Here is a 57,671-nt window from a genome sequence, read left to right as displayed (position 1 = left end):
GCATCTTCGTTTACTTCAATAACCCATAACGACTGTTTATCTTGGTTTTGTACGAGTGCAATTTGCTGGTATTGCGATGCCTCCTCGGTCGGCTTAAGGACTAAAAATGCTATTACAATGCACGCGGCGGTCGCTATAAACGACCATGTCTGCCAAAGCGACGGCTTAGTTTGCACCACTGTTTTACTTGGCTGTGGTTTAGACTCAATACCTTGTAAAATGTTTTCCCAAACAGAATCGCTAGGTGCTTGAGGTGTAATTGCACTTGCTAAATTATTGAGGTTTTGTTCCCACATAAATATTGCCTCACGTGCTTTGCTTGAGCTAAGTAATAAACGCTGAAAACGCTTTCGTGCCAGCCCTTTAAGTGTGCCCAATACGTATTGCCCTGCGAGCGCATCTAATAAGTCGGGTTTTGTATAATTCATAATGTTAAACACCTTTGAAGTTGCGAAAGCCCGCGCCTGATCCAACTTTTTACTGTGCCCAATGGCGACTCTATATGGTCAACTAGCTCACTGTGACTAAGCCCCTTGTAGTAAGCTAAATGAATAGCCTGCTTTTGTTGAGGTTCAAGCTGCTCTATACAGTTTACTAATTTAGTGCTTTCGTCGTAGTTAACATCGACGCTCTGAATATCGAAGTCATCATCTCCCATTGCTTGCTCTTTTCTTACTTTATGGTAACGCAACGCATCAAGACTTCTATACCTGACTATACTTATCATCCAACTAATAACGGTGCCTTTAGAGGCATTGTATTCTGAGGCGTTATGCCATATTTTAATGAAGGCGTCTTGCAGCACTTCTTCGGCATGGGCTCGATTAGAAAGCATATTTAAGCTAATGGCAAAAAGCTTTCCGCTTGTTTGTTGGTACAAGGTTGAAAATGCATGCTTATCGCCTTGCGACGTATCGTATAACAAAGACAGTAAATTATCGTTTTCCATAAATATCCTATTTATTCTCTTTTTATAAACGTGTGTAGCCTAAATTTGGATGCTAAAAAGTTAAGTAGCATGTAACAGTATACTTTTTGTCCTTTTTTGCAATAAATGTATTCGTTATAGTAAAACTGATTGAGTCTTTAAATCTTCTGAGGGTAAACATGCGAGGCCCTTTGAGCTCAATCGAGAAGCCACTTATAAATTATCAAAAAGGGTTGATAAGGAGCTAAGCAGGACGCGAAAGCTTTGAACAGCTTTTATTTAGCTCACTAGCTTATAGATCACGCGCCGCAATTAAGTTGTTTTTAGGTAGTATAAATTGAATCCTTAAAAATAAACAAGCTCTAATTAGTTCCTTTAATAGTCATTATAAAATCAGATAAGTTTTAATATTCTAAGTGTGAAAAATTAACATGCTTGTTGTGTAAAAAACGCAAAATAAAGTAATTTATAATACGTAAATAAAAATAGCTTTATAATTCAATGCATTAAAAGTGTTGCGAGTGCCTTTTTATGGCGTGTTAATTGCAGCTATAACTATAAAAGCTGCTTGCTATAAAGTGAACAGCAATAAATACAAATGGAGATTTTATGTGGGCTGCAATTAGTTATTTGATACTGGCATGTATACTGATTTTGATAGGGTGGGAAATAAACTCGATTTATTTTTCACTCTTTTTTTACTGGACCGCGCTTTCGCTTTTTTTGGTCAGTGGGGCCTACATTTTTAATATAGGTAAAATTTTTAGAAAACGTGAAAGTGGTGTTATTCCATTTTATATACGTTGGGCGTTCATTCCTTTTCTATTAGGTGCACAAGTTTATAACGCGTGGTCACGCAAGCACGATAAGGTACCGCCTATCCAGCAAATTAACGATGACCTTTTTTTAGCATGCCGTTTATTTCCCTCAGATATAGACACATTAAAAAGCAACGATATAACCGCTATTTTAGATGTTACCTGCGAGTTTGACGGTTTAGAATGGAGCTCTACGCAAGAGCGTATTAATTATTTAAATATTCCAGTGCTTGATCATAGCGTACCAACACATTCACAGCTCAATCAGGCAATAAATTGGATCCATCATCAAATTCAAAAAAATAATAAAGTCGTTGTCCATTGTGCGTTGGGTCGAGGCCGTTCTGTGTTTGTTATGGCCGCTTACTTGCTAAGTCAAAACAAACACGCCGATGTACACGATGTGCTTGCCCAAATTAAAGAAACGCGTGAAACTGCTAACCTAAATAAGCGCCAATTACGTCACTTGGCAAAGCGACATAAAAATGGTGAATTGACGATTAAAAATCGTGCATTTTTAATTGCTAATCCCGTATCGGGTACAAAAATATGGCAAGACAAAGAACAATTTATAATTGCCCGTTTGTCTACTTATTACGATTTAACCGTAATGACCACAAGTCCAGACATTAACGGGATAGAGCTTGCCAAACAAGCGATTGCAGAAAAGCCTGATATTGTTATTGCTTGTGGTGGCGATGGAACAGTAGCTGAAGTCGCGAGCGTATTAGTTAATACATCATGTAAATTAGGTATTATTCCACTGGGGACCGCAAATGCGCTAGCCCATGTATTGATGGGAATAAGTTCAAAATTTATACCTGTAGAGCAAGCATGTGATTTAATTATTGATGGTCAATCTACGTTAATCGACACCGCTTATTGTAACGACGAACTAATGCTACTTTTAGCAGGCATAGGTTTTGAACATGCGATGATTGAAAAAGCAGACCGTGAATTTAAAAATAAATTTGGACAACTCGCTTATTTAACGGGGTTTTTTCAGGCATTTTCTGAACAAAAATCGCAACAGCTTAGCGTTAAGTTGGATGATAACGACCCGATGACTATAACCACAAGCAGCTTTGTTGTCGCTAATGCTGCACCATTTACAACGCTACTTGCTCAAGGGGGAGGGCAACCCAATCATAGCGATGGACTGCTTGATATAAATTGGCTTATACCCAATAAAGAAAATTCCACCACGGTATTGAGTATTGCGGAGCTTATGTTCAGCAGCATAACGCAAAGTCATTTAGCAATTAACTCCCAACATACTAATGCTAAAAAAGTCGAAATATCTTCAGATAATGGGATTAAATATGTCATTGATGGAGAGGTGAAAACAGCTAACAGGCTTGTGATTGAAATACAGCCAGCATCACTTAATGTAATCAGTAAAGAAATTTAGCGAAACTAAAAACATAAAGGCGCAATAAATTGCGCCTTTATTTTTATTTTTTTATTGATGGCCAAACAAAGCCCGTTGTATTAGGTGGGGGGCTTGATGCCTTGCGTGGTGCGCTTTTCGGTTTACGAAGTGGTTTGTTATTTATTGTATGAATATATAACGCTTCAACTTTGTCTCTTGCCCAAGGCGTTTTTCGTAAAAATTTTAAACTAGATTTTATGCTAGGCGACTCTGTAAAACATTTAATTTTTACTTGTTCTCCCAACGTTTTCCAGCCCAGTCGCTGCTCTAACTCGACTAAAATTTGTTCTAGTGTGATCCCATGTAATGGGTTTTTAGGTTGATTATCCATAGCCATACTGCTTATTTAAACTATGTGTATTGTAGCTTAAATAAAATTTGTAGGCTAATTCACTGTAATTTTTTTAGGTTGCTTAGGGTAAATAATCTTCCCTTGTTCATTAAGCTTAAGCCACATTAATGCGCCATTGGTCTGATTGGAATTTTTAGCACTGCATAGCAAAGTAAACGTCTTAACGCTAATTAATGCGCCTTCACTGAAACGTTTGTCATCGTACCAACACATTGTTTGATGTTGAGTCAACTGATTGGCGTTTACAAATGTGCGGCTGTTATGTGGCTCTGCATTACAAAATAACGATAGTGATAAGCTTAAAAAACAGACGGATAGAATAATTAACGTGCGCAAAATATTCTCCTACAATAGACTCTAAAAATAGTACGTAATGCTAAAAAACATGCTAGTGTAATATTACACACTAAGAAATACACAGAACAATAAGAAGGTGAACACACATGAAATTTAACCAAATGATGATAGATGAATTCACATTACTTGCAAAGTTTCCGCTCGATAGCAAAATGCAGGGGATTAAATTGCACTCTGACGCAGAAGCAAGTTTAATTGATGCAGCACAACGATTATTTGATAAAGGCGTTATAGATAGCCCTGATGGCGGTTACTTGACGGATTTGGGTTTAGATTTAATTGAGCACGTTACGGTTATTCATAGCGTGCTCAAAAGTTAAGCTTAGCGGTACTCAGTTCGCATCGGGTTGATTTTGCGGTGCGGCGTCATTAAACGCAGCTAATTTATTACATCGCTCATAAATGGCTGCAATTTTTGGGTAGCGACTCATATCAACATTAAAACGAATAGCATTAAATACTTGCGGTACTAAGCAAACATCAGCAAGGCTTGGCTCGTCCCCAATACAGTAATCATCGTCTGTGAGCATTTTTTCTATTTTATCAAAACCAACTTCAATCCAATGCCTGTACCAGGTGTTTTTAGCATCATCGCCTACGTTTAATTCATTAGATAAATACTTGAGTACACGCAAATTATTAACAGGGTGTATATCACACGCTATTGCAAAGCTTAAATTTCTAATTTGTGCTTTTCGCCAAGCTGAGCCGCTAATTAATGGTGAGTGTGGGTATGTTTCATCAAGCCATTCTAAAATAGCTAATGATTGACCAAGCACGCCTTCGTCTGTTTCAAGGGCTGGTAAAAGCCCTTGTGGGTTTAATGCCAAGTAGTTCTCATCAAGCTGTTCTGATTTTAATAGGTTAACAATTGCCAGCTCGTGATCAATTTTTTTTAGGTTTAACGCAATGCGTACGCGGTATGCAGCAGATGAGCGAAAATAACTGTATAGCTTCATAATTAATCCTTGTTGCCTGAATAGTGTTTTTCGATTGTTCGCCAGCAATCCGTGTAATTATGCTGACGTTCTTCACCATCTAACGCGTGTTTAGTCGGTGAAATGATGTAGCGAGATTCGAACATAAACGCTAGAGTATTTTCATATTTTTGTGGAATAAGCTCTGCGTTTGACGCTTTTTCGAATACGTCAGCTTCTGGACCGTGTGGCGACATACAATTATGTAAACTAGCGCCTCCTGGTACAAAGCCATGCTCTTTAGCATCATATACACCTTCAATTAAGCCCATGAATTCACTCATGATATTTCTATGGTAGTAGGGAGGGCGAAAAGTGTTTTCAGCGACCATCCAACGGGGTGGAAAAATAACAAAATCAACATTAGCCATCCCTTCTGTGGCTGACGGCGAGGTTAAAACGGTGAATATAGAAGGATCCGGATGGTCAAAGCTGACTGTATTCATGACATTAAATCGGGATAAATCGTATTTATAAGGGGCGCTATTACCCGTCCAAGCGACAACATCGAAAGGAGAGTGTTTTATTTCACAGCTGAATAAGTTGCCATTAAATTTTGATATCAGTTCAAAATCACCTTCTTTGTCTTCAAAAGCAGCAACTGGATAGTGAAAGTCACGGTCGTTAGCATAGCCGTTTGCACCAACCGGGCCCCGCTCTGCAAGCTCCAAAGCATGACCATAGTTTTCGCATATATAACCACGGGCGGTTGATTGTATTAAATCAACTGAAAATTTCATTCCTCGCGGTATGACTGCAATTTCACCAGGCTTTACAAAAAGCTTACCGCACTCTGTATGTAAGAGCAGCTCGCCTTGTTGTGGTACAAATAGCATTTCACCATCAGCGTTATAAAAGTAGCGATCAACCATCGATTTATTAGCAACATAAACATGTATACCAATGCCAGATTGCCCATTAGCGCTGCCGTTTGCAGCCATTGTTATAAGGCCATCGATAAAATCAGTTGGCTTTGTGGGAATAGCAATTGGATTCCAGCGCAGCATGGTAGGAGGTGTTACGGCTTCTGTAATAGGCGCGGTTCTTATCAGGCCGTTATCAATTGCTTGGTAGTCACCTTGCACTACCGAAGGGCGTAAGCGGTATAGCCAAGTTCTGCGGTTAGCTGCCCGAGGCGCGGTAAATGCAGTAGAGCTAAATTGTTCAGTATAAAGATCATACTTAACTTTTTGAGGAGTAAATTGCCCTATTGGCAAGGCACCGGGTAGCGCTTCGGTTTCAAATTCATTACCAAAACCGGTCATATATTTTAATTGTTCTGCCATTGGTGACTCCTGTGAGAGAAGGCTAGTTTTATGTTTTATTTATTTCAGCTAAGATACTCTCAAGTGAGAGTAATTTCAAATTGCTCTCTGGAGGCGTTTGTAAATAAAAATGAACAGTCAGTAAACCTATTTAACGGAACAACAATGAAACTCAATTTAGATACTTTTTTAGCGTATCAACTAATTAATGTTGCAAGTTTGGTGAGTAATGATCTTGCAAAGGTATATCAAGCTAAATTTGACTTAACGATACCTCAATGGCGAATTTTGGCTAACTTAGCGCAATTTGGTCAAAGTAATGCTAAAAACCTATGTGAGCAGGCAAATATGGATAAATCGACCGTGTCGCGTGCAATAAAAATATTAGTAGAAAAAAAGTTGTTAATAACTCAAATAAATTCAGAGGATAAGCGCGCAGCAATACTTTCATTAAGTGAATCGGGAAAGGAGTTATATAAAAAAATAGTACCCGAAGCGTTAAAGTGGGAAAAAGAATTATTGGCATCGTTAAACACACATGAGCAAAGCTTATTAGTAAGTGTACTTAATAAGCTAAAAAATAACTTACAGGCATAAAAAAGCCCATCAAATGATGGGCTTTTATAATTTTGACTAATCTAACAAATTAGATTAGAAAGTGTAACGTACACCTACACGCATTTCCCATAATGACGCACCAGTTTGCACTGAAGTATTTGCGTTATTACCGTTAAAGCCTGAGTAAACGTAACGACCTTGGTCATCAATAGATGTTGAGATCATGCTTGCGCCTACGAAAGGACCTTTCTTAAGTACGCCCCAGTCATCATTTAGCATGTTTGTAAGGTTGTCGATTACGAAGAATGCTTCACCTTTATGGCCTTCCATAAAGCCTGGTAGTTCTTGTGTAACTTTAAGGTTAAACTTAACAAACCAATCTGAATTTTGCTGGTTACGGCCTGCAATTTCACCGCGTTTAAGTCCTTCAGAAGCAATGAAGTCGTTGAACTCATTGATTTCATCAGCCGACATGTTGTAAACAACGTTAGGATCGTTTTCAAGTGGAACGTACATTAACTGACGGTTGCCATTCCAGTTGTTATCACCAAAGGTAGTGTTGCGGTTAGCATCTGTGTTATCGCTACCATCAAACGTGAAGCTGTAAGGTAGGCCTTTGTATGCTTCACCGTAAAGGTTAAAGCGTGTTTCATAGCCGTCTACAAATTCGTGTTTGTAACCAAGCGTCATAGTGAAGCGATGCGGAATTTCATAATCTGAAGACGCAACACCTGGGTTACCTGGATTAGTAAGTGCGATGTTACCGTAGTTAGAACCGGCTACAGAACTAGTCATTGGGTTTACATCGTCTGCATCTGTATATGCATAACCAAAGCTAAAGTTAATGCCGTTGTCGTACATTTTGCTGATTGCAGCAGAGATAACAGAAGAGTCACCACTATCACCACTAACATTCGTTAATAAATACTCATTACTACGTCCTTCGATTGACTCGTAAATAGGACGGCCATCAAACGTAGTTTCACCGCTTTCTCGAAGTGCGATATCACGCATCAATGCAGCGTCTTTTTTCTTCGAGTATAAGTAGTCTACAGAGATTACGTATTCGTCTTCAGTTGTGTATGTAGCACCTAGTGAATATTTCCACTCTGAAGGAATTTCAAAATCTGGGTCTACAGCATTAACTGTTGCATCGCCTACACCAATTTCTGTATTTGCAACAATGTCAAACATACCTTGTGGTACGTCAAAACCAGGTGTACCGCCGTTTACGTTAGCTGTATTGAATAAATCTACACCACGGAATTGCGTACTAATGTTTGTAATACCGTCGTTAGAGTACGAATTAGACAACCATACGTTCGGGTTACCACCAGAGAACAAGCCTAAGCCAGCACGAACTTCAAGCTCATCTGTTGCATACCATTGGAAACCAACACGTGGTTGCAGTAAGTCAATACCGTCAAATGTAGACTGATTGCTGAAACCATAACGGTTAGTGAAGTTTTGGTTAAAGTTAGGAACGTCATCACTTGTGTACTTGTCGTAACGTAAACCAAACTGAATAGTTGCATCTAAGTCAGTGAATGCGTATTCATCTTGAACATAGAATGTATGCTGTGCATATTTAAAGCTTGCAGCCGCATCATTCGGGTTATTAGTACCTGCAGCATTGTTGTAGTAGATACGCGCTGCTTGACCTGCTTCAAAGTCGTCAATTGAGTCAAAGCGCCACTCACCTTCTGTATGCTGTACGAACAAGTTGAAAACAGATAGCTCTTCGAACTCGTAACCAGCAGTAATAGTGTGTTGATCTAAGTAATAAGTACCAGCAACTTTAAATGTAGTTGTGTCGTAGTCTAAATCGTTTGATTGACGAGAGTCATCAGGACCAATGTAAACCGTACCACCATTATCAGTACGGATTTGCATTTCACCAAAGCTACTTGCAGCATCTAATGACTGAACCGTTGCGTCTAGCTCTGATTTACCTAGACGAATTTCAGTAGAAAAATCGTCTGACCAATCAGAATATACAGAACCAATGATTGAAGTAAATTCAGCGCTTTGATCATAGAAGTGGTTTGATAAAGAAACGCGGCTAGAACCTGTGTCCGACTGAGAAATTGTATTACCGTCGTTGTAGTTATAGATTAAGTTTGCACGGTGATCTTCGTTGATGTTCCAATCTAGTTTTACTAAGATTTTTTCATCTTCAACAGGCATGCTTGATGGCATACCGCCAGCATCGTAGCCGTAAACTGATTGAGAAATACTTTGAATACGAGATACATCATCAGCTGTCACACTACCACTGCTAAGGCCGTCGTAGTTAAACTGGCGAACACCTTCAAGCTTTTCGTATGAAGTGAACAAAAATAATGTATCTTCAACAAGCGGAAGACCTACGTTGAAACCGTAACGCTTTTCAGTGTAGTTACCATTATCAACTTCGCTACCTTCAATTTCATCGCCTTTCATTGAATCATTTGTGTAATCGAAGAAAACACCACCATGAACGTCGTTGCCACCAGATTTAGTTACAGCGTTAATGTTACACGATGTAAAGCCACCGTATTGAACGTCAAAAGGGGCTAGTTCAGCTGAAACTTGTTCAATAGAGTCGAAAGAGAAAGGGGCACGGATAGTTGGGTAACCGTTTGAGCTTAAACCGAAGTTATCGTTCATGCGAACGCCGTCAAGCGTTAAGCTGTTGTAACGTGGGTTACCACCACCACAGTTGATTGAGCCACGGCTATCATCGATTGTGATACGTGGGTCAATACGAATAATATCTTTTAAATCACGGTTAATAGCTGGTTGGTTTTCAAGGTCAGTCAGCGTAAAAGTAGACGCAGGACCTGTACCACCAGACATAGCACTGATAGGAGCACCTGTAACTACAATTTGCTCAATGTTAGAGATATTCTCTAAAGAAGCATTTACAGGGTAATCGTTACCAATATTAAGAATAATATTATTGAACTCTTGGTCTGCATAAGTGTCAGAATCTACAACTACTCTGTATGGACCACCAACACGCAGGCCTTTAGCTGTGAAATAACCAGCGTCATTAGTTTCAGTTGTTTTAACTGAGCCTGAAGGAACGTGTAAAATTGTAATTTTAGTGCCAGCAGCAGGGTTGCCGTTAGGACCAGTGATTTGACCTTTAATTGCAGATGTTGTTTCATTTGCAATTGCAGCGCCACTAACACCAACACATGCTGCAATAGCAAGTGATAGGGCCGTTTTGCGTATTTGAGTTTTCATTTAATTTTCCCGTGTAGTTAATAATTAAATTTTTATATTTTTATTTTTTGGTTTTCAAAAAATAAACTAAATGCAGGTTTATATTTTAAAAACCATCGCTATTGTACCCCAATTGTTTGTTACAAATAAAATACAACTGCAATGTTTTTTTAATAAATAGTACAAATTTTGACTATTTTTACGTTTTTTGAGTAATCACTCTATTAGCGAGCTCATACTACCGATGTTTTATGACAAACTTGTGAAATGTAAAACAAGCCTTAACAAAAAATCCCCGTGTGTAGGTTTTATGTGTCACAAATTACATAGATACTTTTTTTAACGCTGTTTCCAGCTCTTTAGCTGAAGGGTCAAACAGTGCGTTTAACAAGCCAGCCAATCGAACACCTGCCTGCAGAAGGCGTGTTTTTACAATAGGTGTATTTTTGTAGACATAGCTGTAGCCAACTTCTTCATTTGTAGACTTATAAAGTGCGTTTGCTAAATTGTGAGACTCTTCAATCCACGTAGTTGGTGTACTTTCTAAATATTCGGCGATTAGTTCGCTGTTGTTAGTGTTTATAAACTGCGCATATTCAGTAAATGATAAGTTTTCGTTTTCAACTAACTTAGTATCCCACAAGCTGTGTAAGTTTGTATCTTGACCAAAAAACGAGACTTTAATACGGTTTCCGCCTCTATCTTCGCTTCTTCCTGCATGGAAGGGTTGATGGCTATCACCGACCAAGTGAACTAAAAAACGTAAACTGAACTGTTTTGAGTCTAAACTACTGTTTTCGTCTTTGAGTGTTTTTATAGAATAGTGGATGCCTTCAAGAATATTGCTAACCGATTCTTTATTATTGGTATGGTTGTGATTGATTGTGAAAGACTTATTAGGTGCGGCATTAATATAGTGCCATCGAGAAGATTGCTTTTGCCAAAACTTGCCTGGATTTGAGCGCATTTCATCAGGCCAAGTTGAAACTTGTGCGAGTGATTCTCCCGCTAAAAATGGTTGAATAGCTGATTTTGTGGTTTCTGTTATATGGGATTCAGCAATTTTACCTACAACACGGTGACCGTTTTGGCCCCAAGCAAGTGAATCGCTACTTGTAAAAATGGCACTAATTAAAAGCGCTGACGTTACCGAATATTTTACATTGCTACGCATTAAATATCCCTTAATGATTTTGTAGTGGTGTTCTGCGTTGTAATGAGGTCAATTGTCCTTACTTTTTATGTAATTAGGAAGGACTCAATAAAATTCATAATTTCTTATTCATATTTATTATTAATCAATAGTTTAGCGGTTATAGGTAAAATTACTTGTTGTAATAAGTAATTAATATTGTTCAAATGAGAGAGTGTTCTACTTTAGGGTGTCTTTAGTTTGGATATTAAAAATAAGCTGTTGCATAAAACTTCAATTGTTACATTTTTGTTTATAGTGATAGTTTTTGCTTGGATGAGTGGTCAATTAATTGTAAACGATGACGAATTAGTATTTCCTATACTTATTGAAACATCAACAGTATGTAGTACCTCGGCGACCGCAAACGACAATGAGCTGATTGTATTTACACCGTCTAAGAACATTGCAGCTGAGCTTTCACAGAAGTTATGTGATGATAGTGTGGTTGCTAAACAGTACGGATCGGTTATTGGTTATTGGGGATACAAAACATCAGACAGCTTAGAGTTTGTAGGTAAAGGAATTGCAGACCTAATTCTCGCAAAAAACAACATCATGACGGCATTTAAGGCTGAATCTACCTATAATTATATGCCAGTTGTCGGTTTTTCTGATTACACCGCATTTTTTATATCTTCAAAAGAAAAACCCATCATTTCAAAATCGTATTTTTTAGACAAAAAAATAGGACTGCTCGATTACCCAACGAGCCGCTCTGGGCATATTCTTCCAAAGCAAGTGTTTAAAGATCTTGCTATAAATATTGCAAATTTAAATATAACATACGCAAGTTCTCACAATGAACTGCGTGACTTATTAGCCAATGGTAAAGTAGATATTATTGCGTCGTTTTGGAAAGAAAGTGATAAAGACCGTTTCTCAAAAAACTATATAACCCCACTTAGCAATAATATAACAGGCACACGTTGGTATTTAAAAATGCAACAAAATAATACTGATTTGTTGTGTTCGGTGCAAAATCACTTAATGAATATGTCTAAAGGGCAAGCCCTACATTACTATCAAAATGTAACCGCATTTTGGCTGTGTGAAAATAATACTGCTGTTTTTAAAGTAGGGGAAAATAATGAGTAGGCGAAAGTTTTTATTAACGTTCTCGTGTATATTTTTAATATTATCGTTTGTGTTTTATATATCTGTAGTGAATAAAACCGAGCGCGCAACTAAACAGCAAAAGGCTCAAATTGAAAAACAAATTGCACTGGATTTAACATTACTCGATTTGCCCAATGAGCTTTATAAGCATGCAGGAAATAAAGAGGCGGTTGTAGCTTATATAGACTCGCTGAATAGTTATTTAAAAACAAGTAATTTGAAAGTCGACAACATTACTTCAGGCTTAATCAGTGAAAACGAGTTAAAAAAAACTCAATTTACAAGCCGTTTAGCGACAAGCGAAGGTCCTGTGATAATTGTTTTTAGTATAAACGAGCATTACTTCACGCCTAAAAATAAGATGTTCTTTTTATTTTTTTTACTTATCAGTCTTTTTGTAACGGTGTGGTTAAAAGTTGTAGAGAGTAAAAAAAGCAGTGTAAACTTAAATAAGAGCATTAACCCCGTTGCATCAACGCCGATGCCTTTAGCGCTCATCATTGACTTACGCAATAAAACACTTTCACATAGTTATGATAAAGAGCAAAGTGTTCAATTAGCTAATAAACCATTGTGTTTTTATCTCGCCCTTGTTGAATACTGTTCAGCGAATAGTGAGGTTACGTTGAATCACAACAAAAATGTCCCTGATGAGCTGATTGAACTTGCTAACAAGTATTTCTACCGTTTAACAGAGCTTGGACATACGATCAGGAAACGCCCGAACTTTAATAATAGCCTTGAGAAAACGTTGAGTGAAATAAGAGCGGGGCTTGACGAAGTATTAAATGAATACCCTGAGGAAAAAGAAATTTACTACCCACCTAAAGCGTATGGAGAAGGTTCACGCTCTCGTTTGCACAGTTACGGGCTTATAAATATAGCGAAGGGAAATATTGAAATAATAGGGAAGTAATTTTGCTTCCCTATTATTATGGGCGTTTATTTAGGGGCAAACTCAGCCGCTTTTATTGGGCTGTGTTGTGATATAAACGTTTTAAGTGCTTGGGCGTCTGTTTCGTCAGTACTTACAAAGCCTTTTAACGTATTTATAGTAGGATAACCATCACCACCAGAAGCGTTGTAACTATTTAAACTCATACGGTATGTTTTGTTTTTATCAAACGGTTTACCATTAATAAATACGTTTGTAAGCTTGTCATCTTTGCGTTCAAACGAAAGCTTGTGATATTGCAAGTAAGCGCCAGCATCAGCAGGAAAGCTTGTAACTGTGTTTAAGTAATCCCATAGCTCAGCGCCTTGCCAGTCCATATAGGTTATACGATTTTTAAAAGGGTGAACTTTTAATATGTCTTTATAACTTATTTCACCCGCATTGATTGAACTGCGAATACCGCCACCACTTATTAACCCAAAATCTGCACCCACAACGTTCATCTGTGCTTGGATAATAACGCGAGCAAGGTTAGTTTGTTGATAGCGTACTTTGTTTCTATCGCCTTCTAATCTAGCATCTACCGAGCCAATAGAGCCTTCAATTTGCTTTGCGCCAATCGCTTGGTACTTAGCTAAAAACGCTTTTAATGCAGGGTCTGGTTTTATATATTCGTTCGCAAGGACTTCTTTTGATGTGCCGTCAGTTTGTGTTTTTTCAACATATAAATTAACTGGCATTAACTTATAATCCAGTAGGCTCAATTCACCATTTTCTAATTTGAACTCAGCTTTACCAACGTACTTACCCCATTCATGAGCTTGCATGATCCACGTGCCATTTTGCTGATCGGGTTTACACGCTAGACCAGGTTTAAAATTATCATCGTTTACATTGTTTGATGCCATACAGACGGGTTCTTGAGAGTGACCACCGATGATCATGTCAAGCGTGTTAGTAGGTAATGAGCGGGCAAGTGTTACATCCCCTGGTGCATTGATACCATGGTTAGCATCAATAAAATGGCCCATGTGCGTTACAGCAATAGTAATATCTGGGTTGTACTTTACTTTTATTTCTTCAGCTAATTTGGCAGTTACTGAAACAGGGTCTTTAAATTCTAAATGACCAATATATTGAGGGTTACCTATTTTAGCTGTGTCGGTTGTCGTTAGGCCAATAACAGCAATAGATAACCCATTTTTTTCAAATATTTTGTAAGGGGTAAAGGCATTTTTACCAGATGATTTTTCAATTATATTTGCTGATAAAAGAGGGAAGTTAGCCCAAGTTTGCTGTTTTTCTAATACGCTTAGCGGGTTATCAAACTCATGGTTACCCAGTGCCATTGCATCGTAGCCAAGTAAAGACATGCCTTTAAAGTCAGGTTCGGCATACTGAAGATCGGACTCGGGTATGCCTGTATTTATATCACCACCAGAAAGTAGTAAAACGCCATGGCCTTTCTTTTTAGCTTCACTGCGCAATTGATCCAGAAGCGTTTTACGAGCGGCCATGCCGTATTCGCCTTTTTCGTTATGCCAAAACCGCCCATGGTTATCGTTAGTGTGAAGCACGGTTAAGTATTGAGGAGAAGATGTTTTTTCGTCAGTTGTTGCTGATGTACATCCCATCACACTCAAAATGATAGAAATAATAAAAATTATGCGCATAAAATACCTATGAATTAAGTTGTACTTAATGTTTTAGGCGGCTAGTTTAAACTAGTTTTGCTTATAAAAAACCTAGTTACTTATATTTTTTGGTTAATCACGAGTTGTTGCTGCAAGCTCCCTTCGCTTTAGTTCAGTGCGAGCGTAGTGTGATTTTTCATGTTTTGTAGCAACCATCCATGTTAAAAAGCTTGCTGGGAGCTTTGTGTATGCTTCACCTTTATGTAGGCCAAAGTCGCAAATTGTGTGTGGTGTGTGTTTCATGTGTGTATCCGTTATCTCTGTTATTTAATAATTAACAATGAGCAAAGTTAAACATTTACTCGGTTTACATTTTCATAGAAGATATAAATCAATAGTGTGTAATTGAAATGTTACCAGAACGGTCTAATTTGTATCAACTGCCTTAAAGCTATCGATTTTTTGAGTCAGTAACCTTAACCTAAACAAAACTTATTAAAAAAATATAATAATAGGATCTAACATGAAAAAACGTTTACTGGGTTCATTGCTCGCTTTACTAAGCTTTGTTAGCCATGCAACCATAGTCGAGATGCAAACCAGCCAAGGTACAATCCAGATTAATTTATTTGATCAGCAAACACCAAAAACTGTAGAAAACTTTTTAAGCTATGTACAAGACGATTCATACAATGAAACCGTTATTCATCGTTCAATAGACAATTTTGTTATTCAAGGCGGTGGATTTACGTTTTCAGACACATTAGACCCTATCACGACCAAACCTGCAGTTATTAATGAACCTGTATTTTCTAATGTTAAAGGTACCATTGCCATGGCTAAGTTAGGGGGCAACCCTAACAGTGCCACTAGCCAATGGTTTTTTAATATGGCTAATAACAGTGCGGGTAGTGCGGCACTTGATACACAAAATGGTGGTTTTACCGTATTTGGACAAATCACTGCGGCGAGTCAGTCAACGCTTGATAAAATTGCAGCGTTAGTTCATTGCGGTGAAACACCAGTAGTCGATATAACAGCAGAGCAATGTGCCAGCAGTGATGTGTCTATTAGCAGTGCTAATTTAGTAACAATCCAAAGCGTTACAGTATTAGATGACGATCCTAATTCGGCAGCCGGATTAACTGTTGTTGAAAATACGCTGATTGACGCCGATAACTCTGATGGCTCAGGCGGTAGCTCGGGTGGGGCTTTAATATGGCTGCTGGGTGCTTTTTTGTTAGCTGTACCACGCCTTAAAAGAAAGAAGTAATCTCATTCACAGCAATTTAAACTGCGCAGCTATTTTATAGCTGCGCTTTACATTAAATAAATAGTCGCCAAATCATCGCAAGCCACATCGCAAATACAGACACGCAGCCAATTAAAAACACATTAAATCGAGCTCTTACGTTATTTGTTCCTAAATGAATAATACTATGTAGAATGCGTGTCGCTACAAATGCGCAGGCCAAAATTGCAACCACTACGCTTGCACTGTTTAATTGCAAAGCTAATAAGCAACCTACATAAAATAAAACCGGTATTTCAAATTGGTTGGTAAAGTTTCTATCGGCCACCCTTACATGGTCACCTGCGTTATCTAATCGCATCGTTGCAAAATCTTTTAAATTGAGCTGCTTATTTTTAGCTGCTGCAAAGCGTCTTCTCCCCATAATAATCATTACAGCTAAAGAAAGGGTGACTTGCACAAACATGGCAAGTATTATTATTTTTTCCATTGTAGTTCCTTGTTATTGTTTTGATTAGTAAGTATGCAGGCATTTTTCACAATGTGTTACACAAAATAACGCTAATTGCTAGAAACTGATCAGCACAAAGTGTTAGTTTATACTATTAAGCTTGCTTTTGAATTAGCATAACCTATTTTGCATCATGCCTTTAATGGAAATAAAATGAAAAAAATTATTTGTCTAAGTGCCATTGCAATCGCTGTTCTCAGCGGTTGTTCGAATACATCTTCACCGGTAGCAACCTCGCCAAAAGCATCATTATTGTCAGACACCTTAGTGGTAAGCCCAAATGATAATAGAGAATATAAAACACTAAAGCTTGCTAACGAAATTGAGGTTATTTTGGTTTCTGATCCAAGTGCCGAGAAGTCAGCAGCATCGTTAAGTGTTGGTGTGGGTTTACTGCATGACCCTATGTCTCAACAAGGTATGGCGCATTATTTAGAGCATATGCTTTTTTTAGGTACAGAGAGATACCCTGATACAAAAGGGTATTCAGATTTCATGACCAAAAATGGTGGGGCGCATAACGCCTATACATGGCTTGAAATTACAAACTATATGTTCAAAATAAATAACGATGCCTTTGATGAAGGGCTTGACCGTTTTTCTGACTTTTTTAAAGCCCCTAAGTTATACCCAGAATATACAGAAAAAGAAAAAAACGCAGTAAATGCTGAGTGGTCAATGCGACGTGAAATGGACTTTTTTGGCCAATTTAAATTAGCACGTAAGATGATGAGTGAGCATCCAGCTAATCGTTTTTTAATTGGTAACCTAGAAACACTAGGCGACAAAGAAGGCAGCTCGCTTCATCAAGAAACTGTCGACTTTTACAATAAATATTACTCGTCGAATATTATGAAGGTGGCGCTTATTTCTAATTTGCCAATTGCAGATATGGAAATAAAAGCGCAAAAGTACTTTGCTGATATAAAAAATAAAAATATTGAAAAACCAACTGTTACGGCCGAACTTGATTTTGATAAAGCCGGTGGTAAACGCGTATTTTACTCGCCAAATGAAGATGTAAAACAGTTAAAGCTTGATTTTACTATTACCAACAACAGCGATGAGTTTGCCGTAAAACCAAACCGCTTTGTTTCATACTTACTTAGTAATGAAATGCCGGGTAGCCCTGCGCAAATACTCAGAGATAAGGGCTGGGTTTCACAGCTATCGGCATCAGCTTCACCAACACAGTATGCAAACTATGGTGCGTTGACGGTTGATATAGAGCTTACTGATTCAGGTATGCAAAACCGCGAAGCAATTGTTGCAGTTGTTATGCAATATATTGATTTAATTAAAAAGGAAGGGGTCGATAGCAAGTACTTTAACGAAATACGTACGTCGCTCAATAACCAATTTAAATTTTTAGAAAAGGGTGACGAGTTTAACTATGTAAGTGCTCTTACGGGTAGCATGCAGGTTTACCCACTTAATCACACGATTAACGCACCTTACCACTATGCAAAATTTGATGCCGACGCTGTTAACAATGTGCTAAACCAGCTTAATGCAGATTCGCTGCGTATTTGGTACATTTCACAGCAAGAGGAAACAGACTCTCAGTTATATTTTTACGACGGTAAATATCGCATAAACGACATTAGCGCTGATGAAATAGCAAGCTGGAAGAAGCCAAGTGAGTTTAAATTAGCGCTCCCTAGTGTGAACAACTTATTACCTGAAAGTTTTGCAATTAAAACGGCTGAATTTAAAGAACAAAAACACCCAGAGCTTGTTTACGATAAACAAGGCATAAAAGTATGGCGTCAAGCTAGCCAGAAATTTGCCGAACAACCGAAAGGGTTAGTTGAGGTATACATAAATACGCAACAAGGTCTGAGCGATATCAGTGCTGAAGTACTCTATTCTGTGTGGGCAGATTTATATAACATTCAGCAAAGCCAATTAAGTACTGAAGCTGCGGTCGCGGGTATGGGCGTAAGGCTTGCACCAAGTAATGGGCTTGTATTATCACTTAATGGATTCACTGATAAGCAAGATGTATTGCTTAAACAAGCATTGAGTGGATTAAACGTTGAGGCTACTTCGCAAGCATTCGAGCAAGCTATTGACCGCTACACTCGTGACTTGTTGAATCAACAAAAGCAATTTCCTTATGCTCAAGCCTTTGGTGCTTACTCTAAGTTAACACGCACGGGTAGTTTTGATACCGATGAATTAATTAAAACTGCAAAATCATTGCGTGTTGCTGACTTAACAACGTTACAACAAGCCACATTCTCTAACAATGATTTACGCGTATTTAGCTACGGTAATTATAACCAGCAAGATATAGAGTCAATAGCAGGTGAACTCACAGCTGTTTTACCTAAAAATCATACGGTGAGCGAGTTTGCTCGTAGTAAAGCGTGGTTGCCACAACCGGGTGAAACGTTAGTATTACAAAAGGATATAGATGTAGCCGATGTTGCTGTGGTTGATATGACCGTTCACCCAATACCGGGTTATAAACAAAAAGCTCAAGCTGCTGTATTACGTGATCACTTTAGAACGATCGCATTTGACAAAATGCGTACGGAAGAGCAACTAGCTTATGCAGTAGGTGCTATTGCAAGTCCAATTGAAGATTATTCAGCGGTTGGTTTGTTTATTCAAACGCCTGTAAAAGGCCCTAAGGAAATTCAAGCTCGCTTCGACCAGTTCAAAAAAGAGTACGCGGTAGAGCTTGATAACATGAGCACTGATACATTTTTACAGCTTAAAAATGCGACTTTGGTGTCACTTAAAGAGCAACCTAAAAACTTAAACGATGAAATGGGTCCTTTGATCAGCGATTGGTACCGAGAAAACTTTAATTTTGACTCCAAACAAAAGCTAATTGATGAAGTAGAAAAAGTAACGCTTGCAGATATAAAACAGTACTACAAGCAAACCATGCTAAACCCACAAGCAGCGCGCTTAAACGTGCAGCTGCGCGGTACTAAGTTTATTGAAAGTGACTTTGCTGATTTACCTAATCAAACCAAAATCACTACGCTTGATGCTTATTACAATGGTATTAAGTTACAAAAATAAGATTGATAAATAGATCAAAAAATAAACCCCCAATGTATTGCTACATTGGGGGTTTTATTTATTTCATTCTACCTATAAGTATTTATGCCATAAAAATAAAGCCAATAACCGCCAATGAAGCCGCTATTAATGTGTACGGCAATTGCGTTACTGCATGGCTCATTAAGTTACAGCCAGAGCCTTGGGCTGCAAGTACAGTAGAGTCTGAATAAAAACACGCTTGGCTACCAAATGATGAGGCCGATAATAACGCGCCAATTACTAATGGAATATTTGCATCAACCGCCGTTGCCAGTGGCATAACGATAGGGATAGACACTGCAAAAATACCCCAGCTAGAGCCTGTAGCAAACGCTAACACTGCCATCGCGATAAATACCACTGCTGGTAAGTATTGCGCCGTCATGTAAGGGCTTAAACTGCCTATAACAAATTGCGGTAAGCCTATTAAATCGCACACATCTTTAAAAATAAAGGCGGCAATTACAGTGCCAATAGCCGGTATCATACTCTTAAAGCCATCAAGCATACGTTCAATCATTTCGCTAACGCTCATTAATTTTTGTAGTGCATAAAAAGGCAAAGTGACCGCCATGGTTGCCAGTAAGCCTTTATATACATCTATTTCAAAGTAAACGGTAAAGGCTACAAGTAAAATTATCGGCAGTAAAAAGTTATGTAATTTCCCTTGAGGATCGGCATCTTCAAAGTTTTCTTCTACTGCTTTTACTGCGTATTCGTCGGCTGTTTGAACATCACTAAATTGCGCAGGATCAACACTGGCTTGCTCTATTTGTGCTATTTTTTCGGCTTTTGTCATGGGCCCAATAGCAGGTATAACACCTAATACCACTAACAAAACCACCAATACTGCAAACCAAGCATAAAACATATAAGGAATTGCTTGAATATATACAGCAATCCCTTTGCCTTCTTCGGCAATGCCGTTATCTACTAATAGTCCGCCAAAAAATACTGCCCAAGTAGATAAAGGGACAAGTACACAAATCGGTGCTGCAGTTGAGTCGACTACATAGGCAAGCATTTCTCGGCTCACTTTAAACTTATCGGTAATGCGTTTCATGGTTTCGCCAACGGTAAGCGCATTTAAGTAATCATCAATAAAAATAACTACACCTAAGCAAAATGTCATAAATAAAGATGAGCGTTTACCTTTAGTGTATTTTAGTGCCAATTTTCCAAACGCTGACGCACCGCCAGTACGCACTAATAAGGCTATTAAAGCACCAAAGCCACCGCATACGAGTATTAACCAACCTATGGTTTCGTCGGTCATGACTTTGAGCGATGTGCTGGCAAAGTTAGCAAGTACCTGAGCCGGGTCGGCTATTACTAACCCAACTAAAGCACCAATAAGTAAAGATAAAATAGGGCGGCGTAAAACAACAGCCAACACAACCACCACCGCCGGTGGCAGTAAACTTAACGCAGAAGGTTCGAGCATTTAAGTGTTCACAAAATTAAAAGCATATTTAAAAATTTAAATTGCTTATACAAAAACAAAGAAGATGATAGTTTGTTGTTAAATCATTTTCCAAGTCACTGCTTTTGTACGCGAGAGGAGTATTTAAACGGTTATGTTAAATTAAAGGTTTAAATAACACGCGTTGGCTTTGGCGCCAGACGGAGCAAGGAATGCATACCGCTATTGTTGTGCCTGTAAAAACATCGGTGCGAAAATAATCTGGTTTTGTATTTCAGTCAATAAAAATTTACCTGCAAAGTAACTTTTTAAAGGATAAAACGTGGTGACCGTATTTAAAACCAAACGCTTATTTCTTCGCTATGCAAACCAGCACGATGCAGCAATATTACTCACTTTAGTGAATCAAGTTAATTTTAAAAAGTATATTGGCGATAAAGCAATTTATACACTTAGTGATGCCAAAAATTATATTGAACAATCATTTATAGCCACGCATAAACACCAAGGGTTTGGCCCTTATATTATTACGTTACACAGTGGTGAAGTGGTAGGAATAGTGGGTTTTTACAAACGGACAGTGTTGCAATTGCCAGATGTAGGTTTTGCCTTGTTAGCGCATCATGAAAAAAATGGTTATATTTTTGAAGCGGCGAAAACGCTTTTACAAAATAGGCACACACTGGGTATTGATCGAGTAAGTGCTATTGCTTCGGAAAATAATAAAGCTTCGAAAAGTGTATTGCTAAAATTAGGTTTTAAAAAAGTGGGCAAGGCGGTTATTAGTGATGATAAAACCGCCATTGATATATATGGTTATTAAAGCTGTGCTTGCTCTATCGCTTTAGCCACATCTAAGTTTATGTTTAGCCAGGTTTGTTCAAGCGTGGCAACTAAACTATCGTAGCCGTCATCTTTTATGGGGAGCACGCTAGAGAAATTATGCACACTAATCAAGCGGCGGCCGGTTTCTGGGTGAGTATAATATAAGCGCCAAAGGCCAGATATATCTGCATTACCTTGCATATCACCATTAAAATGGTGAATTTCGTATTCCAGCTCGTAAAACGTTTGCTGATCTAATTCAGTTATTACGGGCAGCCCCTTAATCACCATCCAATTTGGCATATTTTTGAATAAAGTTTGCTGGGCAGTGGCAGTAAGCATAACGTCAGGAGACTCGCCCCATAAATGATAGTTTGCAGCATGAATTTGATTATTATCAATTTTCATCGCTATGCCTAAATTATTTAACGCGCCTCTTAATACCACAGTTTGTACTCTCAGCTGTGCGCTGGTTTCACTAACATTGCGAGACGATGATTCAATAGGCTGTTCAAATTGGTAGTACTGCGTTGTGGTTTGTATTGCTGAACTACAGCCCGACAATACTAAAAGCACACTTGTTATTAGTAATAGCGTTTTCATTATTGCTTCCTTGGTATTGGATCTGCGGGCAGCGCTTTGTCAAAAATCAGCATGTTTGGTTGCTCATTTAAACCACGTGTCAAAGGTTGTATTTCTTCACTTAAGCGCTTAAATTCACGCAGTGTTTGTTGCAATTGGTGGTGAAATTCAGACCCAGCTTGATAACTTGCCATGGTTTTGTCAAATTGACGCATAGTCACTTCAAACTGCTCCATGCTTTTAGTCATTTTTGCAAAGTTGCGATTTATATCACCAGGTAAGTTTTGAGTATCTTTTTCATTTAATAGCGTGCGTATTTCATTAGCAAGAGACTGGTAGTCGGCAAAGGCAACTTGTATTTGCGCTAAGCTTTCTTCAACTTTTAAATTATTTACTTTGTTTAATACATCCGAAACTTGGTCGGCAAGAACGGTAATCCCACTTGATACACTAGGAAAAACGGTGTACTGGCCCAGTTTTTCAAAGCCAGCTTCTGGTGCGTCGGGGTACATGTCAAAATCAACATAAACTGCACCGGTTAGTAAATTACCGGGCTTTAAAGAGGCGCGCATACCAATGTCTATCCAGCCCTTTAAGCTATCTTTCCAAAAGTCTTTAGCGGTTGCGCTATGGTGATAAATACGTCCATATTCTATTTTTATCAGCACAGGCACTGATGTATTTGCACTTTTAAAGTGGGCTGGTTTGCCATTAACAATTATGTTTGCAGGGGCTTCAACCACTGTACCAATACGGATCCCTCGGTATTCAACCGGGGCGCCGGGTCTGAGTCCTCTAATAGATTGTTCAAAATCTATTATGTAATAGTCAAAGTCGTAAAAGCGTTCTTCGAGTGCTTCTTTATAGCTTTGACTGAGTGAAAAGTTGTGGCCATCGTTAGCTATTTCACCCGGTGTTTGGTTATCGGGTAAGCCAACTGAAATCCCTCCTTTTAAAAGCTTACTCAAAGAACCCGTATTAATATTTATGCCATCGGCAGATAAATCAATTTCTATACCGGCGTTGACCCAAAAAATCGAGTTGTTGGTAATTAAGTTTTGGTACGGCGCTTTTATAAAGATACCGTATTTCATTGCTTGGTTTTCCCAATCAAATGTAGCAGTCTCTATTTGGCCAATTTTATAATTTTTAAAAAATATCCCGGTACTAACATCAAGTACCTCTGCGTTATAGCTAAGTAGTTGGAAGCGACCGCCTTGCACGTCTTTGCCAATGAGCGCAGGCTCTTCTTGGAGGATGAAATGTTCTTTTAGGTTTTCACTTTCACCAGGTGCAAACTCTAAGTACACTCCAGATAATAAGGTGCTCATTCCACTTATACCGGTTTCATCAATACGTGGCTTTACCACCCATATTTTAGCGTCGTCGGTGAGTAGGTCATCATAGTTTTTATCTATTTGAGCCCGTGCAATAACACTGTCTTGAGAGTCGGATAAACGTACGCTGTCAATTTGCCCTATTTTTACACTGCGCACTTTTATCTCTGTTTTACCCGCAATAATACCCTCGGCTTGCGGCATTTCTATATATATAGTGGGGCCTTTATTTGCTTGATATTGATAAAGCATCCACACACCGACAAAAAGCGCTATGGCTGGAATAATCCAGATAGCAGAGATTTTTGGTTCATCTGTTACTTGGGCGGTTTCGGTCATGTTTTGGTCTCTGATGATTTATTTTTAGGTGAATCCCATAACAGGCGTGGATCAAATGAGTGAGCAGCCATCATTTGGCATATTACCATAACGGTGAAAAATGCAATGCCTAAACCTGGTGTCACTGACATTAAATTACCCAGCTGCACTAGCGCTACTAAAATGGCGACAACAAAAACGTCTATCATTGACCATTTACCAATAAACTCAGTGAGTTGGTAAATTCTAGTATAGCTTTTAGTATGCCTGTTTGCGGGTTTTGTTACCATAATACACAAAAAGCTTAGTACACATGCTTTGGCTAAAGGAACAACAACACTCGCAAAAAAAATAATACCCGCAATAGGGTAAGAACCACTTTTCCAGAGTAATATAACCCCGCCGATAAGTGTCGATGGGGTTTCATCACCCAAGCTCGTGGTATTCATAATGGGCAATACGTTTGCTGGTATAAAGCAAACAATAGAAGTAATGAGCCAAGCGGTTGCTTTTTGAACGCTATAAGGGTTACGTACATGTGTTTTAGTGTGGCATCGCTGGCATATGTTACTGGTACAAAGCTGATGACACACATGGCAGGCTTTAATATTTTCGTCGATTGCACGCTTAGCATGTTCAACACCCTCTAACTTCTTTTCAGGTTTAATTTGTGCCCATAGCCTTGGGCGATTTAAGTGCACTAAAGCGGCAATATATAAAAAAACAAAGGCAGCGTAGGCCCAAAAACTTGCGCCAAAGCTTATATCAGCTAAAGACATAATTTTAACCATGCTGACTAACACACCAATTAAAAATATCTCAGACATAATCCATGGCTCAAGTGACAACGTAAACTTAAGTAACCGACGAGCAATACCCTGTGGCAATGTTTTTAAAATACCTAAGTGAAGCGGGATCAAAATAATTAATAAACTCATTGGCAACGCAATAATGCTTAAATCAATAAAAAGCCCCAATAATTCACTATCGTAATTGAACAATATTCGGGCTGCATCGGGTAGGGTAATTGTTTGGGTTATGCCATTACTACTAAAGGATAAAAAAGGGTAAAACATACTGCTTAATAGCATGAGTAGGGCACTAAAACTTAAGGCCACTATGCGATGATCGTGGTTTACGTTTGCTTTGCACAATTTATGATGACAATGCGGGCATATCGCCATTTGCTTAGCAATAACTCTTGGTATATCGATGATCAGGTCGCAGCAGGGGCAAACAGTTTGCAAATTAGTACCAACCAATAAGGCATTTACTTGATTTTGCAATATTTGGGGCTGTAATACAACGCGAACAATTAATTTTTGGATACAGGCCAAGCAATAAAGTATCTGATTGGACTACTTTTTATATATGGGTTTGTTGACCTTTCAAGATTAAGTTTGCTGCACCAGTCTGTTTGGTATTCAGGCAAGGCAGAGCCTATGTAGTGTGGTTATTCACCATAAATTGGCGCTAACCCAGTATTAATACCAAACAGGCGCTGCCTAAGATGGGCTTTCTAGGGGCTATTTCCGCTTTGCTGCCTACATAGATGTAAGCCAGATGAATAAGACAAGAGCAATTACCGAGCCCACAGGGTTACAAACCTGGCGCCGCGATTAAATAGCCCCTAGTTTGAACACATTTCAATCCGCAAAGATCAATAGACCTTAATCAAAAACGGCAACTGTTTGGCGGGTAAGGGCAATAAGCTCACCTGATTGTGACCAAATACACCCATCTTCTAAACCATACCCATCTTTAGAGTGATGCGTGATCGCTTCAAAACCAAGCCACTCGCCAGGCGTTAAATTGGGGGATTGAACAAACTCTAAATACCACGACATACTACTTGCAGGCCCGGGTTGCTTAAACATTTGTAATAACGTGGGCGGCCATGCATCGGTTAATGCAATGATATGTGCCTCTGTAATGGTTTCGGGTGTGTGTTTAAGTCGCATCCATCCACCTAAATGTGATGTGTCTGCCCCTGTAAAAGGCATTGCGCCTTGTTGTGGGCATAAATCCACGTGTTGAAAAAATTCAGGCATTTGGCCTTTTATAAAGGGTAACGTATGGCGCTCGTTAACGGGGCTTAAACCTAACGACTTTGAAACAGGAACATCAATAGCTGACTCTCTATTTTTAGCAAAACAAGCCTGAACAATGACGGCTACTTGCTCATTTTGAATAGCTTTAGCGAGTACTTGTGTGCTGTTTTTACCCTCACGTAATATTTCAACGTACAGTGAAAAAGGGGTATCGGCCAATAAAGGCCCCACAAAATTGGTACTCAATGAAAGAAGGCGGCGGTCATTACTCACTTGGCCTCTAATAGCTTGATATAACAATGCAGCTGATAAACCACCAAAAGCGGTTCTTCCTTGACACCAATTTTCAGGAAATTGCATGGTAAGCGTTAATTGTTCGATTTTATCTGATTGACCTATTTTAGCGGCTTGCTCAAGTAGTTGGTCAAAGTGCATGGGAAATATCCTTTAAAAGTGCAATTTAATAAATTTATAACACAATCAAACTGGTCAGGCCAGTAATTAAAGGCGTGTCAAACGCTCTAAAAATCATCATTCCTTACAATTATTAGGGTTATTTTGTAAATAAATCATAAAAAATGAATTTTTTTTCATTTTTACAGTTGAATTAGTTTTATGGCATCCCTATTTACTAGTCATCGAACGTATTAACGAATTTTGAAGTTGGAGAAGTTTCATGGGTAAAATTATCGGAATCGATTTAGGTACTACAAACTCTTGTGTTGCAGTACTTGATGGTGACAAAGCACGTGTTATTGAAAACGCGGAAGGCGATCGCACAACCCCGTCTATTATTGCTTACACGCAAGACGGTGAAACATTAGTAGGTCAATCTGCTAAGCGTCAAGCGGTTACTAACCCTACAAACACATTATTTGCAATTAAGCGTTTAATTGGTCGTCGTTTTGAAGACGAAGAAGTACAACGCGATATTGGTATTATGCCGTTTAAAATCATTAAAGCCGATAACGGCGATGCGTGGGTAGAAGCAGGCGGCGAAAAGCGCGCTGCACCGCAAATCTCTGCTGAAGTACTTAAAAAAATGAAAAAAACAGCTGAAGACTTCCTAGGTGAAGCCGTAACTGAAGCTGTAATCACAGTACCTGCATACTTTAATGATTCACAACGTCAAGCGACTAAAGACGCTGGCCGTATTGCGGGTCTTGAAGTTAAACGTATCATCAATGAGCCAACAGCTGCTGCCCTTGCTTACGGCATGGACAAAAACAAAGGCGAAAACATTGTAGCTGTATACGATTTAGGTGGTGGTACTTTCGATTTATCAATCATTGAAATTGATGAAGTTGAAGGCGAGCACACATTTGAAGTACTAGCTACAAATGGTGATACTCACTTAGGTGGTGAAGATTTTGATAACCGCGTAATCAACTACTTAGTAGCAGAATTTAAGAAAGACCAAGGCTTAGATCTAAAAACAGATCCACTTGCAATGCAACGTGTTAAAGAAGCTGCTGAAAAAGCTAAAATTGAACTGTCATCTGCACAATCTACAGAAGTTAACCTTCCGTACGTAACTGCTGATGCAACAGGTCCTAAGCACATGAACGTGAAACTAACTCGCGCTAAGCTTGAGTCACTTGTTGAAGATTTAGTAACTAAATCTTTAGAGCCGCTTAAACGTGCACTTGCTGATTCTGATTTATCAGTAGGCGACATCAACGACATTATCCTTGTTGGTGGCCAAACACGTATGCCTTTAGTACAAAAGACAGTTGCTGACTTCTTTGGTAAAGAGCCACGTAAAGACGTTAACCCTGATGAAGCTGTCGCTGTAGGCGCGGCAATTCAAGGTGGTGTACTAGCAGGTGATGTTAAAGACGTACTTCTACTAGACGTTTCTCCATTGTCTCTAGGTATTGAAACAATGGGTTCTGTAATGACAGCTCTTATTGAGAAGAACACGACGATTCCTACTAAGAAATCGCAAACTTTCTCAACAGCAGAAGATAACCAATCTGCGGTAACCATTCATGTGTTACAAGGTGAGCGTAAACGTTCAAGCGACAACAAATCTCTAGGTCAATTTAACCTAGAAGGTATTCGCCCAGCACAACGTGGTACACCACAGATTGAAGTAACATTTGATGTTGATGCGGATGGTATCTTACATGTATCTGCTAAAGATAAAGATACAGGTAAAGAGCAAAAAATCACGATTCAAGCCTCTTCTGGTTTAAGCGATGAAGAAGTTGAAAAAATGGTTCGCGATGCAGAAGCCCACGCTGAAGAAGACAAAAAGTTTGAAGAGCTTGTAGCTGTTCGTAACCAAGCTGATGCAATGGTTCACGGTACACGTAAGCAAGTTGAAGAAGCGGGTGATGCACTACCAAACGAAGACAAAGAAGCCATTGAAGCTGCAGTTGTAGACTTAGAAGCTGCAATTAAGAGCGACAATAAAGAAGAAATTGAAGCTAAAACGCAAGCTCTTGCTGAAAAGTCTCAAAAGCTAATGGAAATTGCTCAAGCTAAAGCGCAGCAAGGTCAAGCAGATGCAGGTGTGCAACAACAATCAGCTAAGCAAGATGATGACGTTGTTGATGCAGAGTTTGAAGAAGTAAAAGACGACAAGTAATTGTTGCTGACGCTTCTAGCTAACCAAAAACACTTAACTCGGTTAGGTGTTTAGGTTAGGATGAACAAACGAGGCGCGCGAGCAATAGCTTGTCGCGCCTTTTGCATGTATTTAAGGTTCATAATTCAATGATAAATCGATGAGATTTATCGGTTTATCCCGCAGCTTACGCTGCAAAATAGAAAGAGTAGTGTGATAGATATGTCAAAACGCGATTATTACGAAGTCCTCGGCGTAAGCAAAGATGCGAGTGAGCGAGACATAAAAAAAGCGTATAAACGCTTAGCGATGAAATATCATCCAGATCGTACCGCAGGCGATAAAGAGCTTGAGACCAAGTTTAAAGAAGTTAAAGAAGCGTACGAAATACTAACTGACGACCAAAAACGTCAGATGTACGACCAATATGGTCACGCAGCCTTTGAACAAGGTGGTGGCGGTGGTCATGGCGGCTTTGGCGGCGGCCATGGTGACTTTGGTGATGTATTTGGCGATGTGTTTGGTGATATTTTTGGTGGCGGCGGTGGTCGACGTCAATCTCGTCAACAACGCGGATCTGATTTACGTTACAACATGGACTTAACGCTTGAAGAAGCGGTTCGTGGAAAAGAAGTAGAAATTAAAATACCTACATGGGTAAGCTGTGATCCTTGTGATGGTAGTGGTGCAAAAGCAGGTTCTAAACCTAAAACGTGTACAACCTGTCATGGTGCTGGCCAAGTTCAAATGCGTCAAGGTTTCTTTGCCGTTCAGCAAACGTGTCCTACGTGTCAGGGGCAAGGTCAAATTATTTCAGACCCTTGTAACAAATGTCATGGTCAAGGGCGTGTTGAAAAAACTAAAACACTGTCGGTTAAAATACCAGCAGGCGTTGATACGGGCGACCGTATTCGTTTATCCGGTGAAGGTGAAGCTGGTGTGCATGGCGCACCAGCAGGTGATCTATACGTACAAGTGTCAGTGAGAGAACACGAGATTTTTGTACGTGAAGGTAATAATTTATATTGTGAAGTCCCTATTAGCTTTACCACATCTGGCTTAGGCGGTGAGATTCAAGTACCGACCCTTGATGGTCGTGCAAAACTTAAAATACCGTCAGAGACACAAACGGGCAAAATGTTCCGTATGCGTGGCAAAGGTGTTAAGTCTGTTCGTAGCGGTGCGCAAGGCGATTTAATTTGTAAGGTGGTTATTGAAACACCTGTCAATCTAAACGAGCGCCAACGTGAACTACTTAAAGAGTTAGAAGAAAGCATGGGCACAGATAGCTCAAAAAACCGTCCTAAAGAGCAAGGCTTTTTTGATGGTGTTAAAAAGTTTTTTGATGACCTAACTAAATAAACATGATTATTGTTTAAAAACGGTGCTTTACAGCACCGTTTTTTTTGCTTTAAATTTGCTAACTCCTCAGTGAAAAGTGAAACGAAATGACGCCTGCAATCGCACTACTAGAAAAACAAAAACTAAAGTTCGAAATACTGAGCTATGAGCACGATGCAAAGAATGGTCACTATGGTTTAGAAGCGGTTGAAAAACTTAATTTAAATAGCGAGCAGGTATTTAAAACACTGGTATTAGAAACACATGAAGGCCAGTTAATAGTGGCTGTAACACCCGTATCTAAACAAGTTAATCTTAAGCTGCTTGCTAAAGTAGTAAAGACAAAAAAAATGGCCTTGGCTGCGCCTCAAAAAGTAAATGCAAGTACCGGTTATATACTTGGAGGTGTAAGCCCGCTTGGTCAAAAAAAACGCCTTCAAACCTACATACATAATAGTGCCAGAGAGTTTGATATTGTATATGTAAGTGCGGGTAAGCGTGGATTGGAGTTAAAGTTAGCCATAGACGATATAGTTCAATTAACACAAGCCACGTTTGCATTGTTTTAATTGTTTGTAGTTATTTAAGTGTCGGTTACATTTTAGTATTTGCTGCTTTAGTTAATATTAACTACATTAAATAGACGTTAGGATTCAGGAAACTTCAGTGCAGTATGAATTTCTCGGATATTAATTTCATTTCAATACTAGTAGCCGCGCTTTCATCGTTTACGCTAAGTAATGTTTGGTATTCAAATATGTTATTTAGACAAGCGTGGTTAGAAAGTTGTGGACTAACAGAGTTAGACTTTCAAGGCGCTAGCAAAAATAAAGCATTTGTGGGTACGTTTTTGTTCTCGTTTGTATCTGCGTTTTTATTATCGATATTTTTAGGAAACGATTCAGATATAGGTTTAAGCGTGGTTACTGGATTTTCTATTGGGTTATTTTGGGTGAGCAGCTCTTTGGGTTTAAGTTATATTTATGAGCAGCGACCAGTGAAACTTTTTTTGATAAACAGTGGTTACTATGTAAGCCAATTTTCGTTAATGGGATTAATTATAGGTGGTTGGCCATAATTAATTTATAAATACAAAATTGTTTATCTTTTTACCTATTCAGGCAACTAAATAATATGAAAATACTTGTTGTTGATGATATGCCACTGATGCGACATGTATTAATTAACATGCTTAGAAATTTAAAATACCTTGATTTAGTTGAAGCAACAGATGGTATTCAAGCACTTACATTATTAAAAAAGCAGCCGTTTGATTTAGTTATCACAGATTTATATATGCCAAAAATGGATGGCAAAGATTTACTAAATAGAATAAGAAATGACGAACAGCTTACCTCAATTCCTGTCTTAATGGTGACATGCGAAGATAACTCTAAAGCTATAAAAAATGTAATAGCAGCTAAAGTATCAGGCATTATTGTTAAACCTTTTAGTCTTAAAGTGCTGAGTGACCACTTAGACCGTGTTTTAGCCGCAGCCCATAAGCCATAAACAAAACAACTTAGGTACGCCCTAGCAATTACATCTGTTTTAATTCAAGGACGACTAAATTAAACTTGCCGTATTATACCTAAAATATAATCGTTCAATTACGGAGGTGTTTTGGCACAACCAAACAAAAAAGGCCCAACAAAAACCGTTGATATTTTTTGCTCTTCATGCAAAACGCAGCTTTTTAAATACCGAAAGGGAGGCAAAGGAGCACTTGTTAAATGTTTTAAAGAACGTATATCTCAAGACTTCACAAAAACTCCTTGTATTTGCCCAAGTTGTGAGCGGGCTTTTGCAAGGCCCGCTTTAATTCGCGGTGCACCTGCCTATAAAATGATTGGTGGAAAAGTTACATTTAAATAAGCTAAAAATATAAGCGGACATATGCCCTTGTTTGAATCTACTTTGTTGTTATGATCTCCCGGTTTTGCTGTTTCAATGAATGAAAATATACCCTCCCCATGGATTGGGCCAGTTTTTTGGGTTATTTAAAAAATGGATAAAGGATAGTTTCGTGATAGCACTCTTATTTGACATCATCGGTATGACAGGTACTTTTTTAGTTGTAGGGTCGTTTTTTTTACTTCAGTTAGGTAAAACAACACCAACCAGCCTGACATACAACATGATGAACTTAACAGGAGCGATTTTATTATTAATTAGCCTCTGTTATAACTTTAATTTGGCAAGCTTTGTGATAGAAGTATTTTGGATCGCAGCCTCATTAATTGGTTTATATAAGTACCTAAAAAATAGATCAGCATTAGCGACTAGTTAATTTTGATATGTTCGCCGTAGGCCTTTTGTTTACGGCGTTTCTTTAAATACTCCTTTTTGATTTTTTGTTCCTTAAATCTTTTCACTCTCACTAAACGCTTTAAATCTTTTACTTTATATTTATTGTGTTGGGTGATGTATATCCATTTGACAAGTCCTCACCATCTTATTTACTGTAACGTCTGTTAAAAAGCTTTTGGCGCACTAATGTTAAGCAATCTAAACAATATTAATCAAACATATTCAATTATGCGAAGCTTCTGGTTATGGCTTGGCCCCATTGTCATGCTGTTAACCTGTTTATTAGAGCCGCCAAGTGGCCTGTCTAATACAGCCTTTAAAACAGCCGGTTTAGCGTTTTGGATGGCCTCTTGGTGGGTAACTGAGGTTGTGCCTATTCCTGCGACTTCATTGTTGCCGCTCGTCATAACGCCACTTGTAGGTATTGCTCCTATCAAAATTACAGCAGCACCTTATGCACATCCACTCATATTTTTATTTTTGGGTGGTTTTTTAATATCAATAGCTATGGAGCGTTGGGGGCTACATAAACGAATTGCGTTAACCACTATGCTCTACGCGGGTAAAAAGCCTAGCTTACAAATATTAGCCATGATGCTAGTAACAGCATTTTTATCTATGTGGATGTCAAACACAGCAACAACGGTGATGATGTTGCCCATCGCGTTATCAATTATTCATTTAGTTAGTAATTCTGATTCTAGTGAAGATGAATTTGCAAAAGCATTACTGTTATCAATTGCCTATGGTGCCAGCATTGGTGGTATTGCTACGTTAATAGGAACACCGCCTAATGCCCTTATGGCAGCTTACTTATCTGAAAGTTACCAAATTGAAATTGGCTTTGGGCAGTGGATGATGGTAGGTGTACCTTTAGCAATTGTCATGTTGTTGGTGTGCTGGATATGGCTTACTAAATTTAGCTATCAAGTTGATAAAAATGCAGAAGACATACTAGACAGTAAAACCATGTTTGTTGATGAGCTTGCAGCACTCGGTTCGTTGCAACGCGCAGAAAAAGGGGTGTTTTTAGTATTTGCACTCGCAGCGCTTTGTTGGATTTTTAGACCGCTATTAGCTGACTTATCGGGTCTTGGCATTTCAGATACAGCTATTGCGATTGCAGCAGCCTTGGTGTTATTTGTTTTGCCAGCTAAAAAGGGCAGTGACAAGCGTATTTTAGATTGGGCGAGTGCGTCTAAAGTTCCTTGGGGTGTGTTATTACTTTTTGGTGGGGGCTTATCATTAGCATCACAAATTAAATCTTCTGGTTTAGCGCAATACATTGCACAGATGATAGAAGGTGCGAGTGCTATTCCGTTCGTTATGGGAATTCTTTTGGTTGTTGCGCTCATTACTTTTTTAACTGAAATAACGAGTAACACAGCCACGGCAGCTGGCTTTTTGCCGTTATTAGGCCCTGTTGCTGAAAGTGTTTTTGGATCGCCCTTAGTATGGGTTATTCCTGCTGCTATAGCATGCAGTTGTGCGTTTATGATGCCTGTTGCAACACCACCAAATGCCATTGTGTTTGGCTCGGGGAAAATTAAAATTCGCGATATGATCAAAGCAGGCTTTGCACTTAACCTAGTCGCTATCGTGTTAATTACACTTGTAACCATAACGCTCGCAAAAACAGTATTTAATTTTTAAAATGGAGTCCCTTTGTACCTCAAGCAAAGCGACTCTTAATCAGTATGTATGTTGTTGTAATAGGTAAATTAGTGTTATTGCTCGAAAAACAGAACAAGGTTATAGTCGACAATAACTTTAAAAATCGAGTAACCTATTTTGACGACAGACACAGTACAAACAGCTTCTTTATCAACGCAGTTTAATAGTTTGCAAAATGCGTTTTTAGATAACCCTTATCCTACAGTTCATTCTCGATTAGCCATTTTAAAAAAATTACGTTCGCGCATTGTAGAGCTTGAAGAAGAACTTATCAGTGCGGTATCTAAAGACTTTGGTTACCGTACTGCGTTTGATACCTTACTGGGGGATATTTTACCTACCGTGCAAGGGCTTTCGCACATTATTAAAAAGCTACCTAAGTGGTCAAAGCCTAGTAAACGTTCTGTGGGGCTTAGCCTATGGCCTTCAAAAGTAAGTGTTACCTATCAGCCAAAAGGCGTTGTAGGCGTTATCGCACCGTGGAATTATCCAATTCAACTTGCAGTTGTGCCAGTGATCACCGCAATTGCTGCGGGTAATAAGGTTATGTTGAAGCTGAGTGAATTTACTCCTCATACCAATGCTGTTTTAGAAAAGCTTTTTGATAATAAAATGAGCCAGCACGTATGTGTGGTCCAAGGTGGTAGTGACGTTGCAAGCGAATTTTCGTCCCTCCCTTTTGCACACTTATTATTTACCGGCTCTACAGGGGTTGGCAAATTAGTAATGAAAGCCGCCAGTAAAAACTTAACCCCCGTTACTTTAGAGCTTGGCGGCAAGTCACCAGTTATTATTACCGAGCAAGCTGATATTAAAAAGGCTGCGCACGCACTTTTATTTGGAAAAATGGCGAATGCCGGGCAAATTTGTGTTGCACCAGACTATGTATTTGTGCCTAAAACCTTAGAAAGCCAGCTCATTAAACAGCTATGTGAGCTTTATAAAAAGCATTTTAAGCAAGGTGTTGAAGGTAAAAATTTAACCTCTATTATTAGTGATTCGCATTATGCGCGTTTATCCGAATATTTGGTACAAGCACAAGCACTTGGGGCAAATGTCATTAAGCCACTTGAGCAAAATCAACAAGATGCAGATAAGCATCGTATGGGTCTGCATTTAGTCACAAACGTGACTGATGACATGCAACTTATGCAAGACGAATTATTTGGGCCTATATTGCCAATTAAGAGTTATGGGAAGTTAGAAGAAGTTCTTGATTATATTAAACAGCATCCTAACCCACTTGCTCTTTATATTTTAGGTCAAGATAAACAAGCGCAAGAGTACATTATTAAACAAACGCTCAGTGGCACCGTTGCCGTTAACGATACTCTGGTGCAAGTAACCGCTGACGACGCGCCATTTGGTGGCGTAGGTCACTCAGGTATGGGGCACTATCATGGTAAAGAAGGGTTTTTAACGTTTAGCCACGCTAAAAATACACTGGTTTCTGGTTCTTTTAACCCCCGTATAGGGTTGTTACTCAAGCAAAGTAAACTGCTAACTAAACTATTAAAGTGGCTATATATTAAGTAATACAAATTAATATTAAGTAATACAAATTAAGAAAGCTGAACTCGTTATGCGCAATGACACTAAGTTCAGCTTTATTTGTATGGCTTGACTTAAAACAGACGCCCTTCGCCTGCATAGGTGCCTGCAAGAATTTTAGTGTAAATTGCGTCGGCTTTTTCTTTTGCTTCTTCAATTTCTTTTGGTAGCATGGAACGCTCATCCAGCTTTCGGCTATGGCTTGCTTGCATGTTGCCATTGTATTCGGCAATCGTATTCCATATGTATGACTTTTCGAGGTTTTTTGGCATTCCTAACCCCTCAAAGTACATAAGCGCTAAATTAAATTGCGCTAAAGAATAGTTATTACCTGCGGCTTTTTCGTACCATGTTTTAGCAAGTTTGTAATCGTGACTAACACCGTCACCATTTGAATACATAACACCTAAGTTAAACTGTGCGGCAGGCATGTTTTTTTTGGCTGCTTTTTCGAATAGAGATAAAGCCATTTGTTTGTCTAATTTAACGCCTTTACCTTCATCGTATAATACCGCTAATGCAAACATTGAGTCTGCGTGGTTCTTTTTTACGCCTTTTTTGTATAGGTCGGCTGCTTTGTAATAATCGCGTGTAACGCCGTGGCCTTCTTCGTATAACTTAGCAAGTTCGTAAATGCCAGGTGCAAACCCTTTGTCGGCAAGGTATTCAAATTCTTTTAAAGCGAATTCAAAGCGACCTTCGTTTGCCGCAATAATACCTTCTTCAAGAGTCGCGTTGGCAAAAGGGCTAGCAATTAAAGCACCCGTAAGTAATAACGTTTTTAAATTAAACTGTGACATAGCGATGTCTCCAACAAGTAATCGTTTCACTGTGAGTTAAATAAAACCATTTTCTTTGCAACACTATTGCACTCACACGTAATGAAGGGCGTATAACATTGCTGTATTTTAGGTTTATTATATTGCTACAAACAAATTAGCGTGCATTTAGGTTTAGATAAACACTGTGTGCCATTATAGCTCAAATCGGGGTTGTTTTACCTAACCCGTTTGATGTAATAAGCGTAAGATACAGATATAACAGAAAATTTAAAAGAAATAACTAGGTCAAAGCACGGCTAAAAACGTGTTACTTTAATTTTATACTTTTGAGCTTACGTGCGATTAAAAGAGCGTGTTCGTAATACGCAAGGTCATTATGTAAGTAGCTTAGCTACGTTAAGCGTTCATGTTTGCAGAGGTGAAAATGTTTAAAACAATAAAAAATAAGTTGTCACATATAACGATTGCGTTAAGTGTGTTGCTATTAACGAGTTGTTCTGCTTCGTTTACTTATAATAATTTAACATGGTTGTCGTCATTTTGGGTTGATGACTACGTCGATTTAAACAAACAACAGAACAAACAACTAAAAGAAATTATTAATACCACACAGCAATGGCACCGCGACACACAATTGCCAGCATACAAGCAAGATATTGAAAACTTAAAATTGCTGTTTAATCAACAACTCAATCATGCCCAATTAAAAGAGCAGGTGGTATTTGCCAGAACGCATTGGAAAAACCTTCTTGAACATGCGCATTACCCCCTTGCACAGCTAGGGTATACGCTTTCTAAAAAGCAACGCGACGAATTTATACAAAATATACAAGATCAAATTAACGAAGATCGTGAGCAATATAACGAACAATCTAGTAAAGAGCGCAAAACTAAACGCCTAGAAAACCAGCTAGACTACTATTCAGATTGGCTTGGTAAGCTCACTGACCAGCAAAAGCAACTCATTGCAGACGCAAATAATGAACACACAGAATCAGGGGCTCTTTGGCTCGATTACAAACAAACTCGCTTAGATGCGGCTAAAGTAATAATGCATAATAAAAGCTTACCAGAAAACGAGTTTGTAAATAAACTGAGCCACGTAATAAAAGAACGTGAGGCCTTTATGAGCGAAGAACAATTAGCCATAAATGCAACCAACCTCGATTTATATGTCAATTTATTAATCGAACTCGCTCCTACATTGAGCAACAAACAGCGCGAAAGTGTTAATGATGAATTTGACAGCCTGATTGAAACTCTAAACGATTTAATGGAACCGTAAATAGTAAACCTTTACAGTGGATGATAATGCTTTATTTTATATAATATAAATATGATCTTATCGATTGGGTTCAACGTAAGTGAGGCGTTTTAAAGTTAGTCAGTTATTCACAGTAATATTTGTATATTTTGAAAAATACATAATTAAAGGACTCTAATGGCACATATATGGTAACTGATCTAAAAAGCATGCTGGCTACGTGGCACCCTTTGCGAGACGAACAGCAATGGGTATTGGCAACATTGTACAAAATTGAAGGCTCCAGCTACCGCAAGCTAGGCGCTATGATGCTTATTTCTAGCCTAGGCCAGCGTTTAGGTATGCTTTCGGGGGGGTGCCTAGAGGCAGATATTCAGCGCCACGCCAAACAAGTGATGACCTCTTTAAAATCAAAAACCATTACTTATGACGCAACTGACGAGGATGATTTAACTTTTCAATTAGGCATTGGTTGCGGTGGTATTGTTCATATTGTTTTACAGCCAGTGAATGTTGCTAATGAATACTTAAATCTCGATTCAGTTTTTAATGCGCTAAAAGAAAAAGTGTCAGGTTACTATTTACAACCCGTTCAACCTGTTTGTGCGTTGGGGCAGGGCGTTTTTTCAAAACGTAATGTTTCTGATGGCCTTTCTGTTAATCGTAAAGCACAAATCATTGAAAAAAATAATCAGCATTGGCTACAAGTAGCCGTATACCCAGCCCCCCATATTTTAATTGTGGGTGGCGGTGCCGATGCTGTTGCAGTTTATTCGATAGCAAAGCAACTAGGTTGGATCGTGACCGTATGGGATCCGCGTGCAGCTAATGCTAAAAGGCAATATTTTCAGCAGGCAGATACAATTTTACGTTGTCCCCCACAAGAGCTCGCTCAATATTGTGAAATGCAAAAGGTAGATGCCAGCATATTAATGGCGCACAGTGTTGAGCTTGATGCAAATGCACTTTTTGCGTTGAGCCAATCTAATTTAAAATATATGGGATTGCTGGGTCCAAAGCACCGACGCGCACAGGTTTTTGAGCAAGCCAATACAGCTGTTGAGGATGTTAAAGCACCTGTTTTTGGTCCTGTAGGACTTAATTTGGGTGGCGACTCGCCAGAAAGTATTGCATTGTCACTTATTAGTGAAATACATGCTGTGCTTTCTAATAAAGATGCTAAATCCCTCAGTAATTGGGGCCAATAAAGTATGCGCATAGCAAAAGTATTGTTAGCCGCCGGGCAATCGTCTCGTTTTAATGGGTGTAAATTAATAGCTAATGTTGGCAACAATAAAAGCATGATCGCGCGTGCAGTTGAAGTTTTACAGCAGTTAGACGCAAGCCCTGTTTATATTGTTTCTGGTGCGTGGCATAGCGAAATTACTCAAGCGCTTAAGCACTGTAATAACATTGAAATTATTCATAATTTACATTGGCATCAAGGTTTAGGTAAATCAATTGCGCTTGCAGCCAATCACTTAAAGCATAGTGGTGATTGGGATGGTATTTTATTTACGCTAGCAGATCAGGTTGAATTAGAGACTTGCGATATTCAGCTTTTAGTTACTCGATTTCAGAAAACTCCTACCCGATGGTGTGCTAACTACGGAAAGCGCTTAGGTGTGCCAGCAATATTTCCTCATGATGATTTTGATTTACTCACCACTTTAACGACTGACAAAGGTGCGCAACACTTACTTCGGAGCTCGGGTGATATTGTAAACAGCATTTTAATTAACCAGGCAGGCACAGATATAGACACCGTTGAGCAGTTAAAGCGCTACGCCTCTAAAATAGGGACTTAGTTACTAACGTGCACTATCGCTTATAAATCTATCGAAGCAGGTTCGGGTCAAATATAAAAAACAAACTAAACTTTAATTGAAAATTTTTAGATGCCTTGCAAATACAAGACTTCATCAATATTTGTAAGCGTAAAGGCATACTGCGCAGCGTGTAAACTTGCGTGCACTACTTAAGAGCAATGTTGAAGGGTCAAGTTGCTTTAATTTTAATGGTACTCCAACTGTTCAGCACAACTCGCGGTGCAGTTGATTGAAAGCTTATTCAAGGGGCGAGTTATGGTAACGTTTACAATTAATGGCAAAGTGATTGAATCACATGCAAGTGAAGATACACCTTTGTTATGGGTTATTCGCGATGAAGTTGGGCTAAAGGGCACTAAGTTTGGTTGTGGCATAGCAATGTGTGGTGCTTGTACTGTGCATTTAGACGGACAGGCTACGCGCTCATGTGTATTACCTATTGCTGCTGTAGCAGGTAAAAATATTACCACTATTGAAGGTCTTAATAACGAACACCCGCTGCAAAAAGCATGGGTTGATGAGCAAGTACCGCAATGTGGATATTGTCAGTCTGGCCAGATTATGCAAGCAGCAACATTGCTTGCAGAGAATCCATCACCAACTGATGAAGAAATTGTCAATCATATGAATGGTAATTACTGTCGTTGTATGGCTTACAAACGTATAAAGTCGGCAATAAAACGTGCGGCTGATGAATCACAAAGCGCAGTACAAATGTTTAACCCAAATGAGCAAGACGTTTAATTGGAGCGGATAATGAAAAAATTATTTCAAAAAAATAGCGAAACCGTCAACTTAAATCGTCGTTCATTTATGATTGGCAGTGCTAGTGCGGGCCTAGTGATGGCATTTGCACCTGCGTTATTTACAGGGTCTTTGAGCGCCAAAGAATCAATTTCACAACAGGCATTTTCACCAACTATTTGGTGGACTATGGGGGTCAATGGTGAGGTCGAGGTTAGTATAGCTAAAGCGGAAATGGGCCAGCATATTGGCACCGCATTGGCGCGAATAGTGGCCGACGAACTAGAATGTGATTGGGATAAGGTATCGATTACTTACGTAGACACCCATGAAAAATGGGGATATATGGTTACCGGCGGTTCGTGGTCAGTGTTTCAAAGCTTTAAACCGCTATCACAAGCTGGTGCCGCAGGGCGCTTAGCGCTTATTGATGCAGGGGCTAAAATGCTAGGGGTTAAACCAGAGCAATGCATTGCACAAAAAGGGCAAATTATTGCGGGTGGACAATCAGTAAGCTACGCCGATATTGTACAAAAAGGTGAGTTTAATCGTACCTTTACAAGTGAAGAGGTCGCACAGCTCCCTTTAAAACCAGCCAATAAACGTCATTTAACGGGTTTAAATCAAGATTTTAAAGCATTAGATATACCAGCTAAAACAAACGGTACAGCGGTGTATGGTATTGATGTTGAAATAGAAGGGATGGTGTATGCACGTCCGGTTATTCCTCCAACACGATATGGAAGTAAAGTAACAAGTGTTGATGACAGTGGCGCAAAAGCAATTAAAGGTTACCGCGGTTTTGAAATATTAAACGATCCGAGTAATACCGTTGAGGGATGGGTGGTTGTACTGGCTGATAATTATCACAGTGCAATTAAAGCGGTTGATGCCTTAAATGTTAATTACAAAGTAGGTAACACTGCTAACGTTTCTGAAGCCGATATTCAAGCGCAGGGCAAAAAATTATGTGACGATAGCGCATCTGGTACTTTATTTGTAGATGAGGGTAACACGCCTAAGGTCCTAGCTGATGCAAAAAATAAATTTGATGCAACCTACACCACCGCAACAGCAAGTCATTACCAGTTAGAACCACTTAATGCCATAGCTGAATTTAAAGACGGAAATTGGATTGTGCATACGGGTAACCAATGGCAATCACTTACGTTACCGGCGTTAGCTAAAGCCCTTGATATAGAACAAAATAACGTAATAATTCGTCCTTATTACTTGGGGGGCGGTTTTGGCCGTCGATTATTCGGCGATTGGACGGTACCCGCTGCGTTAACAGCTAAAGCAATAGGTAAACCGGTTAAGCTCGTGTTTACTCGCGCCGATGACAGTTTATTTGATCAGTCTCGCTCGGCATCTACGGCTAAGTTAACAGCCTCGTTTAGTGAAACGGGTGAGCTTAGTGCGTTAGAACATGCCTTTGCTGCAGGTTGGCCAACCAAAGCAATGGCGCCAGGCTTTTTAGCTCCGGGTGTTGATGGTAATGGTAAATTTGATTCGTTTTCTGCCTCTGGTGCCGATCACTGGTACAGCATGAGCAACCATCGTGCTCGTGCTATTAATAACGAGTTAGCGCAGAGTACATTTACACCAGGTTGGTTACGTTCAGTTGGGCCTGGTTGGATTGTTTGGAGTCTTGAGTCTTTTATAGATGAAATAGCTCATAAGCAAAGTGTTGATCCGGTTAAGTTTCGATTATCAATGCTTGACGGTAAAGGCAAACAAGCGGGTAAAGTACCAGAAAGTGTAGGTGGCGCGCGCCGATTACATGATGTACTCAAAAAAGTGTCAGACAAGGTCAGCTCAATAAAGCTCAATGAAAACGAAGGCATTGGTTTTTCAGTAAGTTCAGGGCAAGAGCGCCATATGCCAGCATGGATTGGCACCGCAGCGCATGTGCACGTTAACAAAAGCGATGGTAAAATTACCCTTAAAAAGTTATATGCTGTTGTTGATGCCGGTTTAATAGTGCATCCTGATGGCGCATTAGCGCAATTAGAGGGGTCATTATTGTGGGGAGCCAGTATGGCCTTACATGAGTCCAACTCTTACAAAAACGGCCAAGTAGCAGCTACAAACTTTAACACTTATCTGCCGCTAAGAATGCAAGATGTACCAGAAATGGACATTGAGTTTGTGCAAAGCGACGAGTTTCCTGTAGGGTTAGGGGAGCCAGGTGTTATTGGCATTGCGCCAGCAATTGGTAATGCTATTTTCAATGCAGTAGGTGTGCGTTTACGCGACTTGCCAATGAAACCAAGTGCAGTTTTAAAGGGTTTAAAAGCCTAATTAAATGCTTAAAGCGTGTGAACTTATGATTTACACGCTTTTGCAGTGCGATTTATTAGAGATGTTTAATTTTGAGAGAAATTTGCACCCTCAGAATTAGTTTAAATACGAGTCAACCCATGTGGTACTGTGTGAGCATAAAGCAATTCAACGCTCAAGGCTCAATGGGCTCTGTTTAAAAAAGTAAGGTTAAGGTTTATTTATGCTCATCGACCCAGCAGGGCGAAAATTTAGTTACTTACGTTTATCGATCACCGATGTGTGTAACTTCAAATGTGTTTATTGTTTACCCGATGGCTACCAATGTGACCATGATAGAGAGTTCCTTTCACTGAATGAGATCAGTAATACGATCAGTGCTTTTGCACATCATGGTATTACTAAGCTGCGTATTACCGGGGGTGAACCCACCCTAAGAAAAGATTTTATAGATATTATTCGTGCAGCAAAAGATACCTCAGGCATTACAAAAATAGCGGCTACAACAAACGGCTTTTCGATGCATAAACACATTAACAATTGGGTAGATGCAGGCCTTAATGCGATTAATGTGAGTATTGATACACTTGATGCAAGAATGTTTAACACCATTACTGGTCACGATAAATTTAATACAGTGATGAAAGGCATCGACACCGCGTTAGATAGTGGCATTGAATCGATAAAAATAAACAGTGTGCTAATGAAGCAATATAACGGCCAAGAGCTCGATACCTTTTTAGCGTATTTGAAGCATCGCCCAGTTACTATGCGCTTTATTGAGTTGATGCAAACAAATGACAACAAAGCATTTTTTGATGCAAACCATATATCGGGTCAGTCAATTAAAGCGCGATTGCGTGCAGCGGGTTGGCAGCCAATCATTAGAAGTGTCACAGCGGGCCCAGCTGAAGAGTTTTATCATCCAGATTACCAAGGCCGAATTGGTTTAATAATGCCCTACAGTAATGATTTTTGTAGTTCGTGTAATAGGCTAAGGGTGTCGTCTTTAGGTAAGCTGCACCTTTGCCTGTTTTCAGAGCAAGGCATCTCATTACGTGAATACATGAATGAAAGCTCAAACCAAGCACTTATAGATCGGCTCTCTGTTTATATTAAAACTAAAAAGCCAACACATTTATTGCATCAGGGTGAAACCGGGGTCACAACAAACCTTTCGATGCTAGGAGGTTAGCGGTTAAAATTACTACAATATGGCCGAATAACACTCAGTTACACTTGTTATATATTTATTACACGGTAGAATAATCCCTTAGTTCGACATTACTGAGTTAATTGAATGGATATCACTGCTCTAAATAGTACCAAAGCATTAAGAAAGCATGTTCTTGTATGGATGTGTTTGTTTTTTGGCTCTGTGTCACTGTTTTTTAGCGTTTTAAACGTATTTAGTGGTGTGTTCTTCCTCGGTTTTTTAGAACTGTGTTTTTCAGTTTATTGCTTATATACCATTTATCACTTAAACAAACATGCATTACGGTTTTGGCAATCAGTTGTCATGTGCGTGTTGGTGTGCATTATAGTTCTTTACGCTAACCTTATATCCGCCCCCAAATATGGATTATTTGTTTGGTCTTTTGCCTTACCCGTATTGTGTTATCTGTTGATGGGTAAGCGTTACGGTATCTTCTTTTCAGGCACAGTACTTGTTATTCAATCGTTAACTCTATTTAGTAAATATACTGGCGAATCAATTGTTAATTTTAATATGGCAATTAATTTACTATTAGCGTACGTCAGTATCTGGACTGTATCGCATATTTTTGAGGGAAGCCGTGCGCTTTCATCTAAACGTTTAAAAAATCTAGCACTGCTTGACCCACTAACGGGGGCGGGTAACCGGTTATCAATGAATCATTATTTTGAAGTGGAACTTATTGATAAAACAAATACCTATTTGTTTTTACTCGACTTAGATTACTTTAAACAAATAAATGACAAATTTGGCCACGACGTAGGGGATAAGGTACTTACTGAAATTGCTACGCTTTTAAGAATAACCTTAGCAAAGGGTTACGTGTTTAGGGTTGGTGGTGAGGAGTTTGCCGTTATTCATTCGTTTGATTCAAAAGAGAACGCTTTACTTGCTGCTGAAAAACTAAGAGCGACAGTAGAGAAGACGGAGTTTAATATAGACGGTAAAAAAATAAAGCTCACCATTAGTGTGGGTGTGGCAAGTCATCAGGTTAACTCTTCGCTCGAATCCATTTTTATTGCAGCCGATAAACAACTTTATAAAGCAAAACGTTTAGGCCGCAATAAAGTGTATGCTCATTCGAAAGAGCATAAAAATTCTGAACTAATACCTGCCTAATACATTTGCTCAAAGTTTGGAATACCGTGCTCCCATATTGGTTTATCTTTTCCTAAATATTCGCGTACTGCATCAAAAAATAATCGTGTACGTACAGGTAAATCTCTGTGCGGATAAACAGCATACATTGCACTGTAATCCATTAACTTTACATCCGTTAATATAGGTATTAATTTACCGTCGGTAATTTCGTCACCGATTATAAATGCCGGCGCTACAAAATAAGCTGTACCAGAGATTGCTTTCATAAGTAGTGCTTCAGCATCGTTAGCGCGATATACACTTTTTATTTTTTGCTCACATGGCTCACCCGAACTATTGTAATAGTCAACTGTTTCAACTCTCATCGAGTTACTGGCATAACTTGCGGCAGGTAAATCGGCTAATTCTTCCATTGTGGCTGGCATACCATACGTGCTGATAAATTCGGGAGCGGCAACAATTAACAAGCGATTACGGGCAATTTTGCGGGCGATTAGGGATGAATCCTTTGGCTCACCAATTCGAAATGCTAAATCGAACCCTTCAGATACAATATCAACTAATCTGTCATCAAGTCTTAATTCAACTTCAACTTGAGGGAAACGCTTTTGAAAGTCATTAAGTACAGGTTGTAAGTAGCGCCTACCAATGAGTGTTGATGAGGTTATTTTAAGGACGCCACGAGGCTCTAAATGGTAGTTTTCGGCCATTCGCACGGTTTCGCCTAGTAGTTCTCGTAGCTCACCGGCTTTTTTTATCATTTCTGCGCCGGCGGCAGTAAGTGAAAATGAGCGGGTAGTGCGGTTTAGTAATCTAACCCCTAGTTCATCTTCTAAACGACTAATTTGTTTTGAGATCACAGAACGGTCAATGTTACGTAATTCAGCAGCCTTAGCAAAAGAGCCTTGCTCAACCACTTCAAGCAACATCAAAAGCCGACTTGTCGTATCCATAAAACCACCATAAAAACACTATTGATGCCATTTTGGCATTAATGAATTTAAAAATCTATGGTTTTTGTCCGCAGGTATAAGCCGTAGTATGCGTTCTTAATCAATTAAAGGAGCGTCTTCATGAAAAAACACCTTATCGCTGCTGCATTTGCAGGCGCATTTTTAACACTTGCCGGCTGTGCAGATGAAAGCACACCGCCTTCGGCTCAAGCGCAATTTCTTCAACCTATCGATGTTGCTAACGTACTTGTTAAACCAGTACAAAGCTGGCACACCTATACAACTCGCTTAGAGTCACCGCAAGAAGTTGCACTCATGCCTCGAGTGTCAGGTGTTATAGAAGCGATTACATTTAATGAAGGCGACCTAGTTAAAAAAGGCGATGTATTATTTAAGTTAGATGACCGTCCGTTTGCGGCAGTGGTTGCCAGTTTAAAAGCGCAGGTTAGTAGTGCGCAAGCTGCACTTGAACAAGCAAAAAGCGAGGCTAAACGCGCTGAGCGATTAACTGAGCGTAAAGCAATTTCAACGGAACAAGCAGAGTCACGAACGTCTGTATTACGCCAACGCGAAGCACAACTTGCAGCATTACAAGCGCAATTAACCTCAGCCAAACTTGATTTAGAATTTACAGCCATAGTGTCACCAATTGATGGTGTGATTTCGCGTGCCAATATAACTAAAGGTAACAACATTATTGCAGGGCAAAGTGTGTTAACCAGTATTGTTTCTAACGAAAAAATGTATGCCTACTTTGACGTAGATGAGCGCACATGGAACAGCGACTTCAGTAATGTAACCGCACAAAGCCGTCAACCGGTAGTAATGCAAAAAGTAGGCGAGCGTGGGTTTGCTTACAAAGGTTACATTAACTTTATTGATAATCAAATTAACTCATCAACCGGTACGCTGCGTGTACGCGCCGTATTTGACGAAGATAACAGTCACCTACGTGCAGGTTCATTTGCGCGCATTAAGCTTGCTGCTAATTCAGTAACAGAGCAAATAATTGTCCCAGACAGAGCGATAGGGACTGACTTAAAAAACCGATTTGTACTTACTGTTGGTGAAAACAACGTGCTGCAGTACAAATTAGTGACAGTGGGTGAGCGTTATGGCTCTCTTCGCGCGGTCACGTCAGGCCTTTCAGAGGGCGATGTAATCGCAGTAAATGGCCCTGCTCGCGTTGGACCAGGCATGCCAGTGGCACCTAATAAAGTAACCATTGATAGCAGTGATGTTGCATTCACACTGACCAATGACGATTCAAGCTTAGTCGCAAAGCAATAAGGTTTTTAGATGAAATTTTCACATTTTTTTATACAGCGACCCATATTTGCGGCCATGCTGTCGTTGGTCATTTTAATTGCTGGTGGTATTTCGTTATTCCAACTGCCGGTCAGTGAATACCCAGAAGTAGTACCGCCTACCGTGGTTGTAACTGCAAGTTACCCAGGGGCTAACCCAACGGTAATAGCACAAACCGTAGCAACACCACTAGAGCAAGAAATTAACGGCACAGAAAACATGCTATATATGTTTTCGCAAGCAACCAGCGATGGCCGTATGACACTAACGGTGACCTTTGCATTAGGCACCGATTTAGACCGTGCACAAGTACAAGTACAAAACCGTGTAAACAGTGCATTGCCTCGTTTACCCGAGGAAGTGCAGCGTTTAGGCGTAGTCGCTGAAAAATCATCACCCGATTTAACTATGGTGGTGCATTTATATTCTCCTGAAAAATCACACGATACTGCGTACTTATCTAACTATGCAGATCTCTATATAAAAGATGAAATTGCTCGCTTATCTGGTGTGGGCGACATTCGCTTATTTGGCGCCGGTAAATACTCCATGCGTGTGTGGTTAAACCCCGATGCACTTTCTGCACGAGCGCTGACCGCGACCGACGTGGTAACTGCGCTTCGCTCGCAAAACCAACAAGTTGCAGCGGGTAGTTTAGGTGCTCAGCCTGTTTCTAACGAGAGCCAATTTCAAGTATTGTTAAATGTAAAAGGCCGTTTAAACAGTATTGAAGAGTTTGAACAAGTAATTATTAAAGTGGGTGATGAAGGGCAAATAACACGCCTTACTGATATTGCCCGCGTAGAGCTTGGCCAAGACAGCTACTCACTACGTGCTGAGCTTGACTCGCAACCCGCATTAGCTATGCCTATATTTCAGCGCCCAGGCTCAAATGCAATAGAACTTTCAGACCAAGTACGAGAAACCATGGCGCGTTTATCACAAGACTTCCCTGAAGGTGTTGAATACGACATTGTTTACGACCCTACAGTATTTGTTCGTGGCTCTATAGACGCTGTTATTGCTACTTTGCTTGAAGCTATTGTACTGGTTGTTATTGTTGTTATTGTATTTTTACAAACATGGCGAGCTTCTATTATTCCACTTATTGCGGTGCCTATTTCACTCATTGGTACTTTTGCGGTAATGCAGTGGTTAGGCGTATCTATTAACACTTTATCGTTGTTTGGGTTGGTACTTGCTATTGGTATTGTGGTCGATGACGCCATTGTAGTGGTTGAAAACGTTGAGCGTAACATTGAGCAAGGGCTTTCGCCACTTGAAGCAACCCGCGTTGCTATGAGCGAAGTAACAGGGCCAATTATTGCCATTGCATTGGTATTATGTGCGGTATTTATTCCAACGGCATTTATTACCGGACTTTCAGGTCAATTTTATAAGCAATTTGCCTTAACAATTACTATTTCAACTGTTATTTCGGCGATTAACTCCTTAACGCTGTCGCCAGCATTAGCAGCACTATTGCTAAAATCTCACGATACTAAACCAGATGCATTTACGCGTTTGTTAAATAAATTGTTTGGCCGCTGGTTATTTAAACCCTTTAACCGTGTATTTGACCGAGGCGCCAAAGGCTACGAAAAATTAGTTAAAAAACTAATTCGTATGAGCTTTATTGTGATGGTTGGCTATGTGGCCTTAGTTAGCGGAACCATTAAGCTGTTTGACGCGGTGCCAGGTGGGTTTATTCCACAACAAGATAAGCAATATTTGGTTGCCATTGCACAGCTACCCGATGCAGCAAGCCTTGACCGTACAGAAGATGTGCTTAGACAGATGCAGCAAATTGCACTTGAAGTACCGGGTGTTGCTAATACGGTTGCCTTTCCTGGTTTATCAGTGAATGGTTTTACTAACAGCCCTAATAGCGGCATAGTATTTACCCCATTAGACGCATTTGAGAACCGAACAGATCCAAGTCAATCTGCCATGGCGATTGCCGCGCAGCTAAATCAGCGATTTGCAGCAATTGACGAAGCGTTTGTCGCGGTATTTCCACCGCCGCCAATTCAAGGTTTAGGCACTACAGGTGGCTTTAAACTACAAATTGAAGACAGAGCAAACAAAGGCTTTGAAGCGTTATTTAATAGTTTACAAACAGTGATTGGTAAAGCACAACAAGACCCAGCACTCATGGGGCTTTACTCAAGCTTTAGAATTCAAGTACCACAAATGGATATTGATATTGACCGCGAACAAGCGTTAATTCAAGGTATTGCGCTTGACGAAGTGTTTAATGCTTTACAAATTTACTTAGGTTCTGTGTATGTAAACGACTTTAATATGTTTGGCCGAACATACCAAGTAAATGCGCAAGCAGATGCTGATTATCGTCTAGACCCTGATCAAATTCTTAATCTTAAAGTAAGAAATCGCAAAGGGAACATGGTGCCATTAGGCTCAGTGCTGACGGTGACGCCAACAATAGGCCCAGATCGTGTAATGCACTACAACGGCTATCCAAGCGCTGAGTTAAATGGTAGTCCAGCACCCGGGTTTAGCTCAGATCAAGCACAGCTAGCAATAGAAGCTATTTTGGCCGATAACTTACCCACTGGGATTGAATATGAGTGGACTGAAGTAACCTATCAGCAAGTATTAGCAGGTAACACTATGGTATACGTGTTCCCATTAGTTGTACTCCTTGTGTTTATGGTATTGGCAGCACAGTATGAAAGCTTGCGCTTGCCATTAGCAATTATTTTAATTGTTCCTATGACTATATTTTCAGCATTATTTGGCGTGTGGTTTGTTGGTTCAGACAACAACATCTTTACGCAAATAGCGCTCATTGTATTGGTGGCTTTGGCCTCTAAAAATGCGATATTAATGGTTGAATTTGCTAAAGATAAAAACGATACCGGGTTATCCCATATAGATGCCATATTAGCGGCGTGTCGAATGCGTTTACGCCCAATTTTAATGACATCAATTGCTTTTACTGCGGGTGTTATACCGCTTGTACTTGCAACTGGAGCGGGAGCAGAAATGCGCCATGCAATGGGTAATGCCGTATTCTCAGGGATGATTGGCGTAACCGTATTTGGCTTATTATTTACACCTGTGTTTTATATGCTCGTTGTAAAGAAAAAAAACGACGCACAGGAGTTGTCAAATGACTAAACCAATAACTAAGCAATTTAAAACACAGCTAACGGTTGCCACTGTGTTAATGGCTGCATTTTTGTCTGGCTGTGCAAGCAAAATAGATACACGTAGCGAGCAAAATGCAATTAACGAATTTGTTGCAAATGCTGCAGTAGCTGAACAAATAAGCGGTGCAGACGAAACTAACTGGTGGCTGGGGCTTGAGTCTAAGCAACTCAATCAATTAGTAACAGATGCTTTGGCTAAAAACTACGACTTAAAAACAAGTCAGCTTGTGCTTAAAAGCGCATTAGCTAGGCTGGGTGAGCAAAAAGCACAATATTTACCGCAAGGTGGTATTGAAATAGGCGCTCAAAGAAGTGGCTTAGGTAATACAAATACACGCCAATCAAGCGCTAATTTTGCGCTTGATTGGCAGCTTGATTTATTTGGGCGAATTACTGCTTTGGTTGATGCAGCGAATGCATCAGCCATGAGCCAAGCAGAGCAAGTTCGCTTATTGCAAATTGAAGTTGTCTCGTCGGTTGTAAAAGGGTTTGTAAGCTATCAAGGTAATGTTGAAAAACAGCGTATTATTAGCCTGCAAATAGAAGCACTTGAGCAAAGTATTGATGTGCTACAGGCACGTGTTGATGAAGGCGTTGCAAGCGAACTTGATTTAAATCGGACTATGGCGCAATTGCGTCAGCAACAAGCGTTAATTCCCGCCATTGAGTTTGCAAAGTACAGTGATTTATCAACCCTTGCAGTGCTAACAGGTCGTTTAACTCAAAACACTAAGTTGACTAACGAACAGAGCGTTTTAACTAACAAGTTTAACGTAACACTTGCTAAGCCAAATGACGCTATTGCATTGAGGCCAGATATTAGCCGCGCACTTTATGATTTTAGCCAAGCCAACAGCTTAAGTGTGGCTGCAAGTAAAGCTTTACTACCTGATGTAAGCCTAAGTGCTTTTGCAGGTGTACTTAGCTTAGGCAGTAATGGGTTTAACGACACACAGCAGCAGTGGCAAATAGCGCCTCAATTACAATGGTCATTATTAAGTTACCCTGCTCTTTTAGCACAGCGCGATGCGCAGCAATTATTAAGTGAAGCAGCCTACAACGATTATCAAAACGTTGTTCTTAAAGCACTTAGTGAAAGTGAGCTCTCGTTGCAGGGAATGGTTAATCAGGCACAGCAAAAAAACTTTGCAGATGAGCGTTATGACTTTGCTAATAAGGCCTTTTTACAGGCAGAGGCCATGTATGAGGAAGGTCAAATTCCTTATCTAGAGTTGTTAGATGCCCGTCAGGATGTTTTAATAGCGCAAGAAAATGCAGTTGAAACAACCATTTTATCGTTACTTGCAAAGGTCAATGCGTACCAGTCATTTAATGGGCGTTGGAGCTATGCATTAAGTAACACAAATAAGTAGAGTTTAACGATGTCTGATACTGATATTTTAGCACAAAATACTATACCGCAAACAATGCGTGCCATTGTATTAGAAACGCCTAATGAGCAAATAAGTTTAGCTGACATCGAGATACCCGTACCTGAGTGTTCAGATAACGAGCTATTGATAAAGGTAGAATATGTTGGCTTAAACCCTGTTGACGGGCATTTTGCAAAATCAGGTTTTTGCTTGTGGCAGTATCCGCATATTTTGGGGCTAGATGCCGTGGGTGTTGTTGTAAAAGCAAGCAAAGGGATTTTTCCTAATGTGGGTGAGCGTGTTATGTGGCATGCAAACGTAGGTGGACAAGGGGTATTAAGTGAATACACCAAAGTACCTAACTTTGCAGTATCTGTTGTACCGTCAACTTTAAACCCAGCCGTTGCTGCCGTACTGCCTTGTGCCGGAATGGCGGCGCTTATTAGCCTCGATAAAATTAGTATCACAGAAGGTCAAACTGTATTTATTGACGGTGGTGCTGGCGCTGTGGGCCAGTTTGCTATTCAGTATGCAAAACAGCGAGGAGCCGATGTATTTGCAACTGCTTCTAAAAAAAATCACAAACTTGTTAAACAGCTCGGCGCGGATGTTGTGTTTGACTACAACGATAAAAAGTTGTGTGAAAAAATTCGAAGGGAGCTGGGCCCGCAGGGGTTTGATGCCGTTATAGATACTGTGGGTGGCGAGTCTACAGCGCGAAATATCGAACTAATGCGATTTTGCGGCAAAATAGCCTGTTTAAATCCATTGCCATGTTTTGACCAAAATTTAATGTATAGGCGTGCACCTAATATTAGTGTTGTGTCGCTTGGTGGTGCATGGTTGGCTAATAGTTTGTGTGCCCAACAGCGTTTAAGTTTTATGGGCAATTTGTTAATAGAGGGAGCTAATAATGGCGACATTAAAGCTCCGACCCTAACGCCTGTTGAGTTTAGCGCAAGCGGAGTTTCACATGCTCTAAATACACAGTTAGCGGGTGGATTTACCGGCAAGCAAGTCGTACAAATAGGCTGTTAACACGCTTTAGTTAATACAAAACGCAGCGTATTTAAGCTGCGTTTTTTTATGCCTTTTTTCTTGTATATTTATTTTAATAAGCCCAATCGTGCTGTGCATTTTTATAAAAAACGAATGATCTCATAGCACATAATTAACGTGTTAACTTTCCTTGTTTCATCCAATAAATCAGGCTTATATTTTTAAAACTAAAGCGCGCTTTATATCACAAAACAATTCAAAAAAGCGGGCATTATTCTCATGATCTATTATTTGATGCCTTAGCGCGGCGTTTTATTCATCAATTTTTAAATAAATACTATTTTCAGCGTACAAGTGTAAGCCTTTGTGTTTCAACAGTTTACGTTCGGGTAAAGAAAATAATTTGAAAAAACTGTTAATTAATTGGATAGAGTAATTGATCTAAAGCGATTTTTATGACGTAATGTAGGTATTATTTATCTGGTCGGATGAGTTCAATCATGAGTTTACGTACAAAGTTAAAAAAAGTTTTACCAAGTATTTCTATCACTGAGCAAGAAGCGCTAGACGCGGGTGATGTATGGCTTGAAGGTTCTATCTATCAAGGTAAGCCTGATTTCAGTGCATTACGTGATGTTCCAGCAGCTACTTTAACAGCTGACGAGCAAGCATTCCTTGACGGCCCTGTACAAGAGCTATTGGGCATGATTGATGATTCAGTTATTCAAAATGGCATTCACTTACCAAATGACATTTTAGAATTTTTGAAAAAAGAGCGTTTCTTCTCGCTTATCATTCCTAAATCGTTTGGTGGTTTAGAGTTTAGCCCTTACGCTAATTCAACAATTGTTGGCACAATTGCGACTAAAAGTTCTGCGGTTGCCGTAACGGTAATGGTACCTAACTCGTTAGGTCCGGGTGAACTACTTCTTCATTTTGGTACACAAGAGCAACAAGCGCATTACTTACCACGCTTAGCAAACGGTACAGACATTCCATGTTTTGCATTAACTAGCCCAGAGGCGGGTTCTGATGCAGGCGGTATTCCAGACGCTGGTAAAGTTACTAAAGGTATACACAACGGCGAAGAAGTACTTGGCCTTGAAATTACATGGGACAAGCGTTACATCACACTTGCACCAATTGCGACTGTTCTTGGTTTAGCTTTTAAAGTTGTTGACCCTGATGGTTTACTAGGTGGTAAAGAAAACTTAGGTATTACATGTGCACTTATTCCAAAAGAGCACCCAGGTGTAGAACTTGGTAACCGCCACGATCCAATGGGTATCCGTTTTTATAACGGTACTACACGTGGTAACAAAGTATTTGTACCAATGGATTTTGTTATCGGTGGACAGAAAAACATCGGCCGTGGTTGGCAAATGCTGGTTAGCTGTTTAGGTGCAGGCCGTGGTATTTCATTACCAGCGCTAGGTGTAAGTACAGCGCAAGTTGCACTTAAATCTGCATCTGAATACGCAGCAGTGCGTGAGCAGTTTGGTTTATCAATCGGCCAGTTTGAAGGTATTCAAGAAAAACTAGCTGACATTGCGGGTAAAACATACCTACAAGAAGCAATGCGTGTACTGACAACTGAAGGTTTAGGCATGGGCTTAAAACCATCGGTAGTAACAGCAATTGCTAAATACCACATGACAGAGCTTGGTCGCGACGTATTAGACTCTGCGATGGATATTCAAGCAGGTAAAGCGATTCAAAATGGTCCGCAAAATACACTTGCAAGTGGCTATGTTGCACAACCTATTGCAATTACTGTAGAAGGCGCAAACATCCTTACTCGTAATCTGATGATTTTTGGCCAAGGTGTTATGCGTTGCCACCCATATTTACAATCTATGGTTGAATCAATCCACAGCGACGACAAAGGCGCTGATGCAGAATTCAACGGTATTTTACGTAAAACAATTGGTTACAGTACAGCAAACAGCTTACGTGCATTTCGTTTAGGTGTATTACCATTTACGGCTGGCGCAAGCTCAGCATTACCAGAAGTACGTGACTACGAAAAAGCAGTACACAAACTATCTGCAAAACTTGCAGTATACGCTGACTTCTCGTTGTTAGTACTTGGCGGTAAATTAAAGCAAGCTGAAATGCTATCAGCACGTTTAGGCGATGTAATGAGCTTTTTGTATGCAGCTATGGCATCAATCAAATACTACGAGCAAAAAGTAGCGAGCAGCGAGCGCGAGCAAGCAGCACCTTACTTCCACTATGCAACTCGCTTTGCACTACAAAGCGCAGAAGAAGCATTGCACAAGTTCTTAGATAACTTCCCTGCAAGTGGTACTCGTAAGTTTATTCGTTTTATTACGATGAACTACTCAACTAAAATGCCAAAAATCAGCGATGATTTAATTCGCGAATTAGCTGAACAAGCACAGCTTGATACAGCCTTTAAAGCGCAAATAACGCATTTAGTTAAGCCTATCGAAGGTGACGGTCATCACATCAACGAGCAAGCTTACAAAGCTAAAATTGCATCACTAGCTGAACTTGCAAAAGTTAAAAAAGCACTACGTGCAAGAACTATCAAGCCAGGTGCTCGCTTTAGCATCACCCTTGAAAACGCACTTGCTGCAAATGTAATTACAGACGCTGAGTTTGCTCAGTTAATTGATTACAACAAAAAGCGTGAAAAAGCGATTCGTGTTGATGAGTTTGATTTTGATATGAACATATTAGATGACAACGCACAACCAGTTAACCCACTTAAAAGTGTTGTTAACCAGTAAGCTATAAAGCTAATTCAATGATGCAAAGCGCCAGCAAAATCGGCGCTTTTATTTTTGAGCAAATAATTAGTGTGGAGCCCCGTTTGATTAAAACTAAACGGGGCTTTTTTGTGTGTTATTCAAAGTAGCAATAGATAGCGATATTGGTTTGAAAGCAAATATGTAACGGTAGAGGATTAAAAGAGGCGCTCATAATCTTGAAAAAGGGCTAACAACCCCATTAGCAGCTTGTGTTTTAGCTGACATGTTACGTTTTAATACAGTATGTTCTAAAAACGCTTCGACTTCTGAATTTCCCATTGAGCGTGGGTGACGTTTGTTGTGAAAGTAAATAAAGTTTGGACCCAACTCAAATAAGCATTAATAATTATTAATGAATACTGTCGAGTGAGCATATAGTCGGCAATGTAATTTTAAATACGCATAGCGAGTTTTCATTTTCAATCCGTCGAGTTTGTGCTGTATATATGTACAGTTATGGCTTGGTCGCTCGTTTCATACTATGAAAAAAAGCGAGCACAGATGAATTTTAATAACACTGGCAATTAGTTGACAAGTTTGTTAAAAATAAACTAATAAGAAAACGAGCTGCGCAGTGGTAGAAATACGCGCGATTAGCTCGCTATAAACATGTTATGTTTTCAAGGATGATTCGAGATTAATATTTGCCGTACGCTAGTAATATCAATTATTATCCCGAGTGTAATCGTCATTTTGGGTGTTCAATCTACCTACTGGTTTTCTTTGCGTAGTGTGCTAACTAATATCGAAATTTTTTATTCTATTATCGCAATCGTTAGTGGTATTTACCTGTTTAAAAGCATCAAGTTTCATTCTAAGACTAAATTTATTATTGGGTGGTTAACTTATTTATTTGTATTGGCACAAATCATATTTTGGGGTAGTTTACTAACAGCATGTGCAAATGGTGACTGTCTCTAGCACGAAAACATAACAAGTCACTCAAAAGGACAAATAACAGTTGGCTGTTGCTCCTTCGTCGCACATTATAGCCAACTATTATTTGCCTCTTAGCGGGGCGTTATGTTTTACAGGAAGTATCGTGAGTGATTTAGATAAGTTCATTAAACAAATAAACCAATTAACAGAGCCTGCACGCAAGATCTCACAGCAAATAGATAAAGTTATTCCGCCTTATGTTCAAAAGCTTAACCAAACCTTTACCCCCCTACGCCACCAAGCAAACGCACTATCTAAATTATATAGCCCCTTCTTTGAACAAGTTCACTCACTAATTCAGAAGACAGCCACAGCTGCGAAAGAGTGGCAAACAGCAAGAAAAGCTGATGTTACGGTAATGGCGGAAAATGGTTGGTATCCGAATTGGTTTACTTTTTTTTATCAGCCAGCTCAAGAACCAAACTCTTTAGATGAGTTAATGGTAATGCACTTAGAAGAAAATTGGGATGAGTTAACAGTAAAAATAATAGAGCTTTGCCCTAATCGGGAACATCTACTAAAAACTGCTTTCAAGTTACATGAAGAAGGAAATTATATTGCAGCAATTCCTTTATTTTTCTCTCAAGCGGATGGCATATGTTGTGAAGTTTTAAAAAGCTTCCTATTTACCGGAAATGATACAAATGAAAAGCTTGATACACTGATAGAAAATGGGGAACTGGAGGTTAATATGCTACTTGATGTTTTTTTAGAGCCTTTTAAACTTACAAACCACCATAATGCTGGGATCTCAAAAGCAAGTGTGGCTCACAAAAAGAAAGCACCAAATAGAAATGGTATTTTACATGGACATCGCAAACATTTAGATTACGGAACAAAAATAAATTCTTTAAAGTGTTTTTCGTTGCTTGCTTTTACTGTTTATACAGTTAAAGAAATGGTCAGTGGTAAGTAAAACATAACAAGAACATCAAACGGAAAAATTACAGTTGGCTTTTTTCGTTCCTCAAAAATTATAGCCAACTATATTTTTCCGCTTATGTAAGCGTTATATGTGTCTATGAATAAAAGTATCTTGAAAGTTTTGTTATTTATTTCATTTGCTTCATTGGCAAACGAGGAGTTGCCTGTCTGGGAATTTCCAGTTTTGGGCTCGAAGCATATAGGGAATTACTGTTCTGAAGAAACGAACAATGTAATTTTTGAGCTACAGCTTTCAAATAACGGTGTAATTGAACAAATTATTTTTGTAAAAAAGAGTTCTGTTGATGAAGTCAATAAAGAAGCTAAAGCAAATGTCATGGCGTTGTCACCATTTGAAGAATTTAAAAATATGTCAGTTGGTGATGTGGTTAAATATAGTAAAGTAAAAATGACTTATTCGATTCCGTGCAAACACATATAACAAGTGACTATGGTGTC

50 protein-coding genes (1 of these 50 running past the window's edge) are annotated in these 57,671 nt (G+C 39.4%); 31 read left to right on the top strand and 19 right to left on the bottom strand.

Going from position 1 to position 57,671, the window contains the following annotated elements; translation table 11 throughout:
• Together CWB62_RS11090 and CWB62_RS11085 are read right to left on the bottom strand one after the other, a co-directional pair.
• Nucleotides 1-428: the 5' portion of an anti-sigma factor gene (locus CWB62_RS11090; protein WP_138530340.1), read on the bottom strand. It extends 256 nt beyond the left edge of the window; 428 of the gene's 684 nt are visible here — the first part of the coding sequence; it begins with the start codon at nt 426-428; its stop codon lies beyond the left edge, outside the window.
• On the bottom strand, nt 425-949 hold the full coding sequence (locus tag CWB62_RS11085) for a sigma-70 family RNA polymerase sigma factor (protein WP_058404063.1): 525 nt from the start codon (nt 947-949) through the stop codon (nt 425-427). The genes CWB62_RS11090 and CWB62_RS11085 overlap by 4 nt, the downstream gene beginning before the upstream one ends.
• A gap of 588 nt (nt 950-1,537) precedes the next feature.
• Between CWB62_RS11085 and CWB62_RS11080 the strand changes: the two genes are divergently transcribed.
• The gene (locus CWB62_RS11080; protein WP_138530342.1) at nt 1,538-3,157 is read left to right on the top strand and encodes a diacylglycerol kinase family protein; all 1,620 of its coding nucleotides are present in this window, start codon (nt 1,538-1,540) and stop codon (nt 3,155-3,157) included.
• A 43-nt stretch (nt 3,158-3,200) separates the two neighbouring features.
• Here CWB62_RS11080 and CWB62_RS11075 read toward each other — a convergent pair whose 3' ends face one another.
• Together CWB62_RS11075 and CWB62_RS11070 are read right to left on the bottom strand one after the other, a co-directional pair.
• Nucleotides 3,201-3,509 carry a VF530 family protein gene (locus CWB62_RS11075; protein ID WP_138530344.1) on the bottom strand — a complete coding sequence of 103 codons (309 nt, stop codon included), beginning with the start codon at nt 3,507-3,509 and terminating at the stop codon, nt 3,201-3,203.
• A 54-nt stretch (nt 3,510-3,563) separates the two neighbouring features.
• Nucleotides 3,564-3,866, bottom strand: a complete 303-nt coding sequence (locus CWB62_RS11070; RefSeq protein ID WP_138530346.1) for a DUF1496 domain-containing protein — start codon at nt 3,864-3,866, stop codon at nt 3,564-3,566.
• Between the two features lie 107 nt (nt 3,867-3,973).
• On the opposite strand from CWB62_RS11070, the gene CWB62_RS11065 reads away from it, so the two are divergent.
• Nucleotides 3,974-4,207: a TIGR02647 family protein gene (locus tag CWB62_RS11065; RefSeq protein ID WP_058552981.1), complete on the top strand. Its 234-nt coding sequence runs from the start codon at nt 3,974-3,976 to the stop codon at nt 4,205-4,207.
• 12 nt (nt 4,208-4,219) lie between these two features.
• On the opposite strand, the gene maiA is transcribed toward CWB62_RS11065, so the two are convergent.
• Entirely contained in the window at nt 4,220-4,846 is a 627-nt protein-coding gene (gene maiA / locus CWB62_RS11060; protein WP_138530348.1) for a maleylacetoacetate isomerase, read from the bottom strand.
• Nucleotides 4,847-4,848: 2 nt separating this feature from the next.
• Nucleotides 4,849-6,150, bottom strand: a complete 1,302-nt coding sequence (gene hmgA / locus CWB62_RS11055; RefSeq protein WP_058404068.1) for a homogentisate 1,2-dioxygenase — start codon at nt 6,148-6,150, stop codon at nt 4,849-4,851.
• 144 nt (nt 6,151-6,294) lie between these two features.
• Between hmgA and CWB62_RS11050 the strand changes: the two genes are divergently transcribed.
• Nucleotides 6,295-6,726, top strand: coding sequence for a MarR family winged helix-turn-helix transcriptional regulator (locus tag CWB62_RS11050; protein WP_058404103.1), 432 nt, complete (start codon nt 6,295-6,297; stop codon nt 6,724-6,726).
• Nucleotides 6,727-6,780: 54 nt separating this feature from the next.
• Here CWB62_RS11050 and CWB62_RS11045 read toward each other — a convergent pair whose 3' ends face one another.
• Complete coding sequence (locus tag CWB62_RS11045) at nt 6,781-9,918, bottom strand: TonB-dependent receptor (RefSeq protein WP_138530350.1); 3,138 nt, start codon at nt 9,916-9,918, stop codon at nt 6,781-6,783.
• A gap of 301 nt (nt 9,919-10,219) precedes the next feature.
• Entirely contained in the window at nt 10,220-11,071 is an 852-nt protein-coding gene (locus CWB62_RS11040) for a S1/P1 nuclease (protein ID WP_138530352.1), read from the bottom strand.
• A 219-nt stretch (nt 11,072-11,290) separates the two neighbouring features.
• On the opposite strand from CWB62_RS11040, the gene CWB62_RS11035 reads away from it, so the two are divergent.
• A complete protein-coding gene (locus tag CWB62_RS11035) occupies nt 11,291-12,187 on the top strand; it encodes a type 2 periplasmic-binding domain-containing protein (RefSeq protein WP_171034622.1) in 897 nt (298 codons plus the stop codon).
• Nucleotides 12,180-13,124 (top strand): hypothetical protein, encoded by a 945-nt coding sequence (locus tag CWB62_RS11030; RefSeq protein WP_058404071.1) that lies wholly within the window; start codon nt 12,180-12,182, stop codon nt 13,122-13,124. Before CWB62_RS11035 ends, CWB62_RS11030 begins: the two co-directional genes overlap by 8 nt.
• Before the next feature lie 26 nt (nt 13,125-13,150).
• Here the strand turns inward: CWB62_RS11030 and ushA are convergent, their stop codons facing one another.
• Nucleotides 13,151-14,776: a bifunctional UDP-sugar hydrolase/5'-nucleotidase UshA gene (gene ushA / locus CWB62_RS11025; RefSeq protein ID WP_138530354.1), complete on the bottom strand. Its 1,626-nt coding sequence runs from the start codon at nt 14,774-14,776 to the stop codon at nt 13,151-13,153.
• Between the two features lie 93 nt (nt 14,777-14,869).
• Nucleotides 14,870-15,040, bottom strand: coding sequence for a hypothetical protein (locus CWB62_RS18640; protein ID WP_171034623.1), 171 nt, complete (start codon nt 15,038-15,040; stop codon nt 14,870-14,872).
• 220 nt (nt 15,041-15,260) lie between these two features.
• Between CWB62_RS18640 and CWB62_RS11020 the strand changes: the two genes are divergently transcribed.
• Complete coding sequence (locus CWB62_RS11020; protein ID WP_138530356.1) at nt 15,261-16,010, top strand: peptidylprolyl isomerase; 750 nt, start codon at nt 15,261-15,263, stop codon at nt 16,008-16,010.
• A gap of 52 nt (nt 16,011-16,062) precedes the next feature.
• On the opposite strand, the gene CWB62_RS11015 is transcribed toward CWB62_RS11020, so the two are convergent.
• Nucleotides 16,063-16,479, bottom strand: coding sequence for an MAPEG family protein (locus CWB62_RS11015; RefSeq protein ID WP_058404074.1), 417 nt, complete (start codon nt 16,477-16,479; stop codon nt 16,063-16,065).
• A gap of 174 nt (nt 16,480-16,653) precedes the next feature.
• Between CWB62_RS11015 and CWB62_RS11010 the strand changes: the two genes are divergently transcribed.
• A complete protein-coding gene (locus CWB62_RS11010; protein ID WP_138530358.1) occupies nt 16,654-19,539 on the top strand; it encodes an insulinase family protein in 2,886 nt (961 codons plus the stop codon).
• Between the two features lie 82 nt (nt 19,540-19,621).
• On the opposite strand, the gene CWB62_RS11005 is transcribed toward CWB62_RS11010, so the two are convergent.
• Nucleotides 19,622-21,004, bottom strand: a complete 1,383-nt coding sequence (locus CWB62_RS11005) for a Na+/H+ antiporter NhaC family protein (RefSeq protein ID WP_138530360.1) — start codon at nt 21,002-21,004, stop codon at nt 19,622-19,624.
• Nucleotides 21,005-21,308: 304 nt separating this feature from the next.
• Between CWB62_RS11005 and CWB62_RS11000 the strand changes: the two genes are divergently transcribed.
• Nucleotides 21,309-21,806, top strand: a complete 498-nt coding sequence (locus CWB62_RS11000; protein WP_349303969.1) for a GNAT family N-acetyltransferase — start codon at nt 21,309-21,311, stop codon at nt 21,804-21,806.
• On the opposite strand, the gene CWB62_RS10995 is transcribed toward CWB62_RS11000, so the two are convergent.
• The 4 genes from CWB62_RS10995 to CWB62_RS10980 form a co-directional block, all read right to left on the bottom strand.
• Nucleotides 21,803-22,411: a PqiC family protein gene (locus tag CWB62_RS10995; protein WP_058404078.1), complete on the bottom strand. Its 609-nt coding sequence runs from the start codon at nt 22,409-22,411 to the stop codon at nt 21,803-21,805. The two genes, CWB62_RS11000 and CWB62_RS10995, sit on opposite strands and share 4 nt — an antisense overlap.
• Entirely contained in the window at nt 22,411-24,066 is a 1,656-nt protein-coding gene (gene pqiB, locus CWB62_RS10990) for an intermembrane transport protein PqiB (RefSeq protein WP_138530364.1), read from the bottom strand. The genes CWB62_RS10995 and pqiB overlap by 1 nt, the downstream gene beginning before the upstream one ends.
• Complete coding sequence (locus CWB62_RS10985) at nt 24,063-25,229, bottom strand: paraquat-inducible protein A (protein WP_249310805.1); 1,167 nt, start codon at nt 25,227-25,229, stop codon at nt 24,063-24,065. Before CWB62_RS10985 ends, pqiB begins: the two co-directional genes overlap by 4 nt.
• 486 nt (nt 25,230-25,715) lie before the next feature.
• On the bottom strand, nt 25,716-26,531 hold the full coding sequence (locus CWB62_RS10980) for a thioesterase family protein (RefSeq protein WP_138530366.1): 816 nt from the start codon (nt 26,529-26,531) through the stop codon (nt 25,716-25,718).
• 241 nt (nt 26,532-26,772) lie between these two features.
• Here CWB62_RS10980 and dnaK point away from each other — a divergent pair, with 241 nt between their 5' ends.
• From dnaK to CWB62_RS10935, 9 genes are all read left to right on the top strand, one after another.
• The gene (gene dnaK / locus CWB62_RS10975) at nt 26,773-28,689 is read left to right on the top strand and encodes a molecular chaperone DnaK (RefSeq protein WP_138530368.1); all 1,917 of its coding nucleotides are present in this window, start codon (nt 26,773-26,775) and stop codon (nt 28,687-28,689) included.
• A gap of 201 nt (nt 28,690-28,890) precedes the next feature.
• Nucleotides 28,891-30,030, top strand: coding sequence for a molecular chaperone DnaJ (gene dnaJ, locus CWB62_RS10970; RefSeq protein WP_138530370.1), 1,140 nt, complete (start codon nt 28,891-28,893; stop codon nt 30,028-30,030).
• 86 nt (nt 30,031-30,116) lie between these two features.
• Nucleotides 30,117-30,578 carry a Cys-tRNA(Pro) deacylase gene (gene ybaK / locus CWB62_RS10965; protein ID WP_138530372.1) on the top strand — a complete coding sequence of 154 codons (462 nt, stop codon included), beginning with the start codon at nt 30,117-30,119 and terminating at the stop codon, nt 30,576-30,578.
• Between the two features lie 104 nt (nt 30,579-30,682).
• On the top strand, nt 30,683-31,087 hold the full coding sequence (locus tag CWB62_RS10960) for a DUF1761 domain-containing protein (RefSeq protein WP_058552966.1): 405 nt from the start codon (nt 30,683-30,685) through the stop codon (nt 31,085-31,087).
• 56 nt (nt 31,088-31,143) lie between these two features.
• Entirely contained in the window at nt 31,144-31,521 is a 378-nt protein-coding gene (locus CWB62_RS10955; protein WP_058404084.1) for a response regulator, read from the top strand.
• Between the two features lie 111 nt (nt 31,522-31,632).
• On the top strand, nt 31,633-31,884 hold the full coding sequence (locus tag CWB62_RS18865; RefSeq protein ID WP_058404085.1) for a hypothetical protein: 252 nt from the start codon (nt 31,633-31,635) through the stop codon (nt 31,882-31,884).
• 151 nt (nt 31,885-32,035) lie between these two features.
• Nucleotides 32,036-32,299 (top strand): CBU_0592 family membrane protein, encoded by a 264-nt coding sequence (locus CWB62_RS10945; protein WP_138530374.1) that lies wholly within the window; start codon nt 32,036-32,038, stop codon nt 32,297-32,299.
• Between the two features lie 206 nt (nt 32,300-32,505).
• On the top strand, nt 32,506-33,972 hold the full coding sequence (locus CWB62_RS10940; protein ID WP_138530376.1) for an SLC13 family permease: 1,467 nt from the start codon (nt 32,506-32,508) through the stop codon (nt 33,970-33,972).
• A gap of 138 nt (nt 33,973-34,110) precedes the next feature.
• On the top strand, nt 34,111-35,529 hold the full coding sequence (locus tag CWB62_RS10935; protein ID WP_138530378.1) for a coniferyl aldehyde dehydrogenase: 1,419 nt from the start codon (nt 34,111-34,113) through the stop codon (nt 35,527-35,529).
• An 89-nt stretch (nt 35,530-35,618) separates the two neighbouring features.
• On the opposite strand, the gene CWB62_RS10930 is transcribed toward CWB62_RS10935, so the two are convergent.
• On the bottom strand, nt 35,619-36,344 hold the full coding sequence (locus tag CWB62_RS10930; protein WP_006791705.1) for a tetratricopeptide repeat protein: 726 nt from the start codon (nt 36,342-36,344) through the stop codon (nt 35,619-35,621).
• Between the two features lie 406 nt (nt 36,345-36,750).
• On the opposite strand from CWB62_RS10930, the gene CWB62_RS10925 reads away from it, so the two are divergent.
• The 7 genes from CWB62_RS10925 (at nt 36,751) to CWB62_RS10895 (ending at nt 44,781) form a co-directional block, all read left to right on the top strand.
• Nucleotides 36,751-37,611 carry a DUF6279 family lipoprotein gene (locus CWB62_RS10925; protein ID WP_138530380.1) on the top strand — a complete coding sequence of 287 codons (861 nt, stop codon included), beginning with the start codon at nt 36,751-36,753 and terminating at the stop codon, nt 37,609-37,611.
• 167 nt (nt 37,612-37,778) lie between these two features.
• Nucleotides 37,779-38,798 carry an XdhC family protein gene (locus CWB62_RS10920; RefSeq protein ID WP_138530382.1) on the top strand — a complete coding sequence of 340 codons (1,020 nt, stop codon included), beginning with the start codon at nt 37,779-37,781 and terminating at the stop codon, nt 38,796-38,798.
• A 3-nt stretch (nt 38,799-38,801) separates the two neighbouring features.
• The gene (locus tag CWB62_RS10915; RefSeq protein ID WP_138530384.1) at nt 38,802-39,398 is read left to right on the top strand and encodes a nucleotidyltransferase family protein; all 597 of its coding nucleotides are present in this window, start codon (nt 38,802-38,804) and stop codon (nt 39,396-39,398) included.
• 276 nt (nt 39,399-39,674) lie between these two features.
• Entirely contained in the window at nt 39,675-40,163 is a 489-nt protein-coding gene (locus tag CWB62_RS10910; RefSeq protein ID WP_058404091.1) for a (2Fe-2S)-binding protein, read from the top strand.
• Nucleotides 40,164-40,175: 12 nt separating this feature from the next.
• Nucleotides 40,176-42,467 carry a xanthine dehydrogenase family protein molybdopterin-binding subunit gene (locus CWB62_RS10905; protein WP_138530386.1) on the top strand — a complete coding sequence of 764 codons (2,292 nt, stop codon included), beginning with the start codon at nt 40,176-40,178 and terminating at the stop codon, nt 42,465-42,467.
• Nucleotides 42,468-42,669: 202 nt separating this feature from the next.
• Nucleotides 42,670-43,641, top strand: coding sequence for a GTP 3',8-cyclase MoaA (moaA, locus tag CWB62_RS10900; RefSeq protein WP_138530388.1), 972 nt, complete (start codon nt 42,670-42,672; stop codon nt 43,639-43,641).
• 105 nt (nt 43,642-43,746) lie between these two features.
• Nucleotides 43,747-44,781, top strand: a complete 1,035-nt coding sequence (locus tag CWB62_RS10895; protein WP_138530390.1) for a GGDEF domain-containing protein — start codon at nt 43,747-43,749, stop codon at nt 44,779-44,781.
• On the opposite strand, the gene CWB62_RS10890 is transcribed toward CWB62_RS10895, so the two are convergent.
• Entirely contained in the window at nt 44,778-45,716 is a 939-nt protein-coding gene (locus CWB62_RS10890) for a LysR family transcriptional regulator (RefSeq protein ID WP_058404095.1), read from the bottom strand. The two genes, CWB62_RS10895 and CWB62_RS10890, sit on opposite strands and share 4 nt — an antisense overlap.
• Nucleotides 45,717-45,836: 120 nt before the next feature.
• Here CWB62_RS10890 and CWB62_RS10885 point away from each other — a divergent pair, with 120 nt between their 5' ends.
• The 5 genes from CWB62_RS10885 to CWB62_RS10865 all read left to right on the top strand — a co-directional run bounded on the left by CWB62_RS10885 (nt 45,837) and on the right by CWB62_RS10865 (nt 55,328).
• Nucleotides 45,837-47,006, top strand: coding sequence for an efflux RND transporter periplasmic adaptor subunit (locus CWB62_RS10885; RefSeq protein WP_138530392.1), 1,170 nt, complete (start codon nt 45,837-45,839; stop codon nt 47,004-47,006).
• A 9-nt stretch (nt 47,007-47,015) separates the two neighbouring features.
• Nucleotides 47,016-50,168, top strand: coding sequence for an efflux RND transporter permease subunit (locus CWB62_RS10880; RefSeq protein ID WP_138530394.1), 3,153 nt, complete (start codon nt 47,016-47,018; stop codon nt 50,166-50,168).
• A complete protein-coding gene (locus CWB62_RS10875; protein ID WP_138530396.1) occupies nt 50,161-51,573 on the top strand; it encodes a TolC family protein in 1,413 nt (470 codons plus the stop codon). The genes CWB62_RS10880 and CWB62_RS10875 overlap by 8 nt, the downstream gene beginning before the upstream one ends.
• 9 nt (nt 51,574-51,582) lie before the next feature.
• A complete protein-coding gene (locus tag CWB62_RS10870; RefSeq protein ID WP_138530398.1) occupies nt 51,583-52,611 on the top strand; it encodes a zinc-binding dehydrogenase in 1,029 nt (342 codons plus the stop codon).
• A gap of 461 nt (nt 52,612-53,072) precedes the next feature.
• Nucleotides 53,073-55,328, top strand: a complete 2,256-nt coding sequence (locus CWB62_RS10865) for an acyl-CoA dehydrogenase (RefSeq protein WP_138530400.1) — start codon at nt 53,073-53,075, stop codon at nt 55,326-55,328.
• Between the two features lie 189 nt (nt 55,329-55,517).
• Here the strand turns inward: CWB62_RS10865 and CWB62_RS18860 are convergent, their stop codons facing one another.
• Complete coding sequence (locus CWB62_RS18860; RefSeq protein ID WP_283235011.1) at nt 55,518-55,676, bottom strand: phage integrase N-terminal SAM-like domain-containing protein; 159 nt, start codon at nt 55,674-55,676, stop codon at nt 55,518-55,520.
• A gap of 715 nt (nt 55,677-56,391) precedes the next feature.
• On the opposite strand from CWB62_RS18860, the gene CWB62_RS10855 reads away from it, so the two are divergent.
• Entirely contained in the window at nt 56,392-57,204 is an 813-nt protein-coding gene (locus CWB62_RS10855; protein WP_138530402.1) for a hypothetical protein, read from the top strand.
• A gap of 99 nt (nt 57,205-57,303) precedes the next feature.
• Entirely contained in the window at nt 57,304-57,654 is a 351-nt protein-coding gene (locus CWB62_RS10850; RefSeq protein ID WP_138530404.1) for a hypothetical protein, read from the top strand.
• Nucleotides 57,655-57,671 lie beyond the last annotated feature (17 nt).

Source organism: Pseudoalteromonas sp. S408, assembly GCF_005886645.1.
In the GTDB taxonomy this organism is placed as follows: Bacteria; Pseudomonadota; Gammaproteobacteria; order Enterobacterales; family Alteromonadaceae; genus Pseudoalteromonas.
This window is presented reverse-complemented; position numbering and strand designations above follow the sequence as displayed.

What these genes read in the sequence shown, in the direction of transcription:
- CWB62_RS10925 (WP_138530380.1), top strand. Translation starts at nt 36,751, where the DNA reads ATGTTTAAAACAATAAAAAATAAGTTGTCACATATAACGATTGCGTTA.
- CWB62_RS11080 (WP_138530342.1), top strand. Translation starts at nt 1,538, where the DNA reads ATGTGGGCTGCAATTAGTTATTTGATACTGGCATGTATACTGATTTTG.
- CWB62_RS10890 (WP_058404095.1), bottom strand. Translation starts at nt 45,716, where the DNA reads ATGGATACGACAAGTCGGCTTTTGATGTTGCTTGAAGTGGTTGAGCAA.
- CWB62_RS10865 (WP_138530400.1), top strand. Translation starts at nt 53,073, where the DNA reads ATGAGTTTACGTACAAAGTTAAAAAAAGTTTTACCAAGTATTTCTATC.
- CWB62_RS11050 (WP_058404103.1), top strand. Translation starts at nt 6,295, where the DNA reads ATGAAACTCAATTTAGATACTTTTTTAGCGTATCAACTAATTAATGTT.
- CWB62_RS11075 (WP_138530344.1), bottom strand. Translation starts at nt 3,509, where the DNA reads ATGGATAATCAACCTAAAAACCCATTACATGGGATCACACTAGAACAA.
- CWB62_RS10895 (WP_138530390.1), top strand. Translation starts at nt 43,747, where the DNA reads ATGGATATCACTGCTCTAAATAGTACCAAAGCATTAAGAAAGCATGTT.
- CWB62_RS10915 (WP_138530384.1), top strand. Translation starts at nt 38,802, where the DNA reads ATGCGCATAGCAAAAGTATTGTTAGCCGCCGGGCAATCGTCTCGTTTT.
- CWB62_RS10980 (WP_138530366.1), bottom strand. Translation starts at nt 26,531, where the DNA reads ATGCACTTTGACCAACTACTTGAGCAAGCCGCTAAAATAGGTCAATCA.
- CWB62_RS10905 (WP_138530386.1), top strand. Translation starts at nt 40,176, where the DNA reads ATGAAAAAATTATTTCAAAAAAATAGCGAAACCGTCAACTTAAATCGT.
- CWB62_RS11005 (WP_138530360.1), bottom strand. Translation starts at nt 21,004, where the DNA reads ATGCTCGAACCTTCTGCGTTAAGTTTACTGCCACCGGCGGTGGTGGTT.
- CWB62_RS11015 (WP_058404074.1), bottom strand. Translation starts at nt 16,479, where the DNA reads ATGGAAAAAATAATAATACTTGCCATGTTTGTGCAAGTCACCCTTTCT.
- ybaK (WP_138530372.1), top strand. Translation starts at nt 30,117, where the DNA reads ATGACGCCTGCAATCGCACTACTAGAAAAACAAAAACTAAAGTTCGAA.
- maiA (WP_138530348.1), bottom strand. Translation starts at nt 4,846, where the DNA reads ATGAAGCTATACAGTTATTTTCGCTCATCTGCTGCATACCGCGTACGC.
- CWB62_RS10885 (WP_138530392.1), top strand. Translation starts at nt 45,837, where the DNA reads ATGAAAAAACACCTTATCGCTGCTGCATTTGCAGGCGCATTTTTAACA.
- CWB62_RS10985 (WP_249310805.1), bottom strand. Translation starts at nt 25,229, where the DNA reads ATGGCGATATGCCCGCATTGTCATCATAAATTGTGCAAAGCAAACGTA.
- CWB62_RS11040 (WP_138530352.1), bottom strand. Translation starts at nt 11,071, where the DNA reads ATGCGTAGCAATGTAAAATATTCGGTAACGTCAGCGCTTTTAATTAGT.
- dnaJ (WP_138530370.1), top strand. Translation starts at nt 28,891, where the DNA reads ATGTCAAAACGCGATTATTACGAAGTCCTCGGCGTAAGCAAAGATGCG.
- pqiB (WP_138530364.1), bottom strand. Translation starts at nt 24,066, where the DNA reads ATGACCGAAACCGCCCAAGTAACAGATGAACCAAAAATCTCTGCTATC.
- CWB62_RS10910 (WP_058404091.1), top strand. Translation starts at nt 39,675, where the DNA reads ATGGTAACGTTTACAATTAATGGCAAAGTGATTGAATCACATGCAAGT.
- CWB62_RS10920 (WP_138530382.1), top strand. Translation starts at nt 37,779, where the DNA reads ATGGTAACTGATCTAAAAAGCATGCTGGCTACGTGGCACCCTTTGCGA.
- ushA (WP_138530354.1), bottom strand. Translation starts at nt 14,776, where the DNA reads ATGCGCATAATTTTTATTATTTCTATCATTTTGAGTGTGATGGGATGT.
- hmgA (WP_058404068.1), bottom strand. Translation starts at nt 6,150, where the DNA reads ATGGCAGAACAATTAAAATATATGACCGGTTTTGGTAATGAATTTGAA.
- CWB62_RS11065 (WP_058552981.1), top strand. Translation starts at nt 3,974, where the DNA reads ATGAAATTTAACCAAATGATGATAGATGAATTCACATTACTTGCAAAG.
- CWB62_RS10995 (WP_058404078.1), bottom strand. Translation starts at nt 22,411, where the DNA reads ATGAAAACGCTATTACTAATAACAAGTGTGCTTTTAGTATTGTCGGGC.
- CWB62_RS11030 (WP_058404071.1), top strand. Translation starts at nt 12,180, where the DNA reads ATGAGTAGGCGAAAGTTTTTATTAACGTTCTCGTGTATATTTTTAATA.
- CWB62_RS10960 (WP_058552966.1), top strand. Translation starts at nt 30,683, where the DNA reads ATGAATTTCTCGGATATTAATTTCATTTCAATACTAGTAGCCGCGCTT.
- CWB62_RS11085 (WP_058404063.1), bottom strand. Translation starts at nt 949, where the DNA reads ATGGAAAACGATAATTTACTGTCTTTGTTATACGATACGTCGCAAGGC.
- CWB62_RS18640 (WP_171034623.1), bottom strand. Translation starts at nt 15,040, where the DNA reads ATGAAACACACACCACACACAATTTGCGACTTTGGCCTACATAAAGGT.
- CWB62_RS10870 (WP_138530398.1), top strand. Translation starts at nt 51,583, where the DNA reads ATGTCTGATACTGATATTTTAGCACAAAATACTATACCGCAAACAATG.
- CWB62_RS11020 (WP_138530356.1), top strand. Translation starts at nt 15,261, where the DNA reads ATGAAAAAACGTTTACTGGGTTCATTGCTCGCTTTACTAAGCTTTGTT.
- CWB62_RS11045 (WP_138530350.1), bottom strand. Translation starts at nt 9,918, where the DNA reads ATGAAAACTCAAATACGCAAAACGGCCCTATCACTTGCTATTGCAGCA.
- CWB62_RS10880 (WP_138530394.1), top strand. Translation starts at nt 47,016, where the DNA reads ATGAAATTTTCACATTTTTTTATACAGCGACCCATATTTGCGGCCATG.
- dnaK (WP_138530368.1), top strand. Translation starts at nt 26,773, where the DNA reads ATGGGTAAAATTATCGGAATCGATTTAGGTACTACAAACTCTTGTGTT.
- CWB62_RS10875 (WP_138530396.1), top strand. Translation starts at nt 50,161, where the DNA reads ATGACTAAACCAATAACTAAGCAATTTAAAACACAGCTAACGGTTGCC.
- CWB62_RS10955 (WP_058404084.1), top strand. Translation starts at nt 31,144, where the DNA reads ATGAAAATACTTGTTGTTGATGATATGCCACTGATGCGACATGTATTA.
- CWB62_RS10930 (WP_006791705.1), bottom strand. Translation starts at nt 36,344, where the DNA reads ATGTCACAGTTTAATTTAAAAACGTTATTACTTACGGGTGCTTTAATT.
- moaA (WP_138530388.1), top strand. Translation starts at nt 42,670, where the DNA reads ATGCTCATCGACCCAGCAGGGCGAAAATTTAGTTACTTACGTTTATCG.
- CWB62_RS10940 (WP_138530376.1), top strand. Translation starts at nt 32,506, where the DNA reads ATGTTAAGCAATCTAAACAATATTAATCAAACATATTCAATTATGCGA.
- CWB62_RS11010 (WP_138530358.1), top strand. Translation starts at nt 16,654, where the DNA reads ATGAAAAAAATTATTTGTCTAAGTGCCATTGCAATCGCTGTTCTCAGC.